Source organism: Pseudomonas sp. NFPP25, from assembly GCF_900116505.1.
Taxonomy (GTDB): domain Bacteria; phylum Pseudomonadota; class Gammaproteobacteria; order Pseudomonadales; family Pseudomonadaceae; genus Aquipseudomonas; species Aquipseudomonas protegens.
Genome location: NZ_FPBG01000002.1, coordinates 976,864 through 1,034,534, shown reverse-complemented (window position 1 = coordinate 1,034,534; position 57,671 = coordinate 976,864). Strand labels below are relative to the sequence as shown.

Sequence of the window (57,671 nt, the reverse complement as noted above, 5' to 3'; positions counted from 1 at the left end):
GGAGGGCTCCGGCAGCAGGCCCTGTTCCAGCCAGAAACCGGGGGTGAGGAAGTGCCGGGCGCTTTCACTGAGACGGCTGACGAAATAGCGGCTCCAGGCCTTGATCCGCAGCTCGGGCGCCAGGGCGGCGTGCTGCTCCACGGTGGGTGAGTCGATGGGTGCCAGCAACCGGCATTCGGCGCCGTCCGCCAGCGGGTTGCGCACCAGCCAGACGCCGCAGTGGTCACGGGCCAGGGTGGCCCAGAACAACGGCGTGTCGTGGTGCATCAGCTTGATCCGGGCATTCGCGCCGGTGCGCAGGTACAACGGCGGTCTGTTCGTGGGGCCCGGTTCGACCTCAACACCGAGGCCACTCCAGTTGCCCAGGGAATCTTCGATGTCGCGCCAGTAGAGCTGTTCTGCCATGGTTCCGGTCCTTGAATGAAAACGCCCGGCGCAGGTGCTTGGACCTGGGCCGGGCGCGATCATAGCAGAGGACCTGCGGGCCTCTTCGCCCGTAGGAGCTGGCTTGCCAGCGAAGGCGTCGACCAGGACGATGCAAGGCTTGCGGGCCTCTTCGCCGGCAAGCCGGCTCCTACGCCAAATGTCGGTCCTCCTGCTGCGCGAACAACGCCCCACCGCTCATCCGTCGATCACAGCCCCTCCAGCTCGGCCATCAGATCACTCAGCCGGTCGACCTTCTCCTCGCTGATCTCACTCCCGGCCAAACCGTCGATGTACGCGGCCAGCTCCTGCACCGTGCTGCATTCGAACATGGCTCGCAGCGGCACGTTGCGTTGCAGGGTCTTCTGTACCCGTGAAGCGATCTGGGTCGCCAGCAGGGAATGCCCGCCCAACTCGAAGAAGTTGTCGCGTACCCCCACCCGTTCGACCTTGAGCACCTCGGCCCAGATGTCCGCCAGGGTTTGCTCCAGTTCATTGCCCGGCGCTTGATAGTCCTGGCTCTGCAGCTGGCCGATTTCCAGGGCCGGAAGGGCCTTGCGATCGAGCTTGCCGTTGGCGTTGAGCGGCAGGCGCTCCAGCCACAGCCAGTGCAGCGGCACCATGTATTCCGGCAGTTCGGCACGCAGCCGCGGTTTCATCCGCTCCAGGCGTTCGCTCGGGCTCAGGCTTGAGTCACCGGCGACCAGATACCCCACCAGATGCTTGCCGTTGACCCCTTCCTGCACCCCCACGGCGGCATCGCGCAATTCCGGCTGTTCATGCAGGCGCGCTTCGATCTCGCCCAGTTCGATGCGATAGCCACGGATCTTCACCTGATGGTCGATCCGGCCGACGTATTCCAATACGCCGTCGCTGCGCCGGCGCGCCAGGTCGCCGGTGCGGTACAGGCGTTCGCCCGCAGCACCGAACGGATGGGGCACGAAGGCCAGCGCGGTACGCAACGGGTCGCTGACGTAGCCACGGCCAACACCGGTGCCGGCCACGCACAACTCGCCGACGGCGCCCAGGGGAACCAGCTCCTGGGCTTCGTCCATCAGGTACAGCCGGTTGTTGTCGGTGGGCGTACCGATGGGCAGGTAGGCGCCCCGGGTCGAAGCCATATCGACACGGAAGAAGGCCACGTCATCGGAGCACTCCGCCGGGCCGTAGGCGTTGACCAGGCCGATCTGTGGATAACGCAGCAGCCACTGGTGCGCCAGCTCGGGCGGCATGGCCTCGCCGGTGGGCAGCATCCAGCGCAGGCCATCGAGGGCGATGGCGTCCTGGGCGAGCATGCCCTGGATCAGCGACGGCACGCTCTCCAGCACCGTGATGCCCTGCTCCTGGACGTGAACCAACAGGCCCTGGGGATCGTGGGCGATGGTGTTGGGCACGATGTCCACCCGAGCGCCGAACAGCGGCGCGGCGAGGAACTGCCAGACCGAAATGTCGAAGCTCTGGGACGCGGTCTGGGCGATCACGTCGGCTTCGCTTAAGTGCAGGTACGGCACCTTGCTCAGCTGGTTGTTGAGCATGCCGCGCTGCTCCACCATCACGCCCTTGGGCAGGCCGGTGGAACCGGAGGTGTAGATCACATAGGCCAGGTTGTCCGGCGCGCTGTAGCGGCCCGGGTTGTGCTCGGCATGCCCGGCGGCTTGCAGCTCTTCCCAGACCAGCAGCCGCGGACGCCCGGCACAGCCGAACTCGTCCAGCAGGGCCTGGGCCTGTTCGCGGCAGGCCGCGGTGCAGACCAGGATCGGCGTGCGGCTGAGCTCGATGATACGGCCCAGGCGCTGGCCCGGCAGGCCCGGGTCCAGGGGCAGGTAGCCGGCCCCGGCCTTGAAGCTGCCGATGATCATGCCCAAGAGTTCCAGGCCGCGCTCGGCCAGCAAGGCCACCGGCTGATCAAAGCCCACGCCGTTGGCGATCAAGGCATGACCCAAGCGGTTGCTGTAGCGGTTCAACTCGGCATAGCTGTAACGCTGGTCCAGGCAGCTGGCGGCGATGCGTTGCGGATGGGCCGCCACCTGGGCTTCAAACAGCTCCACGTAGCTGCGCTCCAGCGGGTACTCATGCTGGCTCTGGTTGCAGCCGGCCAGCAGGAAGTCCTGCTCCTCTTCACCTAGCAGCGGCAGTTCGGCCATGTCGCCATGGAAGCCCTGCATCAGGGCCAGCAGCAGGCGCTTGAACTCGCCGAGCATGCGCTCGATGGTCGCCTGCTCGAAGTAGCGCTGGTCGTAGGACAGGTGCAGGCCCAGGTCATCCCCCGGGTAGCACACGGCAGTAATCGGGAAGTTGGTGTGGGTGCGGCCGGAATCCGAACTGGCGTTCAGGCTCTGGGCACGGTCCAGCACCGAGACTTCCACCGGCGCGTTCTCGAACACGAACAGGCTGTCGAACAGCGGCTGGCCCTTGGGCAGTTCGCTGGTTTCCTGGATCGCCACCAGCGGCAGGTACTCGTATTCGCGCAGCTGCATGTTGCTGTCGAGCAAGCCGCTGAGCCACTGGCGCACGCTGCAGCGCTCACCGTCCTGGGGCAGCTTGACCCGCAGGGCAATACTGTTGATGAACAGGCCGACGGTGCGTTGCATCTCCGGCATTTCCACCGGGCGCCCGGCCACGGTAACGCCGAACAGTACGTCGCGATCGCCGCTCATGCGCCGCAGCACCAGGGCCCAGGCCGCCTGGGCGAAGGTGTTGATGGTGAGCTGGTGCTGCTGCGCCAGTTCCCGCAGTTGCGCACCATCCCGGGCATCCAGGCGGGTGTAGCAGTCGCCGACGATCATGCCGCCGCTGTCACCGGCGTGTTCCCGCAGGAACGGCCGGTCGCTGGGGATCGGCGTGGTGCGTTCAAAGCCCTCAAGGTTCTGTCGCCACCACTGCCGCGCCTCGGACAGGCTCTGGTGCTGCAACCAGCCGATGTAGTCGCGGTACCGCGGCGGCACCGCCAGCTGTGCCTCGCGGCCTTCGCCCAGGGCGGTATAGATCTCGAAGAAGTCGTTCATCAGCAAGGAGCGGCACCAGGCATCGATGAGGATGTGGTGGTTGCTCATCATGAACCAGTAACGGGCCGCACCGACGCGGATCAGCCGCAGGTGGAACGGCGCCTGGTTGAGCAGATCGAAACCGGCCTCGCGCTCCTGTTTATGCAGGGTTTGCAGCTTGGCTTCCTGCTCGGCCTCGGGTACCGCGCTCCAGTCGAGGAATTCGATCGGGGTGCGGCCCGGCTTGTGGATAACTTGCAGCATGTCTTCGCCGACGTTCCAGCAAAAAGACGCGCGCAAGGCTTCGTGGCGCGCCACCACCGCCTGCCAGGCCTGGGCGAAACGCTCCGGGTCCAGTTCGCTGTTGATGCGGTAGCGGTCCTGCATGTAGTAGAGGCCGGTGCCCGGCTCCAGCAGGGTGTGCAACAGCATGCCCTCCTGCATCGGGGTCAGCGGGTAGACATCCTCGATCTGCACAGCCGGCACCGGCAGGCCATCGAGCTGGGCCTGGGTCAGGCGCGCCAGGGGGAAGTCCGACGGCGTCAGGCCACCGGCATCGTCCTTCAGGCAATGGGCGATCAGGCTGTGCAGCTCGCCCAGGTAGGCGTCCGCCAGCTCGCCGATCAGCTCGGCGTCGAAACGTTCGCTGCTGTAGGTCCAGCGCAGCACCAGCTCGCCGCCATACACCTGGCTGTCGATGCTCAGTTCGTTGGGCAACGGTGCTTCCGGTGCGTGGGCCGGGCCGACGGATTCATCCAGCGGGCGCAGCAAGGCGTCGGCGCCGAAGCTCTGGTCGAACTGCCCCAGGTAGTTGAAGGTCACCGGCGCCAGCGGCAGCGCTGCCAGGGCCTCGCGGCAGCTTTCATCCGCCAGGTAGCGCAGCACGCCGTAACCCAGGCCCTTGTGCGGCACGGCCCGCAGTTGTTCCTTGATGGCCTTGATCGAGGCGCCCTGCCCGGCCGCTTCTTCCACCTGCAACGGCGTCAGGCGCAGCGGATAGGCGCTGGTGAACCAACCCACGGTGCGAGTCAGGTCGATCTCGTCGAACAGCGCCTCGCGGCCGTGGCCTTCCAGTTGCACCAGGGCCGAAGGCTGCCCGCTCCAGCGACACAGCACCCGGGCCAGGGCGGTCAGCAGCAGGTCGTTGACCTGGGTGCGGTAGGCCGCTGGAGCCTGTTGCAGCAACTGACGGGTGCGCTCGGCATCCAGGGTCACGCTGTGGCTTTGAGCCTGTTGATGCTGCTGGCTGCCAGTGGCCTTGAGCCCCGGCAGTTGCGCGGCCGGGCCGGCCAATTGCTGCTGCCACCAGCCGAGCTCTTCACGCAGGGACTCGCTGCCGGCATAGGCTTGCAGGCGGCTCGACCAGTCCCGCAGGGCACTGGTCTTGGCCGGCAGCTTCAGGGCCTGCCCGGCTTGCAACTGACGATAGGCGTTTTGCAGATCTTCCAGCAGCACGCGCCAGGACACACCGTCCACCACCAGGTGGTGGATGGTCAGCAACAGGCGTTGCTCGCCTTCAGGGCCGTCCACCAGCACCGCCCGCAGCAGCGGCCCGTGTTCCAGGTCGAGGCTGCGCTGGGCATCGGCGAACAGTGCCTCGCAGGTGGCCATGGACGGCACCCGCACCTGCCAGAGCAAGGGAGCATCGGACAACGGCAGGTACTCGGCGCGCCATTGCCCGCCTGCCTGCCCACCTGCCTGAGAGAAACGCAGGCGCAAGGCGTCGTGCTGCTCCAGCACCGCCAGCAGCGCTTGCTCCAGCAACGACCCATCCAGGGTGCCCAGCGGTTCCAGCAACAAGGCCTGGTTCCAGTGCTGCGGCTGGGGAATGCGGCTGTCGAAGAACCAGTGCTGGATCGGCGTCAGCGACGCTTCGCCACTGAGCTGGCCCTGCTCGGCGCTGACGCGCTGAGTGTGGCTGGCGACCCGCGCCAGGGTCTGCACGGTCTGGTGCTGGAACAGGTCCCGCGGGGTGAAGTGAATCCCCAACTGGCGGGCACGGCTGACCACCTGGATCGACAGGATCGAGTCGCCCCCCAGTTCGAAGAAATTGTCGTTGAGGCCCACTTGCTGCACGTTCAGCACTTCGCCCCAGACCCCGGCCAGGGTCTGTTCCAGCTCATTGCTCGGCGCCACGTACTGCTGGCGATTGAGCTCCGGGTCCGGCAATGGCAGGGCTCGGCGATCGAGCTTGCCGTTGGCGGTCAACGGCATGCTGCCGAGCAGGATCAGGTGGGTCGGCACCATGTAGTCCGGCAGCTGGGTTTTCAGCTGCTGCTTGAGGGCTTCACGCAGGTTGGCCTGCTGCACCTCGTTGTGCTCGGCCACCTCGGTCACCAGATACCCGGCCAGTTGCTTGCCGGCCGGGGTGTCGAGAGCCAGCACCACCGCTTCACGCACGGCCGGATGATCCAGCAGACGGGTTTCGATCTCCCCCAGTTCAATGCGGAAACCGCGAATCTTCACCTGATGGTCGACCCGGCCGATGTACTCCAGCTGACCGTCGGCGCACTGGCGTACCAGGTCCCCGGTGCGGTACAGGCGCCCGCCATCGGTGGCGAACGGATCGGCGACAAAACGCTCGGCACTCATCCCCGGACGACGGTGATAACCCTGGGCCAGACCGGCGCCGCCGACATACAGCTCACCGGTCGCCCCTTGGGGCACCAGCGCCAGATCGGCATCGAGAATGTAAGCCACCCGGGCCCCGACGATGCGGCCGATCGGCACGCTGGCCACGCCGTCCGCCAATTGCTCCGGCGCCAGGCTGGCCAAGGGCATGACCACGGTTTCGGTGGGGCCGTAGGCGTTGAAGAACAGGCTCGGCTGGAAGGCCGCACGGATGCGCTGCAGGTGTTCGCCGGTCAGGGCCTCGCCGCCTGTGATGCACATGCGCACCGGCAGGGTCTGCTGCTGGGTCGCCAGATGCTGGGCCAACTGGCTGCCGTAGCTCGGGGTGAAACCGAGGATGCTGATGCGATGCTGACGAATCAGCTGGCAGATTTCCTCGGCGTCCCACTGGCCCTGGGCCCGCAGTACCACCTGGGCGCCGCTGAGCAGCGGCACCAGCAAGCGCTCGGTGGCGGCGTCGAAGTTGATGGAATAGAAGTGCAGCTCGCAGTCGTCCGGGCGCATGCCGAAGCGGCGGATCACCGCCTGGCAGTGCATGGCGATTTCCCCGTGGGACACCACCACGCCCTTGGGCTGGCCGGTGGAACCGGAGGTGTAGATCAGATACGCCTGATGCTGGGGCAGGCTGATGAAGGGCAATTCGCCCGCCGGGTAGTCGGCCAGCAGCGCACCGTCCTCTTCCAGGCACCAGCGGCCGACTCCGGCCGGCAGCTCGCCCAGGGCGGCGAACATCCGCGCATCGCTGAGGAGCAGGCCGATGCCGCTGTCTTCGATCATGTAGTGCAGGCGGTCCAGGGGGTATTCCGGGTCCAGGGGCACGTAGGCGCCACCGGCCTTGAGGATCGCCAGCAGGCCGACGACCATTTCCAGGGAACGCTCCAGGGCCAGACCAACCCGCACTTGCGGGCCCACGCCACGCTCGCGAAGCATCCAGGCCAGGCGGTTGGCGCGGCTGTCCAGTTCGCTGTAGCTCAGGGTCTGCCCGGCGAAGGTCAGGGCCGGTGCGTCCTTGCGGGCCAGGGCCTGTTCGCTGAACAGGTGGTGGATGCACTGGTCCAGACGTTGCTCGCCGGGCTCGACGCTCAAACTGTCCAGCAGGTGCTGCTGTTCATCGGCCTGCAGCAGGGGCAATTCGCACAGACGCCGTTGCGGGTCGTCGATCAGGGCCTGCAGCAGATTGCGCCAATGGCCGGCCATGCGCGCAATGCGCGGCTCGTCGAACAGGTCGGTGCTGTAGGTCAGGCAACAGCCCAGGCGCTGGTCCAGGTCGGTGACTTCCAGGTTGAGGTCGAACTTGGTGGCCCGGGCATCGTTGACCAGGTATTCCACGGTCATGCCCGCCAACTGCCGGCTTTGCTGGAATTCCCAGCGCTGGACGTTGCACATCACCTGGAACAGCGGGTTGTAGGCGGTGCTGCGCGGCGGTTGCAAGGCTTCCACCAGATGATCGAACGGCAGGTCCTGGTGGGACTGGCCCTCGATCACGGTGTGGCGTACCTGCTCCAGCAACTGGCCGACGCTCATCTGCCCGTCGAGCTGGCAACGCAGCACCTGGGTATTGAGGAAGGCGCCGATCAGCCCTTCGCTTTCCGGGCGGATGCGGTTGGCCACCGGCGCACCGATGCGCAGGTCGCTCTGGCCGCTGTAGCGGTACAGCAGCAGCGACAACGCGGCGGTCATGGTCATGAACAGGGTCAGGCCGTGCTCGGCATTGAAGGCCCGCACCCGGGCCGCCAGCTCGTCGCTCAAGTCGAAGCGGTACAGCTCGCCCTGGTGGCTTTGCACCGCGGGCCGTGGCCGGTCGCTGGGCAGTTCCAGCAAGGGGTGTTCGCGGCCCAGTTGCGCGGTCCAGTAGTCCAGCTGGCGCTGGCGCTCGCCGGATTCCAGCCACTGGCGCTGCCACACGCTGTAGTCCAGGTACTGCACCGGCAGCGGTTCCAGGGGCGATTCGCGGTCGTCGAGGAAGGCTTCGTACAGCGCGCCCAGCTCGCGGGCGAAGATGTCCATGGCCCAGCCTTCGGTGACGATATGGTGCAGGGTCAGGACGAAGTAATGCTCCTGCTCGCCGGCCTTGACCAGGCAGGCGCGCAGCAAGGGGCCGGTCTCCAGGTCGAAGGGCTGGTGCGCTTCGCTGTCCGCCAATTGTTGCAGGCGCTGCTGACGCGCATCCGGGGCCAGGGCCGAGAAGTCCTTCCAGGCCATGCGCAGGCCGGTGTCGGCATGCACCTGCTGGTGGGCCACGCCATTGACGCTGGGGAAGGTGGTGCGCAGGGTTTCGTGGCGCAGGATCAGCGCCTGCAACGCCGCCTCGAAGCGGCCCACGTCGAGCACCCCGGACAGCCGCGCCATGCCGCCGACGTTGTAGGCCGGGCTGTCGGGCTCCATCTGCCAGAGGAACCACATGCGCTGCTGGGAATAGGACAGCGGCACCGGCTGGCTGCGGTCTACCCGGGCAATCGGCGGTTGCTGGTTGCGCGCGCCGGACTCCTGGATCAGCAGCACCTGTTCGGCAAAGGCCCCCAGTTCACTGGCTTCGAACAGCGCTCGCAGCGGCAGTTCGACGTCGCAGGCCTGGCGGGTGCGGGAAATGATCTGGGTCGCCAGCAGGGAATGCCCGCCCAGGGCGAAGAAGTCGTCCTTGAGGCCGATGCGTGGCTGGCCCAGCACTTCGCGCCATATAGCCGCGATCTGCTGTTCCAGTTCGGTGCTCGGTTCGACGTGCTCGCGCACCTGCCATTGCGGCTCCGGCAGGGCCCGGCGGTCGAGCTTGCCACTGGGGCTCAGGGGCATGGCGTCCAGCCGCAGCAGTTGCGCCGGCACCATGTATTCCGGCAGCTCGGCGGCCAGGGCAGTTTTCAGCCGGGCGCTTTGCTGCTGTTCATCTTCATCGTGCGCATTGGGCGTGTAGTAGCCGATCAACTGCGGGCCGGCGACGGTATCGCGCACCAGCACCGCGGCCTGGGCCACGCCGTCCTGGGCCAGCAGCCGCGCTTCGATTTCCTGCGGCTCGACCCGAAAGCCCCGCAGCTTGACCTGCTGGTCGAGGCGACCGAGGTATTCCAGCACGCCGTCGGCGCACCAGCGTACGCGGTCACCGGTGCGGTACAGGCGCGCGCCCTCCTCACTCAGGGGGTCGACCACAAAGCGTTCGGCGGTCAGCGCCGGGCGTCCCAGGTAACCCCGGGCCAGGCCCTGGCCGCTGATGCACAGCTCACCCGGAACTCCTGCCGGCAACGGATTGAGGTCCGCGTCCAGCACCCGGCACACCACGTTGCCCAGGGGCCGGCCAATGGGCGAACGCTCGCCGTCATCGACTGAACACTGCCAATGGGTGACGTTGATCGCGGTTTCGGTCGGGCCATAGCGGTTGTGCAGTTGCGCATTGGGCAACTGCTGCAACAGGCGATTGCGCAGCTCGGCCGGCAGGGCTTCGCCACCGGAGAACACCCGGCGCAGGCTGTGGCATTCGGCGCTCAGCGGCTCATCGACGAACAACTGCAACAGCGGCGGTACGAAGTGCAGCGTGGTGACGCCGTACTCCTGCACCAGCTGGGCGATGCGATGGGGATCGCGGTGCTCGCCGGGGGCGGCGATCAGCAGGCGGCAGCCGGTGATCAACGGCCAGAAGCACTCCCACACCGACACGTCGAAGCTGATGGGAGCCTTCTGCATCAGCACATCGTCGGCCTGCAACTGGTAGCTGTCCTGCATCCATTGCAGGCGCTCCATCAACGCGCGATGGGTGTTGCCGACGCCCTTGGGCTGGCCGGTGGAACCGGAGGTGTAGATCACGTAGGCCAGGTGTTCGCCGTGCAGGTGCAGGCCCGGCGCGTGGCTCGGCCAGCTGTCGAGCTTGAGGCTGTCCATGGCGATGGCGCTGACACCCGGGGCTTCGGGCATCCGGCCCAGCAGATGGGTCTGGGTCAGCAGCAGGCCCACGCCGCTGTCTTCGAGCATGTAGGCCAGGCGTTCGGCAGGGTAGTCCGGGTCCAGGGGCACGTAGGCGCCACCGGCCTTGATGATTGCCAGAAGGCCGATCAGCAGTTGCGGCGAACGTTCGGCGGCGATGGCCACGCACACGTCCGGGCCGACACCCTTGTCCCGCAGGTAATGGGCCAGGCGGTTGGCCTGGGCATGCAGTTCGGCAAAGCCCAGTTGCCCGCCGTCCCAGACCAGCGCGGTGCGTTCCGGGCTCTGGCGCAGTTGTTCGTGCAGGCGCTCCGGCAGCCACTGCTCGGCCGGCGCGCAGGGGGCCACGCTCCATTGCTGCAGTTGGGCCGCTTCGGCGTTGCCGAGCAACGGCAAGTCGCCCAGGGCGCAGTCCGGTTGCAGGCAGGCATGCTCCAGCAGGCTGATGAAATGCCCGGCCAGACGCTGGATGCTGGCCGCGTCGAACAGCTCGTCGGCGTAGTCGAAGGCCAGGCTCAGGCGGCCGTTGCGGTCCTCTTCGCTGTGCAGTTGCAGGTCGAACTTGGCCTCGCGGCTGTGCCACGGCAGCTCTTCGGCCAGCAGCCCCGGCAGACGGCGCAAGGCACTGAGGTCGCGCTGCTGGTGGTTGAACATGACCTGGAACAGGCCCTGCTCACGGGCTTCGGGAAAGGCTTCGAGCAATTGTTCGAAAGGCAGGTCCTGGTGGGCCTGGGCTTCCAGGGCGGTGCGGCGGGTCTGCTGCAGCAGGTCGGCGAAGGACTGGCGCGAATCCAACTGCCCGCGCAATACCTGGGTGTTGATGAAAAAGCCCAGCAGGCCCTGGGTCTCCAGGCGCGGGCGGTTGGCGTTGGGCACACCGATGCGGATATCGCCCTGCCCGCTGTAGCGGTGCAGCAGGGTCTGGAACGCCGCCAGCAACAGCATGAACGGCGTGGCCTGCCGAGCCTGGGCGGTCTGGCGCACGGCTTCACTGAGGCTCGCGCTCAGGCGCAGGTCATGGCGCGCGGCGCTGTGGCGGACCTGGGCCGAACGCGGGTGGTCGGTGGCGAGGTTCAACACCGGGGCTTCGTCCGCCAACTGCTGTTTCCAGTAGTCCAGCTGGCGCTGGCCTTCGCCCTGGGCCAGCCACTGGCGCTGCCAGCTGCCGTAGTCGGCGTATTGCAGGGCCAGGGGCGCCAGCTCCAGGCTCTGGCCCTGGGCCGCGGCGGCATAGAGCCGCGAGAACTCGTCGATCAGCACATTCAGCGACCAGCCGTCGGCGATGATGTGGTGCAGGGTCAGCAGCAGTTGGTGTTCTTCGTCATCCAGGCGCACCAGGGTCGCCCAGTACAGCGGCCCCTTCTCCAGATCGAACTGGGTCCGGGCCTCGTCTTCGCGGATCTGCCGCGCCCGGGCTTCACGCTCGGCCGGTGGCAGGTCGCTGATATCGATCACCTGCAGGTTGAATTCGCCGGCGGCATCCACCTGTTGCAGGGCCTGGCCGTCACGCTCGAAGAAGCGCGTGCGCAGCGCTTCGTGGCGCTGGATCAGTTGCTGGAAGCTGGCGCGCAGGGCCTCTTCATCCAGCTCGCCACGCAAGCGCAGGCCGCCGGGAATGTTGTAGGCGCTGCTCTGCGGGTCCAGTTGCCAGGTGATCCACAGGCGGTTCTGCGCCAGGGATTGGGGCAGCGGCTGCTGGCGCGACAGGGCGTTGATGCTGCCCTGGGCCACGCCGCCGTCCTGTTGCAGGCGCGCCACGGCAGCGCTGAAGGCACCCAGGGTCGGAGCCTCGAACAGCAGGCGCAAGCCCAGTTCCAGCCCCAGCTCTTCACGCAGGCGGGCGATCACCTGGGTAGCGGCAATCGAGTTGCCCCCCAGGAGGAAGAAGTGATCGTCGGCGGCCACTGAAGCGCATTGCAGTTGCTCCTGCCAAATGCGCCCGATCAGGGTTTGCAGCGCGTCACCGGCGTTGTCTGCGGCGTCAGCCGTTGCGCTGCCGGCCTGCGGGAACAGCGCGTAGTAATCCAGGCTGCCATCGGCCAGCCGCGTGCGGCAGGCGGAACGCTGCAACTTGCCGCTGGAGGTTTTCGGCAGGGCCCCGGGGTTGAGCAGCACCACCACGCTCGGCGCTTCCTGGCAGGCTTCGGCCACCGCCTGGCGGATGGCCTTGATCAGCGCCTCGGGGGGCAGGATCTTCTGCACGCTGCGGCTGATTTCCGCGGCGATGCCGATGCCTTCCTGGCCCTGCTCGGTGACCGCAAACGCCGCTACCCGGCCCTTGCGCACCACTTCCACCTCGCGCTCGATGGTCTTTTCGATGTCCTGGGGGTAGAGGTTGTGCCCGCGCACGATCAGCAGGTCCTTCAGGCGCCCGGTGATGAACAGCTCGCCATCGCGGATAAAGCCCAGGTCACCGGTGCGCAACCAGGTACGACCGGCATGCTGGACGAAGGTCTTGGCGGTGGCTTCAGGATTGCGCCAGTAGCCATGGGCAATGCTCGGCCCGGCGGCCCAGACTTCGCCAATACGGTTGTCAGGCAATTCGCCCAGTTGCTGCGGATCCATCACCAGCACGGCGTGTTCCGGCTGGCTGAAGCCGCAGCTCATCATCGCGCTGCCCTGCCCCGGCTCGGCGCGGTTCTGCGCCAGGGCCTGGTCGTCCAGGTGCAGGGCCGGGATGCCCTGGCCGCGCACGCCACCGGCCACGAACAGGGTGGCTTCGGCCAGGCCGTAGGAGGCGAGGAAGTTTTCATGGCTGAAACCGCAGGCGCTGAACTTCTCGGCGAAACGCTCCAGGGTGTCCAGGCGGATCGGCTCGGACCCCGAATAGGCCACGCGCCAGCCGCTGAGGTCGAGGCGCTCCAGGGCCGACTCGCTGACCCGTTCGCTGCACAGGCGGTAGGCGAAATCCGGGCCGCCGCTGATGGTGCCGCCGTATTCGCTGATCGCTTCCAGCCAGCGTACGGGCCGCGCCAGGAAGTAGGCCGGTGACATCAGCACACAGGGCACGCCGCTGAAAATCGGTTGCAGCAGGCCGCCAATCAAGCCCATGTCGTGGTACAGCGGCAGCCAGCTGACGATCACGTCGTCCGGGTTGAGGTCGATACCGAAGCCGCGACGGATCAGCAGTTCGTTGGCCACCAGGTTGCCATGGCTGACCTGCACGCCTTTGGGCAGCGCGGTGGAGCCCGAGGTGTATTGCAGGAAGGCGATGTCGTCGCCCTGCAGCGCCACGGCCTGCCAGTCTTCGGCCAGCCCGGCTTGCAGGGTGTCCACACACAGCAGTTGCGGCGCGCCTGGGGCCTTGAGTTCGTCCATCTGCAACAGTGAATCCCGCAGCCCGGCGCTGGTCAGCAGCAACCGTGGCTCGGCGTCGGCCATGATGGAAATCAGGCGCTCCTGGTGATGACGACGGGTGGATTCCGGCGGATAGGCCGGCACCGCGATCACCCCGGCGTACAGGCAACCGAAGAACGCCGCGACGTAGTCCGGGCCGCTGGGAAACAGCAATACCGCGCGATCGCCGAATTCGGCGTTGGCTTGCAGAGCCGCAGCAATGGTGCGCGCACGAAGGTCCAGGTCCAGGTAACTGAGGACCACGCTCTGATCCTGCTCTTCGGCGAGAAAGCGCAACGCCACTTGATCAGGTGCCAGGACTGCCCGGCGTTGAAGGGCTTGGGCCAGGGTGCTGGGGAGTTCGAACGCGTCCGTCATGGGGTTTCCTGCCAGGATTGTGCTTGCAATGGAGAGCGGGCCCTGCTCTCCCATAACTTTAATAACTATCTATAAATCAAATAGTTATAAGAAAGTCGTGGGCATCCGGAGGGCGCCGTGGCCGGGTCTGCTACCCGGAATCTTTCTCCAATGAGAACGGATGACGTCTTGAAATAATTAGTCCGCATCCTGCCCTTCAAGGCCTGATCCAGCCCACTGACGAGCAGCCGTTCGCAATCTGCACTGACAGAGAGCATTAGTTCTTTTTCTCAATTGACAATCATTATCATTCAGCCTAATTTGTCGCTCGATGTGTAGGACGGGTCAGATTTTTCTGACGTCCCACTAACCTCTTTGCAACAAGGTGATTTCCATGACGGAACAAGTATCCACAAGCAGGTGCGATTCACCGTTACTCCAGGCTTTTGTCGACAACCGTCTGATCCTGGTGAAGATTGCAGCCCGCATTACCGGCTGCCGATCCCGGGCTGAAGACGTGGTTCAAGATGCGTTTTTCCGCCTGCAGTCGGCGCCGCAGATCACCTCCTCGTTCAAGGCCCAGCTCAGTTACCTGTTCCAGATCGTGCGCAACCTGGCCATCGACCACTACCGCAAGCAGGCGCTGGAACAGAAGTACTCGGGTACTGAAGAGGAAGGCTTGAATGTGGTTATTCATGGCGCTTCACCTGAAACCTCCCACATGAACTTTTCCACCCTGGAAAACATCGCCGAAGCCCTGACCGAGCTGCCCAGCCGCACGCGCTACGCCTTCGAGATGTACCGCCTGCATGGCGTCCCGCAAAAGGACATCGCCAAGGAGCTGGGGGTATCGCCGACCCTGGTCAACTTCATGATTCGCGATGCCCTGGTGCATTGCCGCAAAGTCTCGGGCAACCGCCCCGATACCTTCGCCCGTCGCTGACTGGCGCCCTGCATGACCCGGCTTGAAGGGTGCCTACACCTCAAGCAGGCCACTGCGGCCAAGCACCAGTAACGCTGCACGTTTATGCAACAGATCGAACTCCTGCTGGCAGAACCGACAACGGTCATGCGCAGCACAGGGCGGCGCGTGGGCGCCTGGCGCCGGCCGCTGCGCACCTGGCGGGTCCAGATACAGGGCATGTACCTGGGCCGACAGCCAGAAAGCCAGCCGATCCTGGCGCGCCGCCTCGGCTGCCTGGGCATCCACCGGCACGGGCGCCTGCCCCCGGCCCCGCAGAGACTCGAACAGCCTTTGGCGGGCGATGACTTCATCGATTCCCTTGAGCTGGCTAGTGGGCAGGGCTGCAACATTCAGCGGATCAACAGGGGACATGGCAGCGCTCACCGTCGGTTGGGCATTCAACCAAGTGACGTGGGCCGCCGCCGGAAATTTAGCCCGTCGCGGGTCGGGCCGGTCGCTGCGTGATGTCAGGCGTGGGGCACGCTCATCACCACAATGCGATAGGGATCGAAGATCTTGTGCATCTGGCCGTTGTCCCGCAGTTTTTGCAGGAGCCCGGAAAAGTCTTCGGCCGTGATCGGCGCCTTGGGCCGGATCAGGGCGTAATGGTGGTAGACCTGATCGATGCGTTCGGAAACCAGCAACTGCTCCGTGCTTTCGGCATTGCGCGCCAGGAAGTCGCTGAGGTAGGAGCGGGTCACCAGGGCGATGTCCGCCCTGCCCCGCAGGACCATCAGCAGGTTGCTGTCGTGGGAATAGGTCAGGGTGGCGTTGTAGGTGTCGGCCAGGAACTTGGGGTCGGCGTTGAACTGGGCGAAGGCGTAGTGATAACCGCTGAACAGAGCCAGGCGCTTGCCCTTCAGGTTGGCGAAATAGTCCTGCTGGCGCCCGCCCTGACGCTGGGCGACGAAAATTTCCGCGTCTTCCAGGCCCATGTCGACACTGGTGTGGGCAATGTTCTGCCAGCCCCAGGCCGGGTTCTCGAAGATCGCCAGGTCCACCCGGCCCTGCTCGAAATCGCGGAAACGCCGGGGAATCGAGGTGGGCACCAGGACGAACTGATAGTCGCTCTGGGACTGGTTGAGGGCTTCCACCAGTTGCGGCAGCAAACCGGTGTCGGCACCGGTTTCTGGACGGACGGTATAAGGCGGGAAATGCGCCGCCGCGACCCGCACCAGCTGCGCCGAGGAGGCCGGACAGACCCAAAGTGTTGCCAGCGCCAGCAAGAGCATTCGCAAGGCTGACCGCAGCGGCAAGGACATCAAGGCAACACACCTCAAGGAAATGAAAATGAATGAGCTAAAGCTAGGCGTTTTCAGCCACTTCGACAACGTTGCCACGCACAATTAGCCAGCCGCTCAATGATCCTTGAGCACCAGCAGCAGGGCCTCCTGGGCCAGCTGTTCCAGAGTCATGCTGCCCTCGGCACGAAACCAGGTGGTGGTCCAGGACAGGGCGCCGGTGAGAAAGCGCCGGGTAATGAACACATCGCCCTTGATGAACCCCGCCTCCTTGGCCTCCCCCAGCACCTGCAGCCAGATCTGTTCGTAGATATCGCGCAGCGCCAGGACGGCTGCCTGGCCTTCCGGGGACAGTGAGCGCCACTCGTACACCAGCACCGCCATGGCTTCACCGCTGCCGCCCATGATCGACTGCAGTTCACAGCGGATCAGCGCCAGCACCCGTTCGCGCACGCTGCCGGCCTCGGCCAGTTCAGCGCGCATCAAGGCGGTGTTGTAGTGGATGGTTTCCTGCATCACCGCCCGCAGGATGTCGTCCTTGCTCTTGAAGTGATGAAAGATGCTGCCCGACTGGATGCCCACCGCGCTGGCCAGGTCACGCACGGTGGTGCGCTCGTAACCCTTGTTGCGAAACAGGTGCGCTGCGGTTTGCAGCAGCTTGCCCCGGGCGCTCTCGGGGTCGGTCACCTGGCCACTGGCGATCAGCTCGCGTACTACCTGCAGGGCTTTTTGCTCGTCCACCGGTGTTCTCCTACCTTCACGTCATCAATAGCTCAGCGTAACCCGGCAAATCCGGGCGCGGCGCGCGCAATTTAAGCCTCTGCCGGTTACCAAGCAAGCGCTTGGCCAGAAGAATAGGCCAACGTATTTACAAACCAAGCGCTTGCTTGGTAGCCTCCTCGCAGTTCTTCATTCGAGAGCCCTGTCATGACCAAGACCGTAAGAATCGGCTGCGCCAGTGCCTTCTGGGGCGACACCAGCAGCGCCGCAGCGCAGTTGGTGCAAGGCGGCCGCCTAGACTACCTGGTGTTCGACTATCTGGCAGAGATCACCCTGTCGATCATGGCCGGGGCGCGCATGAAGGACCCGACGGCGGGCTACGCCACGGATTTCGTCGAGGTGCTCAAACCCTTGCTGGGCTCGATCCGCGAACAGGGCATCCGGGTCATCAGCAACGCCGGCGGGGTCAACCCGCAGGCCTGTGCCAGTGCCTTGCAGGCCGCCTGCGAACAGGCCGGGGTGGCGCTGAAGATCGCCGTGCTGCTGGGGGACGACCTGCAACCGCAGTTCAAGCAGTTGAGCGACGCCGCCATTGTGGAGATGTTCAGCGGCGCGCCCCTGCCGCCAATGTGCGTCTCCACCAATGCCTACCTCGGTGCCCCCGGCATCGTCGAAGCGCTGCGCCTGGGGGCGGATATCGTGATCACCGGCCGCGGCGTCGACAGCGCGGTGGTCAGCGCCGCCCTGGTCCACGAGTTCAACTGGTCCTGGCAGGATTACGACCGCCTGGCCCAGGCCGCCCTGGCCGGGCACATCATCGAATGTGGCGCGCAGTGCACCGGCGGCAATTTCACCGACTGGCGCCAGGTGCCGGACTACGAACATATCGGCTTCCCCATCGTCGAGGTCGGCGCTGACGGCCAGTTTGTGGTCGGCAAGGCACCCGGTACCGGAGGGCTGGTGAGCCCGCTGACGGTGGGCGAACAACTGCTGTACGAAATTGGCAACCCCAGGGCTTATCTGCTTCCGGATGTGGTGTGCGATTTCTCTCAGGTGGAACTGCGGCAACAGGGCCCGGAAAGGGTTCATGTACAGGGTGCCAGGGGCCTGCCCCCCAGCCACCAGTACAAGGTCAGCGCCACCTACCCGGACGGCTTCCGCTGCACCGCCAGTTGCCTGATGGCCGGGATCGACGCGGTCGCCAAGGCGCACCGGGTCAGCCAGGCGATCATCGACAAGACCAGCGAGATGTTCGCCCAGCGCGGCTGGGGGCCCTACAGCGAAGTGAACATCGAACTGCTGGGCAGCGAGGCCACCTACGGCCCCCATGGCCAGCGCCAGGACAGCCGCGAGGTGGTGATCAAGCTGGCGGTGCGCCACCCGAACAAGGCGGCGCTGGTGCTGTTCTCCCGGGAAATCGCCCAGGCCGCCACCGGCATGGCCCCGGGGCTCACCGGCATCGTCGGTGGCCGGCCGACGGTGTACCCGGTGATCCGCCTGTTCTCCTTCCTGCTGGACAAGGACGCCTGCCGGCTGGAGATCGACCTTGCCAGCCAGCGTCACCCTTGCGCCCTGCCGCACACCGACCGCCTGGACCCGGCAGCCCTGCCCGCCCCCCATTCCCTGCCCGCCCCCCGCGGCCGCGCCGATGCCAGCGTGGCGCTGGTGAAGCTGGCGGTGGCACGCTCCGGCGACAAGGGCAACCACAGCAATATCGGGGTCATGGCGCGCCACCCCGACTACCTGCCGTGGATCGCCGAAGCCCTGACCCCCGAGGTGCTGGTGGACTGGATGGGCCATGTGCTGGACCCGGTGCATGGCCGGGTCCAGCGTTGGTACCTGCCGGGTACCCATAGCCTCAACTTCCTGCTGGAGAACGCCCTGGGCGGCGGCGGCGTCGCCAGCCTGCGCATCGACCCGCAAGGCAAGGCCTTTGCCCAGCAGTTGCTGGAAATCCAGATCCCGGTGCCGCAGAGCATCGCCGACGCCGTCAATTAAAGGAGCTGCCGTGGTGTACGACTCGATTTTCAAAGCGCAATTGTTCGCCGGCCAGACCATCATCGTCACCGGCGGCGGCAGCGGTATCGGCCGCTGCACTGCCCACGAACTGGCGGCCCTGGGGGCCCAGGTGCTGCTGGTGGGGCGCAAGGCGGAAAAACTGCAGAAGGTCGCCGGCGAAATTGCCGAGGACGGCGGCAAGGCCGACTGGCAGGCCTGCGACATCCGCGACGAGGAAGCGGTCAAGGCCCTGGTGGCCCGGCTGATGGAGCGCTTTGGTCCGATCCATGGCCTGGTGAACAATGCCGGCGGCCAGTACCCGGCGCCCCTGGCCTCGATCAACCAGAAGGGTTTCGAAACCGTGCTGCGCACCAATCTGGTGGGCGGCTTCCTCATGGCCCGGGAAGTGTTCAACCAGTCCATGAGCCGCCACGGCGGCAGCATCGTCAACATGCTCGCCGACATGTGGGGCGGCATGCCCGGCATGGGCCACTCCGGTGCGGCGCGCTCCGGGATGGACAATTTCACCAAGACCGCCGCCTACGAATGGGGGCACGCCGGGGTGCGGGTCAACGCGGTGGCGCCGGGCTGGATCGCCTCCAGCGGCATGGACACCTATGAAGGCGCGTTCAAGGCAGTGATCCCCACCCTGCGTGAACACGTGCCGCTCAAGCGCATCGGCAGCGAATCGGAAGTCAGCGCCGCCATCGTTTTCTTGCTCAGCCCCGGCGCGGCCTTCATCAGCGGCAGCACCCTGCGCATCGACGGCGCCGCCAGCCTGGGCAGCCGTGCCTGGCCCCTGGGCAAGGCACGCAACAGCGAGTCCTACAACGGCTTCCATCGCGCCTACCTGCCCGACGTACTCAAGGGCGAGGAATAAGCCATGCCGGTGATCCAGTCCCAACTCGACCCCCACGGTCCGCAGTTCGCACAAAACCGCGCAGCCATGCTGACGGGCCTGCAACAGTTGCAGGAACTGCAGCAGAACCTGCTGGCCAAGGCCGCCGAAGCCAAGGCCAAGTTCGACCGGCGCGGCCAACTGCTGCCCCGCGAACGCCTCAACCTGCTGCTGGACCCGGGCGCGCCGTTTCTCGAGCTGGCCAGCCTGGCCGGCTACAAGCTGCACGACGACAAGGACGGTACCCAGGCCGGCGGCGGCCTGATTGCCGGCATCGGCTATGTGTGCGGCGTGCGCATGCTGGTGGTGGCCAACAACTGCGCGATCAAGGGCGGGACTATCTCCCCCAGCGGCCTGAAGAAATCCCTGCGCCTGCAACAGATCGCCATGGAGAACAAACTGCCAGTGGTGACCCTGGCGCAAAGCGGTGGCGCCAACCTCAACTACGCTGCGGAAATCTTCGTCGAAGGTGCACGCAGCTTCGCCAATCAGGCGCGGATGTCGGCCATGGGCCTGCCGCAGATCACCGTGGTCCACGGCTCGGCCACCGCCGGCGGCGCCTACCAGCCCGGGCTCTCGGACTACGTGGTGGTGGTGCGTGGCGAGGCCAAGCTGTTTCTCGCCGGCCCGCCGCTGCTCAAGGCCGCCACCGGTGAAGTGGCCACCGATGAAGAACTGGGGGGCGCCGAGATGCACGCCCAGGTGGCCGGCACCGCCGAATACCTGGCGGAAAACGACGCCGACGGCATCCGCATCGTCCGCGAGATCGTCAGCCTGTTGCCGTGGAACGCCCGACTGCCAGTGCAGCCCGCCAGGACCTGGAACGAGCCGCTGTATCCCATCGACGAGTTGCTCGGGCTGATTCCCGACGATCCGAAGAAGCCCTACGACGCCCGGGAAATCATCGCCCGCCTGGCAGACGGCTCGCAGTTCCTGGAGTTCAAGGGCGAGTTCGATGCCCAGACCCTCTGCGGCCACTTGCAGATCCAGGGCCGGCCCTGCGGCTTTATCGGCAACAACGGCCCGATCACGCCCCAGGGCGCGAGCAAGGCCGCGCAATTCATACAGCTCTGTGACCAGAGCCAGACCCCGCTGCTGTTCTTCCACAACACCACCGGCTTCATGGTGGGCACCGAATCCGAGCAGCAGGGGGTGATCAAGCACGGGGCGAAGATGATCCAGGCGGTGGCCAATGCCCGAGTGCCGAAGCTGACCATCGTGGTCGGTGGCTCCTACGGCGCCGGCAACTATGCGATGTGCGGCCGTGGCCTGGACCCGCGCTTCATCTTCGCCTGGCCCAACAGCCGCACCGCGGTGATGGGCGGCGCCCAGGCCGGCAAGGTGCTGCGCATCGTCACCGAGGCCAAGCATGCGAAGAACGGCCAGGAAGCCGACCCGAAGATGCTCGACATGCTGGAACAGGTCACCGCGCAGAAGCTCGACAGCCAGTCCACGGCGCTCTACGGCAGCGCCAACCTGTGGGACGACGGGCTGATCGACCCGCGCGATACCCGCACTCTGCTGGGCTACCTGCTGGACATCTGCCATGAGGCGCAGGTGCGCGAGCTGGCGCCCAACAGCTTTGGCGTGGCTCGGTTTTGATAGGACATTTCGCGGTCTGACCCCACTTGAGGAGAACAACAATGATCTTCACCCAGGAACACGAAGAACTGCGGCGCACGGTGCGCCAATTTGTAGACCGCGAGATCAACCCCCACGTCGAGGAATGGGAAAAGGCCGGGCGCTTTCCCATCCACGAGATTTTCCGCAAGGCCGGTGAACTGGGCCTGCTGGGCATCTCCAAGCCGGAAAAATTCGGCGGCATGGGCCTGGACTACAGCTACTCCATCGTCGCCGCCGAGGAGTTCGGCACCATCCATTGCGGTGGCATTCCCATGTCCATCGGCGTGCAGACCGACATGTGCACCCCGGCCCTGGCGCGCTTCGGCTCCGATGAACTGCGCGACGAGTTTCTGCGGCCGGCCATCACGGGCGAGCAGGTCGGCTGCATCGGCGTCTCCGAAGTCGGCGCCGGTTCCGATGTGGCCGGGCTCAAGACCCACGCCCGCAAGGACGGCGACGACTACGTGATCAACGGCAGCAAGATGTGGATCACCAACTCCCCCAGCGCCGACTTCATCTGCCTGCTGGCCAACACTTCGGACGACAAGCCCCACGTCAACAAGTCGCTGATCATGGTGCCGATGAACACCCCGGGCATCAGCCTCAGCTCGCATCTGGACAAGCTCGGCATGCGCAGCTCGGAAACCGCCCAGGTGTTCTTCGACAATGTGCGAGTGCCTCAACGCAACCGCATCGGCCACGAAGGCGCCGGTTTCATGATGCAGATGCTGCAGTTCCAGGAAGAACGGCTGTTCGGCGCGGCGAACATGATCAAGGGCCTGGAGTACTGCGTGGACAGCACCATCGAGTACTGCAAGGAGCGCAAGACCTTCGGCAGCCCGCTGATCGACAACCAGGTGATCCACTTCCGCCTGGCCGAGCTGTCCACCGAGATCGAATGCCTGCGGGCCCTGGTCTACCAGGCCACCGAACAGTATGTACGCGGCCAGGACGTGACCCGGCTGGCTTCCATGGCCAAGCTCAAGGCCGGGCGCCTGGGCCGCGAGGTCAGCGACAGTTGCCTGCAATACTGGGGCGGCATGGGCTTCATGTGGGACAACCCGGTGGCCCGGGCCTATCGCGATGTGCGCCTGGTGTCCATCGGCGGCGGTGCCGACGAGATCATGCTGGGGATCATCTGCAAGCTCATGGGCATCCTGCCGGGGAAAAAGAAATGAACCCGCTCCCTGCCTGCCAGACCCTGCTGCTGGAGCCGCGCAACGGCGTGCTGTTCATCAGCCTCAATCGCCCGCAAAACCGCAATGCCATGAGCCTGCAGATGGTCGCCGAACTGCGCACGGTGATGGCCGCGGTCCGTGACCGGCGCAGCATCCGTGCCCTGGTGCTGCGCGGCACCGGCGAGCACTTCTGTGCCGGTGGCGACCTCAAGGACATGGCCGGCGCCCGTGCCCATGGCAGCGCCGCCTACCGTGAACTGAACCGCGCCTTCGGCGCCCTGCTGGAAGAAGCGCAGCACCTGCCCCAGGTGCTGGTGTGTGTGCTGCAGGGCGCGGTGCTGGGGGGCGGTTTCGGCCTGGCCTGTGTCAGCGACATCGCCATCGCCGAGCACTCGGCCCAGTTCAGCATGCCGGAAACCAGCCTGGGCCTGCTGCCCGCGCAAATTGCCCCGTTCGTGGTGCAGCGCATCGGCCTGGCCCAGGCCCGGCGCCTGGCCCTGACCGCCGCCCGTTTCGATGGCGCCCAAGCCCAGCGCCTGGGCCTGGTGCACTTTGTCGAGAACGATGCCAAGGCCCTGCAGGAACGCCTGGAGCAGCAGCTTTCCCTGGTGCTGCGCTGCGCCCCGGGGGCCAACGCGGCGACCAAGGCCTTGCTCCTGGCGAGTGTCGACCAACCGCAGGGGCCATTGCTGGACCAGGCCGCCAACGACTTCGCCAATGCAGTCCTGGGTGAGGAAGGGGTCGAGGGCACCCTGGCCTTCGTGCAGAAACGCAAACCGGCCTGGGCCAACTGAGCCCTTGTAGGAGCCGGCTTGCCGGCGAACGCCCCCCACCGATTCCCGGGAGCCTGTATGCCCAATTTCAACAAGATCCTGATCGCCAACCGTGGCGAAATCGCCTGCCGCATCCAGCGTACCGCCCAGGCCCTGGGCTATCGCACCGTGGCCGTGTTCAGCGATGCCGATGCCGAGGCCTTGCATGTGCAACTGGCTGACGAAGCGGTGCATATCGGCCCGTCCGCGGTACAGCAGTCCTACCTCGACGGCGCCGCGCTGCTGGAAGCGGCACGGCGCACCGGTGCCGACGCCATTCACCCGGGCTACGGCTTTCTTTCGGAAAATGCCGAGTTCGCCGCCGCCTGTGAAAGCGCCGGCCTGGTGTTCATCGGCCCCAGCGCTGCCGCCATCGAGCTGATGGGCAGCAAGCGTCGCTCGAAGATCGCCATGCTCGAAGCCGGCGTGCCGTGCATCCAGGGCTATCAGGGGGCGGAACAGGACGACGCCACCTTGCAGCGCGAAGCCCAGCGCATCGGCTATCCGCTGATGATCAAGGCCAGCGCCGGCGGTGGCGGGCGTGGCATGCGCCTGGTACACCAAGCCGGCCAGTTGCTGGAGCAGATCCGCACGGCCCGCTCCGAAGCCCTGCACGCCTTCGGCAGCGACGAACTGATCCTGGAGCAGGCGCTGATCGAGCCCCGGCACGTGGAGGTGCAGCTGTTCGGCGACGAGCATGGCCAGTTGATCTACCTGGGTGAGCGGGATTGCTCGATCCAGCGCCGCCATCAGAAGGTCATCGAAGAGGCGCCCTGCCCGGTCATGACCCCGGAGCTGCGCCAGGCCATGGGCGAGGCAGCGCTCAAGGCCGGGCGGGCGGTGAACTATGTGGGCGCCGGTACCGTGGAATTCCTCCTGGATGCGAGCGGGCAGTTCTATTTCCTGGAGATGAATACCCGGCTGCAGGTGGAGCACCCGGTCACCGAACTGGTAACGGGCCTGGACCTGGTGGCCCTGCAACTGCAAGTGGCGGCCGGCGAGCCGCTGCCCCTGGGCCAGGAGCAGGTGCGCCTCGACGGCCACGCCATTGAAGTGCGGCTGTATGCCGAGGACCCGGCACAGAACTTCCTGCCGCAGACCGGCCAGATCCTGCGCTGGGAGCCGGCACCGGGGATCCGCACCGACCATGGCTTGCAGGAAGGCCAATGGGTCAGCCCGTTCTACGACCCGATGCTGGGCAAGCTGATCGCCCACGGTGCTACCCGCGAAGAGGCGCGGCGCAAGCTGCTGCGTGGCGTCGAGGATTGCGTGCTGCTGGGGCTGGAAAGCAACCGCCGGCTGCTGGCCAACCTGCTGCGCCACCCGGTGTTCGCCAGCGGCCACTTCAGCACCGCCTTCATTGCCGAGCATTTTGCCCAGGACCCGAGCCTGCAACCCCAGGAGCCCACTGCCGAGGAACTGGCCATCGCCGCTGCGCTCTTCCACCACCACAGCGCCAGCGCCCATGGCCCGGCGCTCAATGCCTGGAGCAACAACGCCGGGGTGCCCCTGGACTACCGGCTCGGGGTGCAGGACCGGCAATGGTCGCTGCACCTGAACGCACTGCCCTCGGGCGCTGTGCAGGTGCGCCAGGGCGATGGGCTGCTGGAGCTCAAGGTGCGCAGCGCCGATGGCCGGCGGGCCAGCCTGGAGATCAACGGCATTCGCCGCCCGTGCGCCTATCGGCTGGAGGGCGGGGAGCTGTGGCTGAGCAACGCCAAGGGCAGCCTGCACCTGGTGGATCGTACCCATGCCCCGGCCCAGGGCCAGAACACTGCCTCCAGCGGTACGCTCAAGGCGCCCATGGACGGGGCGATCGTCGATGTACTGGTCAGTGAGGGCATGCACGTAAGCAAGGGCCAATTGCTGCTGGTGCTGGAGGCGATGAAGATGGAGCACCCGCTCAAGGCCGGGATCGACGGGGTGATCACCCGGGTCCAGGTCAACCTCGGGGACCAGGTGAAAAACCGCCAGGTACTGGTGGAGGTGGAGTAGCCCGGGCACCTTCCAGCAGATCCAGGCAGACGGGGCATCGGTCGGGACGATGCCCCCTCGATGCGCTCAAGCAGCCGTCCCCCTAGGCGGATGCCTCGGCTTTGGCTACGCTCAAGCCTCTTCAGGATGTTTCAAGGCTGGAATTCGTGATGCCCCACTGGCTGGTAATAGATCTGGAAGCCACGACGGATGAAGGGGGCTGGCCGGTGAGCGAGATGGAAATCATTGAGATCGGCGCCACCCTGGTCAACCGTCAGGGCCGGGAACAGGACCACTTCCAGCGTTTCGTCCGCCCCTTGCGGCGCCCCATGCTGACGCCGTTCTGCCGCGAACTGACCCACATCACCCAGGCCAATATCGACAGCGCCGCGCCCCTGAGCGAGGTCTGGGGCCTGTTCGAGCGCTGGCTCGGCCAGCATCAGCCGCGCCTGGAAGGCTGGGCCAGCTGGGGCGACTACGACCGCAAGCAGTTGCAGCTGGAATGGCACAACCAACAGCTGCACAGCCTGCTCAATGAGGTGCCGCACATGAACCTCAAGCAGCGCTTCGCCAAGGCCCGGCGCCTGGAGCGGCCCCTGGGGCTCAATGCAGCCCTGCAACTGGCCGGCATGCAGTTTACCGGCCAGCAGCATCGGGCCCTGGAAGATGCGCGCAATACAGCACGCTTATTACCGCTGATTCTTCCTTGACGGCGGCAGGTGACGGCCCTGAAGGCCTTGTGCATACTGGCCACCCTTTTTGACCCTTTCTTGAGGAATCGCCCATGTTTAAAGTCAACGAGTACTTCGACGGCACCGTCAAGTCGATTGCCTTCGGCACGGCCGAAGGCCCAGCCACCATTGGCGTCATGGCCCCGGGCGAATACGAGTTCGGCACCGCACAACGGGAAATCATGCACGTGGTCTCCGGCGCCCTGACCGTGCGCCTGCCAGACAGCGCAGACTGGGAAACCTTCCCGGCCGGTAGCCAGTTCAACGTTCCGGCCAACAGCAAGTTCCAGCTCAAAGTCGCGGTGGACACCGCCTACCTGTGCGAATACCGCGGCTGATCGAGCATCGCGGCGTTACCCAGGAATAAAAAATGCCCGTCTCCCAGGAGACGGGCATTTTTCGAGGTGGCACCGGTTATTCGATAACCGTCACCGCCATCCCTACCTGCAAGCGACCGTTGCCATCATTGACCAGGTTCTGGCCGAACATCGCCCCATCGGCCTGGGCCCGGTACTTCTGCAAGGTGGCCAGAGGTTCGCGGTCGGCACTGCGCTCGCCGGTCTGCGGATCGATGGTGGTGAGAATGCAGCGCGAGCATGGCTTGACCACACGGAACTCGACATCGCCGATACGCACGCGCTTCCAGTCGTCCTCGGCAAAGGCCGCACTGCCCTCGACCACCAGGTTCGGTCGGAACCGCAGCATCTCCAGGGGCCGGCCCACGCGAGCGACCAGGTCATCCAGGGAGGCCTGGCCAATCAGCAGCAGGGGAAAACCATCGGCGAAGGCCACCTGGTCATCGTCCCTGCCATAACCGGCGGCGGTGCTCCGTGCCCGCTGCGCAGGAACCTGCACCAGGCGGCTGGGCTTGCCGATGAATTCGCTGACCCAGGCCGCGGCTTCGTCCCCCGCATCGGGAACCCGCAAGGTGTCCTGCCAGATGGTCACGCCGCGCAACGGTGCATCCGCACCCGGCAGCGCTACTTCAAGGGTGGAGTGGCCTGGGGCGCTCAGGGTCAGGCCACCCTGGTCATTCCACAAGGCCGACAGCTGACTCATCCGCGCTACGGCGCGCTGGGTCAGAAAACGCCCGCTGGCCTCATCCACCAACATCCAGCGGCGATCCCCTTGCAGCCCGAGCTTGTCCAGGCCGATCTGTTGCAGGGTTTCGCCCCTGGCGGATTTCAACGGGTATCGGTAAAGCGCGCTAAGACGCATGTCCAGCTCCCTGTATGGGCAAAAGCGCTCACCCTATACCAGCATTTAGCCGAAACAAAGGAGCGCCGGCGCAGGGCCCGTGTCAGGCGTCGGCTTCGTCCAGCATCAGCCGTTGGCGGACCACGTCCACCAGCTTGTCCGGCTGGAACTTGGACAGGAAGTTGTCGCAACCGACCTTCTTCACCATCGATTCGTTGAAGCTGCCGGACAAGGAGGTGTGCAGCACCACATAAAGCCCGCGCAAACGCGGATCGTTGCGGATCTCGGTGGTCAGGCGGTAGCCGTCCATTTCCGGCATTTCCGCATCGGTGAACACCATCAGCAGCTTGTCGGTCATCACCACGTCGGTGTCGGCCCAGGCCTTGAGCATGTTCAGGGCCTTGAGGCCATCACTGGCGATGTGCATCTTGACCCCGAGCTGGCCGAGGGTGTCGCGCAATTGCGAGAGGGCCACGTTGGAGTCGTCCACCAGCAGCACTTCGCGGCCACGGGCACGCTCCAGCACCGGATCTTCCAGCTTGTCCCGGGAAACCTTGGCGTTGTAGGGCACGATTTCCGCCAGGACCTTTTCCACGTCGATGATTTCCACCAACTGGTCATCGACCTTGCTGATGGCGGTCAGGTAATGCTGGCGCCCGGCGCTGGTGGGCGGCGGCATGATGGCTTCCCAGTTCATGTTGACGATGCGGTCCACGCCACCGACCAGGAACGCCTGCACCGAGCGGTTGTACTCGGTAACGATGATGGTGCTGTTGGGGCCCGGGACCAGCGGGCGCATGCCAATGGCCTGGGACAGATCGATGACCGGCAGGGTCTGCCCGCGCAGATTGACCACCCCACAGACAAAGGGATGGCGCTGAGGCATCAGCGTCAGCTTCGGCAGTTGCAGCACTTCCTGGACCTTGAACACGTTGATCGCGAACAGTTGCCGACCGGCCAGGCGGAACATGAGGATTTCCAGGCGATTCTCACCCACCAGTTGCGTGCGTTGATCTACCGTGTCGAGAATGCCGGCCATTAATGACTCCTGGGCTTGTTCTGATGAATTCACTAAAGACAGATATCGGCCGGGTCTGCCGTATCTTGACCCGCATGCAAATTGCCACACAAAGCCATTGATGTCACATTAACATCATGCTTTACTGGCGCGGTCAATTCAGCACCACCCTCTGCGCCGGCCAGACCTCTATTTCGGTGCAAGGTTCCCGTGCCTAGGGGAATCCCCTATCAACAATCAGGACCAGCCTGATATTCGCGATATCCAATAGCCATTAATGTGACGCCATTCTCATTGCATGAACGGAGTCAGGCTTTTGTTTTTGATCGCAGAAAGGTGGCTTGGCCCCCTTTCAAGCCCCACTACCCTCGCTCATCCTGCCCCAGCGCGCTTGCGCCGCCTTGCTGTGGCCGGCATGCGCGCACGGACCGGGTTCGAGGCCACTCGACTCGCTCGGCAGGCTGCGACCGCAGGCAAGCATTCAGCTATAACGTCAATCCAGCTGCACCTATCGCGTCCAACTTGCAAACCGTTCAGCCAACGCCCTATCAAGCCATCGGACACGCAGTCATGGAGATAAGCATGCTAAAGGACGGCCACGAGTGCGCCACACCGCTGCCCGAGTTCCTGCTTGAAGCCCAGGCCCTGCTGGCCAGATCGGAAGACTGCCTGAGCCACCTGCACCTGATCAGAAACGATGAAGAAGCCATCAACTGCCTGCTCGCCAGCCTGCTGAGCCTGGCCCAGGCCGCGGCCCGCCACGCAGTCAGCCCGCTGGCCGAATTCTCCCTGCATATTCATGGCGTGCTAAAGCGCACCCCCCATCCCCTGGACCTCAACGATCCGATCCTCGATGCCTTGAAGAGCTGCCTGACGCTGATGGCCTGGCAACTGGAACTGATCGACCCGCGCAACGGCCAGCTCAATCTGGACGACAGCGAACAAGTCATGCTGATCGAAGAACTGACAGAGCAAGTGGGACAAAACTGTAACTGCACATATCCATCTTGCAGCCACTGAAGTTGTATTTATCCGGCGGGGCAGCGGATAAAACTCTCGCCAATCACCGCCCTACTGCACAACATCGACAAAATATCGGGCCAACTGCCAAGCACCCGGTCGTTATTGATTAATTCATACCCAAGAGCGACATCAATCACTCCATAAAGCCAACTAGCAAGGTCACCGGGACTTGCTGTTCAACGCGCTGTGCATGCGGGCAAACCCGCTCCCCAGCACACTTTGCGCGATGTTCGGGCGCACGTGGCGCCAATGGTACCGACGTACCGCTACCCTCCAGTTCCTGACTCTGAAGTCCTATATGACTGAGCGTATAAACGCGACCGACGGTATCTTCGGTGGTATTATGCGGCGCATAAACGGACACAGTTAATGGCACATTGATTCCAATGGCGGCAGTTACTACTCAGCCTGTACAACACGAACAGACAGCGTTGATTGAAACCGGGTATTCAAAGAGCACCGTTTCCCAAACAAGCCTCGTCATCCATACTTGACCGGGCTCTTCGCAGCGAACATCCATTGGCTCCATCCGCTATGTACGCCAGCCTCAAGTCATTCTTCTCTTGGCCCCCCTCCCGTGATCACCTGCGCTGGCTCAGCCTGTTGCTGTGCTCCTGCTCGACCCTGGCCAGTGTGCTGGTCTACTGGTTGGGCCGGCCTCTGCCTCTGGGGTTGCTGGTCATCAACGTGGCGGCGCTGGCCTGCATCTGGATGCAATACGGTTATTCGCGCAAATCCATCCGCTTCCAGCCCCAGGAACTCGCCGAACGCCTGCTGGAGGTCAAGGAAAACGAACGGCACCGTCTGAGCCGAGAACTGCATGACGACATCGGCCAACTGCTGACCGCCGCCAAGCTGCAGACCGACTGGCTCAAGCGCCGCCTGCCGGACGAGCTGCAAGAACATTGCGCGGTGCTGGGCACCACCCTGGAAGAGACCCTGGCCAAGGTGCGGGACGTCTCCGCCATCCTCAACCCGCGGCAACTGGCCAGCCTCGGGCTGGAAGCCAGCCTGCGCGCCCACCTGCTCAAGACCCTGGAAAACACCTCGGTGCACTGGAGCCTGGAGTGCCACCAGCGCCTGGCGGGCATTCCCGAGGAAATGGCCGTCGCAGCGTTTCGTATCACCCAGGAAGCAGTGACCAACATCCTGCGCCACGCCCAGGCGAAAAACCTGCTGGTACGCCTGCAACGACTGCCCGAAGGCCTGTCGCTGTTCATCAGCGATGATGGCCAGGGTTTCGCCCCGGCCAGCGACCCGGGCGCCCAGGGCCAGCGCGGCATGGCCGGAATGCAGGAACGAATCAGTCAGTTGGGCGGCCTGTTGAAGGTCACCAGCGAGGCCGACCAAGGCACACAGATCGAAGCACTCTTTCCCTGGGCCCCTCGCACTCTGGAGCGGGCCAGCACGAATAAGGTTTTACATTGACCTGTAATTTACTCTTGGTGGATGACCACTCGCTCATCAGGGCTGGCGTGCGTGCCCTGGTCATGGACATTCCCGGATACGCGGTGATCGGTGAAGCGGATGACGGCTCGTTCCTGCTGGAAATGGTCGAAAGGCTGCATCCGGACATCATCCTGCTGGACCTGTCGATGAAACACACCGGCGGCCTCGACGCCCTGCGCCGGCTCAAGGCGCTCCACCCGCAGAGCAAGGTGCTGATCCTGTCGATGCACACCGACCCGGCCCTGATCATGCAGGCCCTGGAATGCGGCGCCCACGGCTACCTGCTCAAGGACACCACCGCCACAGAACTCGAGCACGCCCTCCAGGCCCTGCGCAACAATGAACGCTACCTGAGCCCGGCCATCGCCCACACGGTGATCAACCAGGCCCTGACCCGGGCTCAGAAGCAACCTCCGCCACCGGAGCAGAACCACAACCTGACGGCCCGCCAGCTGGAGATCCTGCGGTTGATCGTGCGCGGCAAATCCACCCGGGAGATCGCCCTGGGCCTGGGCCTGAGCATCAAGACCGTGGAAACCCACCGCTCGCAGATCATGAAGCGCCTGCAGATCTTCGACGTTGCCGGGCTGGTGCTGTTCGCCGTGCGCGAACGCATCATCAGCCTCGACGACTGACTCAGCGGGCGCCTCCCAGCAGCGGCGAATCCTCGGGCAGATGCACCCGCAACGCGCCAGGACGGGCGGTGAAACGCAAGGTATCGCCCTGCAGCGGCTCGCCGTCGAGGTTGATGTCCAGGCCTCGGGACGCCTTGATCTCGACCCAGGGCAGGCGTGCCCGGACAAACAGATTGTCGATCCCCAACCCGCCCGCCAGCAGGTTCTTCAGCGTGCCGACCAGTTCCTGGGGCGCCGGCAGGATGCTGATATCCAGCAAGCCGTCATCGGCCAGGGCCCCCGGGCACAACTCATGCCCGCCGCCCGCTTGACGGCCGTTGCCGATGCCCAGGGCCAGAAGTTCGCCATGCCAGTGGAAACCCGGCCCCTGCAACTCGCCATAGGCCGCGCTCAGCTCGGCAAAACGTGACAGACCGGTGAACAGGTAGGCCGCGCCCCCCAGGACCTTCTTCAAATCCTCCGAGGTGTTGGCGGTGACCTGGCTGCCAAAGCCGCCCGTGGCCATGTTGAGGAACATCTGCCCGCCGACCTCCCCCAGGTCGATCGCCCGCGCCGGCACATCCAGCAGGTCCAGGGCCGCCGCCGGGGTCAGCGGCACGCCCGCAGCCCGGGCAAAGTCGTTGGCCGTGCCCAGCGGCAACAGCACCAGGCTGGCCGGGGCGTCGGCATTGGCCAGGGCTTCGGCGATGTCCCGCAGGGTGCCGTCGCCGCCGCCGGCAATCAGCCGGGTATGGCCGGCAGCCAATGCCTCCTGCACCAGGCGCTGGGCATCCCCCGCCTCCCAGGTCAGGCGCACCTGCAAGTCCCAGCCGGCGGCGCGCCGGGCCTCGACGGCCGCGCGCACCTCCTCGTTGAGGGCCTGTTTGCCGTGCAGTATCAACAATGCCTTGCGCTCACTCATCAGCCCTGACTCCGGTTATGGATTCCATGAAGGATGTTGACCCTGCCGCCCGCCGAAAAAGTCTGTCGTCGGAATTTATTTTTTTGCCGGAAGCAGTCTGGCCATGGCCCCCCGGCAATCCGGCAGCTTAGCCGCAGGGAGGCAGGGATTCGTCCGGCACGGTTCGGCTTTCAATTAGCGGGTCGCTGTTTCATGAGCTTTACTGACCCTGTCGTTTAAATGAGGAAGTGCAGGTCATCACCTTGACCGGCGCCGGGGGCCCCACCTGAATACGCAGAGGGCCCGGTTTTCCCACTTGAATGCCGACCACGCCTGGGGATGAAGGGACGTGGCTTTTTTCGGTGCCGGGACCAGACGACGGGAAGTCGCAAACATTGCGAACTTCCTCGCGATCTCTCCAGTCAACCGGTGTGCCTTAGGTCGAGGGAATTGATCTTATGCGGTTGCAACCTGTAGACAGCCTGTTACTGACTCGCCCCAGCATGGTCGAGTACTTCCTGTTCGGCATCCGTGTGGTTCATGGGCTGACTGCAATCCTTCCCGGGCTGCTGCTGATCCTGCTGTCCAACAACAGCCAGGAAGCCTTGAAAAGCGACCTGACCCTGCTGGTGTTCTTCGCCCTCATCAGCGTGCTGATCTTCCAGGCCCTGGGGGTGTACGCCGAATCCATCTTCAGCAACCAGCTGCGCTTCCAGCTGACCCTCTTCGCCTGGGCCTCGTCCTTTTGCGTGCTGCTGTTCATGCATCACTCGATGCAGATGTTCAACACCATCGGCAACCCCGAGCTGTTCGGCTGGTTTGCCGGCAGCTTCGTGCTGTTCGGCATCGAGCGCCTGGTGCTGCTGACCCTGTTCCAGCAGTTGATGCAGCGCGGCGTGTTCCTGCAGAACGCGGTGATTCTCGGCGCCACGGAAAACGGCCAGCGCCTGGCCGAATACCTGGCACAACATCAGGACATCCGCTCCGGAGTGACCGGTTTCATCGACGACCGCATCGGCCGCCTGCCCAAGACCCTGTGCAACCTGCCGCTGCTGGGCAACTCCAGCGACCTGGAACGGCTGATCCGCGAGGAAAAGGTTACCCAGGTCCTGGTGGCGCTGCCCTGGTCGGCGGAAAACCGCATGGCCTATGTCATCCGCGAGCTGCGAAGGCTGCCGGTGAACGTGCTGCTGGTGCCCGACATGGTGGCCTTCCGGCACGCCCACAACCGCATCACCGAAGTCGCCAACCTGCCGATGTTCAACGCCTCCGAAGTGCCGTTGCGGGGCTGGTCGCCGTTCTTCAAGCGCCTGGAAGACATGGTGCTGTCGAGCATCGCCCTGGTGCTGCTGTCACCGGTGATGCTGCTGGTGGCACTGGCGATCAAGCTGGACTCCAGCGGCCCGGTGCTGTTCAAGCAGAAGCGCTACGGCTACAACAACCGGCTGATCGAGGTCTACAAGTTCCGCTCGATGCACCAGCACATGGCCGACGCCCATGCCGAAAAGCAGACCACCCGGGGCGACCCGCGCATCACCCGGGTCGGGCGCTTCATTCGCAAGACCAGCCTCGATGAACTACCCCAGCTGTTCAATGTGTTCGGCGGCAGCATGTCCATGGTCGGGCCGCGCCCCCATGCCACCGCGACCAAGGCCGCCGGCATTCTCTTCGAAGAGGCGGTCAAGGAGTACACCTCGCGCCACCGGGTCAAGCCGGGGATCACCGGCCTGGCGCAGATCAACGGCTATCGGGGCGAAACCGATACCCTGGAAAAAATCGAGAAACGTGTCGAGTTCGACCTGGAATACATTGAAAACTGGTCGGTCTGGTTCGACCTGTACATCCTCTTCCGCACTGTTCCATCCGTGATCATGACCCGCGAGGCCTTCTGAATGAGCACACTCATTCCCTGCATCATTGCTGGCGGCGCCGGCACCCGCCTGTGGCCGGTATCCCGCGAGGCGATGCCCAAGCCCTTCATGCGCCTGCCAGACGGCGAAAGCCTGCTGCAGAAAACCTTCGTGCGCGCCACCGCGCTCAAGGACGTCGGCCGCCTGTTGACGGTGACCAACCGCGAGGTGTTCTTTCGCACCCTCGACGACTATCGCCTGCTGAACAAGGCCAAAGTGGAGCTGGACTTCATCCTTGAGCCGTTCGGGCGCAACACCGCACCGGCCATCGCTGCCGCCGCCCTGCACGTGAGCCGCCTGTATGGCGATGATGCACAGCTGCTGGTGCTGCCCGCCGACCACCTGATCAAGGATGTGCAGGCATTCGCCAACGCCGTGGACAGCGCCCGGCAATTGGCCGAGCAAGGCTGGCTGGTGACCTTTGGCCTGGTGCCCACCCACGCCGAGACCGGCTTTGGCTATATCGAGAAAGGCCAGGGCCTGAACAAGGACAGCTTCCAGGTCAGCCGCTTCGTCGAGAAACCCGACGCCGCCACCGCCCAGCGTTATGTCGATGGCGGCCTGCACCTGTGGAACGGCGGGATGTTCTGCATGCGTGCCGACGTGATCCTGCAGGAACTGCGCGAGTTCGTGCCCGAGGTGGTCAGCGCCGTCGAACACTGCCTGGAGCAGAGCCACCGCAAGGAGGGCAAGCACGAACTGCAAGTGGAGCTGGATGGCGACAGCTTTGCCCAGGCCCCGGACATCTCCATCGACTACGCGGTGATGGAGCGCTCGAAGAAAGTCGCCGTGGTGCCCTGCCAGCTGGGCTGGAGCGACATCGGCTCCTGGCAGGCAGTGCGCGAGCTGACCCCGGCGGACGAACATGGCAACCAGTGCAACGGCGAGACCGTGCTGCACGATGTCAGCAACTGCTATATCGACTCGCGCAAGCGCCTGGTGGGCGGGGTCGGGCTGAACAACCTGATCATCATCGACACTCCGGACGCCCTGCTGGTAGCCGACGGCAACCGCAGCCAGGACGTCAAGCTGATCGCCCAGGAACTCAAGCGCCTGGGCCACGACGCCTACAAGCTGCACCGCACCGTGACCCGTCCCTGGGGCACCTACACCGTGCTCGAGGAAGGGCCGCGCTTCAAGATCAAACGCATCATGGTCAAGCCCAATGCCTCGCTGTCGCTGCAGATGCACCACCACCGCAGCGAACACTGGATCGTGGTCAGCGGCATGGCCCTGGTCACCAATGGCGAGGACGAGTTCCTGCTCAATACCAATGAGTCCACCTTCATCAAGCCCGGCCGCACTCACCGCCTGGTCAATCCCGGGGTGATCGACCTGGTGATGATCGAAGTGCAGAGCGGGGAGTACCTCGGCGAAGACGACATTGTGCGCTTCAACGACATTTACGGGCGGGCTCCCGCCGAAGCCGCCAAGACCTGAACTGACGCTCCAAGCAGCAATCTGGCCCGACAGGGAGTTGTGACTATGCACGCCAGGAAGACCGCTCGATGAAAAGACTCCTGCTGATTTCCAGTGTTCTCATGCTCTGCGCCTGCTCCATTCCGGCAAAGGTGGAGCTGCCGCCCAGCCAGGACCTGGAGGCCGCCCATCGGGCCGGTGATGCCCTGGCCGGCCAACCGTTGCCGCCCCAGCGGATTCGCCCGGGGGACACCCTGCGCATCGTCCGCAACACTGGTGAGGCGCCATCGATCTCGGCATTCACCGCCAACTCGATCTACGAACTGACGCTGTTCACCGTGCTCAACGATGGCACCTTCGCCTACCCCTATGCCGGGCAGGTCAAGGCCGCGGGGCTGACTCCGCAGCAACTGACCCAGGTCCTGGAAAACAAGCTGAAGAACATCTACCAGGACTCGGCACTGACCGTGAACATCAACCAGGCACCGGGCAACACCGTGTTCGTCGGCGGCTCGGTACGCAACCCGGCGTCCCTGCCGGTGACCGTGACCACCACCCTGGAGCAGGCCATAGTCGGCGCCGGGGGCCTCTTGAACGTGGGCGACAGCCGCAATATCGCCCTGCTGCGCGAGGGCGAGGACGGCCGCTACAAGACCTATTTCTTCGACTACCGCAAATTCATGATCGCCGGCAACGCCGGCGCCGCCCCGGTGCTGCTGCAACGCGGCGACGTGGTGTTCGTGCCCAAGTCCAGCGTCGGCAACGGCATTGAATGGGTGGATGTGTACCTCAACCAGTTGATTCCGTTCACCAAGTCGATCGGCATCGGGGCGAGTTACGAAATCAATCGCCAGTCGGCCAACTGATCGCCAAGGACAGCACTCATGATCAATATCCGTTCCTTTCGCGATCTGCTGCGGTTGTTCTTCATCTTCAAGCGCGAGGTCAAGATCACCGTCCTGGTGACCTTCGTCATCATCCTGCTGGGGGCCTTCCTGCTGCCCAATCGCTTCGAGTCCACCGCCCTGCTGCTGGTCAAGCCGGGGCGCGACACCAGCACCCTGCCGATCGAGATCGCCGATCGCCAGGCTGTGGTGATTCCCAGCGCCCAGCGTGATCCGATCATCGATGAGGAGCGCATCCTCGGCGGCGAGCCCATCGCCCGCAAAGTGGCGGAAAAGTACCTCGACGACCTGTCCCGCCAGCCCCAGCCAAGTGGTGCCCTGGCCACCCTCAAGAACGCCGTAAAGGGCGCGGTGGAAGGCATCGTCGACCTGCTGCGCGGGGCCCTGCAACTGGTGGGCCTGGTGGAGAAGCAGACCCCGGTGGAACGCCTGACCGAACGCATGTTGAAAAGCTTCAGCGTGACCCACGCCGCAGGCTCCTCGGTGATGGAAGTGAGCTTTACCTGGAACGACCCCAAAGTGGCCCAGACAGTGGTCAAGAGCTGGATCGAGCAGTACCAGCAGGAACGCGCGCAAACCCTCGGGCGCAAAAGCCTGTACGCCTTCTATGAAACCGAAAGTGGCGCCACCAACCAGCGCATCCTCGGCTACAAGAAGCAGATCGCCGACTACCTGAACCAACTGGGGGCGGTGAGCATCGAGGAGCGCCTGAACGATATCTCGCGCAACCTCAACAACCTCAAGGGCGAACACCTCAATACCACCCGAGCAGTGGCGTCCACTCGCAGCGGCCTGGAGACCATCCAGAAGCAGCTCAACAGCATGAAGAAAGAAATCAGCATCGGCCGCCAGATGAGCCTCAACCCGGACCGCCAGGACCTGCAGCAGCGGATCAACGCCAAGCAGATCGAGCGTCAGGAAATGCTCCGTACCTTCAAGGAAGGCGCCCCTCCGGTCCGCGCCATGGATGCGGCAATCGCCAACCTGCAAGCCTTGCTGAAATCGGAAAGCGGCACTGTGCAACGCAGCGAAAACCTGGCCCCGAACCCGGTCTATACCCGCCTGCAGAACAGCTTCGCCGACCAGCAGGCCAGCCTCAGCCGCCTGCAGACCCAGGCCGCCCAACAGGAAACCCAGTTGCTCAAGCTCGAACAGGAACGGCGCCAGGCGCTGGCCGTGGAACCTGAACTGGCACGCCTGCAACGGGAACTGAGCGCGGCGGAGAAAAGCTTCGCGCTGTACAGCGACAGCACCGAGAAAGCCCGCATCGACCGCGAGCTGGACCAGAGCCAGATCAGCAACATCGCGGTGATCGAAGAAGCCACCTTCAAACCCAGCCGGGTCTTTCCCAAGAGCCTGAGCATGCTGCTCGCCGCCATCCCCCTGAGCCTGGCGGTGGGCCTGCTGGCGCTGTACTTCTTCTATCTGCTGGACCAGCGCATCCATGACGGCGACCAGATCGAGGAGCGCTTCGGGGTCAAGGTCTGGACCAGCCTGCAGGACCTCGACAGCCACCTGCCGCAACGCAACAGCGCCTTCACCGCCAGCCTCTACCGCCTGTACGGCATCCTGCCCCTCAAGCAAGTGGCGCTGCAGGGGCTGGTGATCGGCCTGACCTCGGCACGCCGCGGCGAAGGCGTGAGCTTCGTCACCGCGCACCTGCGCGACCTGCTCCAGGAGCGCGGGCACGTGGTGCGGGTCAATGGCGCCCCCAACGCGGTGCCCGGCGAAATCGTCCTGCTGGAAGCCTCGGGCTTCTTCTCCAACCAGGAAGCCTTCGTCAGCCTGCGCGAGGCCGACCTGATCGCCCTGATCGTCGAAGCCGAAACCACCACGGTGCCCGTGCTGCAAAACGCCCTGTCGATTCTCACCACCGCCTTCAAGCGGGTCGACGGCATCATCATCAACCGCCGGCGCTTCGGCATCCCGGAGAACGTGCTGAACTTCCTGGCGCGGATCAGGAGCCCCCACTGATGCACATTGCCCTGCTGGCACCCATGCCTCCCGAGCAGAACGGCATTGCCGACTACGCCGCGCACCTGCGCGCCGCGCTGGAAGGCCTGGGGCTGAAAGTCAGCACGCCCCTGGCCGGGCTGGGCAACGACCCGCAACGCGCCATCGAGCGGGTGGCGCACAGTGACTGGCAGGGGATCGACCTGGTGCACGCCGAGCTGGGCGGTGGCCGGCTGGCGGAGTTTCATGCCCTCAAGGCGTTGCGCGAGCGTTTCCCCAGCCTGCCGCTGAGCGCCACGGTGCACGACCCCGAACGCCTGGTCTGGCGCCGGGCCAGCCTGCCCTGGCCGCTGTCCCTGGCCACGCGGCTGCCCTCACCGCTGCCACAGATCGCCACGGTACTGACCGACCCCTTGTGCCTGCACGAAGAAAAGCAGCTGGCCCGCAGCCTCACCCGGCTGATCACCCTGACCCACGCCGGCGGCGCCTGCCTGCGCCAGCGCATGGGGTTGCGTGCGGAGCAGATGGTGGTGATCCCCCACGGCAACCTGGCCATTCCCGCCCGGCCGCTGCCGCCGCTGAGCCCGTTGAGGCTGCTGTATTTCGGCTTCATCTACCGCGGCAAGGGCATCGAGGATCTGCTGGATGCACTGGCCATGGCCTTCGCCCAGCAACCGGCAATGCGCGAGCGCATGCGCCTGACCCTGGCCGGGGGCAGTGAACCGGAAATGGCCTTCGGCAGCGCCGGCAGCTACCTCGACCAGTTGCGCCAGCACATCCAGCGCCTGAACCTGCAGGACAGCATCGACTGGCAACTGGACCTGCCGGCCACGGACATTCCCAAGGTGATCCAGGCCCACCACGTGATGGTCCTGCCCTACCGCGAGTCGAGCAAGCTCAAGCTCCTGGGCACGCTACGGGGGACCAGCGGCGCCCTGTCCTGGGCGGTGGCCTGCGGCCGCGGCGCCATCACCTCCGACGCCCGCTCCTTCGCCGAAGAGGTGGCCCAGGACAACGGCGTGATCTTTCCCCAGGGCAACGTCGCCGCCCTGGCCGCCGAACTCAGCCACTTGTGCGCCAGCCCGGAACGGGTGGAGCGCTGGGCCGAGCACGCTGCGGTGATCGGCTCCCGGCGGGTCTGGAGCCATACCGCCGAGCGCTTTGCCCGGGTGTTCAGCGATGCCTGTGGAGGCCCGGCCCATGCCTATGCGACGTAGCTCGGCGATTGCCCTGCTGGTGCTCGCCTGCCTGTCCTGGAACGCCCTGGCGGATACCACCCTGCGCGCGCCGCGAGCGGTGGTGTGGAAGGATTTTCTCGGGGTCAACGCGCAGTTCCAGTACTTCACCCCCGGCGTCTACCAGAAGCAGATGGACCGGCTCGATGCCCTGGGCCTGAGCTGGGTCCGCCTGGCCATTCACTGGGCCATGATCGAACCCAGCGAGAATGACCTGCAGCTGGACACCCTGGACGCCGCGATGAACGCCATGCAGGGTCGCCAGTACCGGGTCCTGGCCTACATGGTGGGTTCGGCGCCCTTCGCCGCCAACGTGCCCAGCGGCTCGCCCCCTTCCGACCAGTACCCGCCCAAGGACTTCAACGTCTTCGCCCAGCGCATGAAAATGCTCGCCCAGCGTTATCCCCAGGTGAACACCTGGCAGGTGTGGAACGAACCCAACATCGTCTGGCTGCCCAAGGAAGACCCCGACGCCTACGACCAGTTGCTCACGACCACCACCAGCGCCATTCGCGCGGCGATTCCCGACAAGCCTGTAGCGACCGCGGGCATGGCCTACTACAGCCAGATGCGCAGCACCCCGGGGCTGATGCTCGAAGACCTGCTGCAACAGGGCCTGGGCACGGAAAACCTGATTGCCGCCTACCACCCCTATTCCGAGCTCCCGGAAGGCGACGATGCCGCGGCCCAGGATTTCCTCGTACGCGGCAACTTCCTCAACAACGCGCTGCACAGCCAGGGCGTGCAACAGGTCTGGGCCACCGAGTGGGGCTGGTCGAGCTACACCAGCGGAGCCCGGGAAATGCAGGCGATGATCGGCGTCAACGGCCAGGCCGACTACACCCTGCGCCGCCTGGCCCTGATGGCGGCCATGGACTACCAGCGGATCTTCCTGTTCAACCTCAGCGACCTGGATGCCCGCGCCAGCAACCGCGACCAGTCCTACGGGCTGGTGGACCTGGCCGGCGAACCCAAGCCGGTCTACAACGCCCTCAAGTATTTTCTCGACACCACCGGGCCGAGCCTGGCCCCGGCTGATCCCCCCGGCCTGAGCAACGCCCCGAGCGACTTGTACAGCATCGCCTGGACCCGGCCCGACGGCTCCCACGTCTGGATGTTCTGGAGCGCCAGCGGCGCCAGCCTGCAGGTTCCCGGGCTCAATGCGGCCACGCTGCATGATCCGCTGACCGGCACCCGTACCGAGCTGAGCGGGCAAGCGGGCCTGAGCGTGCCGTTGAAAACCAGCCTGCAACTGTTGGTGTGGTGAGCATGAAAATCCTCTGGACCCTGCCCTACCTGCCCTGGCCCGCCACCAGCGGCGGCAAGACCCGGCAATACCACCTGCTGCGGGCCCTGGCCGCCCGCGGGCACCGCATCACCTTGCTGGTGCAATCGAAAACCCCGTTGGACGACGCCACCCGCGCGGCCCTGGAGCCCTGGCTGGAACGCCTGATCGTGCTGCCGCGGCGGCCGTTGCGCAGCCTCAAGACCCTGTTCTCGGTGCTGTTCGCGCCCTACCCCATGCTGGCCGACGTCAACGGTTTGGCCGCGCCGCTGCAACAGCGTTTTCGCGAGCTGTTGGAGGAACCCTGGGACGTGATCCAGATCGAGCACAGCTACAGCTTCCAGCCCTTCGAACAGCCGCTCAAGCAATTGCAGCGCCCGTTCATCCTCACCGAACACAACGTCGAGTCGGCCCTCGGTGCCGCCAGCTACGACCGCCTGCCGGCCTGGTCGAAACCCTTTACCCGTTACGACCAATGGCGCTACCGGCGCTGGGAACGCCGGGTGTTCCAGCAGGCGGCCCGGGTCATCGCGGTGACCGAACAGGACGCCCTGACCCTGGCCCGGCTGAGTGGCAAACCGGCCGCGGTGGTGGTCAACGGCGTGGACTGCGGGCACTACGCCGCGGTGCAACCGGACCTTGGCAGCCAGCGCCTGCTGTTTATCGGCAACTACGAATACAGCCCCAACCTGGATGCGGTGCAATGGGCCCTGGAAGAGATACTGCCGCGCCTGTGGGCCATCAACCCCGAGGTGCACTTCGCCATCTGCGGCTACGCCCTGCCGGACAGTTTCCGCCAGCGCTGGACCGACCCGCGCATCGAGTGGCAGGGTTTTGTCCCCGACCTGCGGGACCTGCAACGGCGCTCGGCGCTGTTCTTCGCCCCGCTGCGCCAGGGCGGCGGTTCCAAGCTCAAGGTCCTGGAGGCCATGGCCGCCGGCCTGCCGGTAGTCACCACGGCCCAAGGCAGCTCCGGGCTGCAGGTAGAGAACGGCCAGCATTACCTGGGCAGCGAAGACCCCGGGGCCCTGGCGCAGATTCTCGCCCAGGCCCTGGCCGACCCCGAGCGCCTGCAACGCATCGGCGCCGCCGGGCGCGACTACGTGCTGGCCCACCATGACTGGACCGCCGCCGCGGCCCAGCTGGAAGCGGTCTATCACCAACTCCCCTCTGACAAAGAAGAAGTGTCCGTATGCGCATAGGTCTGGATTACCGCCCCGCCGCGGGCTACAGCAACAGTGGTATCGGCCGGCAGAACCTGGCACTGGAAGACGCCCTGCGCGCCAATCCGCAGGTCAGCCTGCAATTGTTTGGCGTCGCCCCGGAAGACCATCCGCTGCGCCGCCGGGTGCATTGCCCCAGGTGGGGCGCACCACTGCAGGGGGTGCATCGCCTGCCGAACCGGCTGCGCTTCGAGGGCGGTTTTCTGCCCGGGGCCCTGCGTGAGGCCGAGGTGGAGCTGTACATCTGCAACTTCAACATGGGCCTGCCCCTGGGCAGGAAACCTAAGAACCTGCGCTATGTATTGCAACTGCATGACCTGTTCCAACTGACCCTGACCAACAGCCACGGATCGCGGCTCAAGGAGCGGGTCTATGGCCTCACCGACAAGCTCTCCATCGGCCATTCGGTAAAGCAGGCGGACCGCATCTGGACACCTTCGCAGTACACCGCCGACGAACTGGTGAAGCTCTTTCCCCAGGCCCGGGACAAGGTCCGGGTGCTGCCCAACCTGGTTACCGGTTTCCAGGGCGAACCCGCCGACATCCGCGACCTGCAACTGCCCGAGCGCTACTGGCTGGCGGTGGGCACCCGCGAGCCGCGCAAGAACATTCCCTGGTTCGTCGCCGCCTGGCAGGCCGCGCGCCAGCAATCCCCGGACGTACCGGAACTGGTGCTGATCGGCGCACCGGAACACCTGCCCAGCGAGCTGCGCGCCGTGCATGGCCTGCACTTTCTCAGCGACCTCAGCGACAGCCAGTTGCATGGGGTGTACCGCCAGGCCCAGCGCCTGTGGCAGCCCTCCTACGCCGAGGGCTTCGGCCTGCCGGTGATCGAGGCCCTGAGTGTCGGCACTCCGGTGGCGGTGGCCAGCGGCTCGGCCCTGGACGAGATCACCCCGGCGGGCAGCCCGCGCTTCTCGCCCACCGACAGCGCCGCGCTGAGCCAGTTGATGGTGCAACTGGCCAGCGCCCCGCCGGAAGACCCCGCCCCCCTCAAGGCCTGGGCGGCCGGCTACGCCGAGGATGCCTATCGCCAGCGCTTCAATGAATTGCTCGAGGAGCTCAAGTAATGCCCATCGCCCTGCCGCTGGCGCTGATCTTCGGCCTGGTTTTCGGCGTGCTGATCTGGTTGCTGCCAGCGCTCAAGGTGCTGGTGCTGATGGTCGGCATCGCAGCGGCGGTGACCGTGGTCCGCCAGCCCATGCGCGGGCTGCTGCTGTTCGCGGTACTGGCGACCTTCCTGCCCTATTCGACGGTGCAGATCGGCCTGCGCACCACCGTCTCCGAAGCCCTGCTGCTGTTGGTCTGGGCCAGCATCCTGGCCCAGGGGCTGTTCTCCAACCTGCCCCGGCCGCCCAGGCTGCTGCGTACCGAGAAGCTGCTGCTGGCCCTGATGGCCTTCAGTGCCCTGCCCTTCATCATCGGCCAGGTGACGGTGAACGCCGATGGCAATGGCCCGGTGAACTGGGTCCGCTGGTTGCTCAACCTCTCGGCGCTGTTTCTGGTGCGACGCCTGTTGCAGCAAGCCAAGGCCCGGGAGCAACTGGTCTGTGGCCTGTTGCTGGGGACCCTGCTGCTCCTGCTGCTGTCGATCCCGGTGTTTCTGAAGAACGGCAGCGCCACGGCCATGACCCCGATCCTCGAAAAGCTCGGCTACGGCGGCATCGCGGTACTGGGCGACAGCCTCAGCGCCCTGGCCAATCGCATGGGCTCGCCGTGGATGCACCCCAACGTCACTGGCGGCGCCATGGCCCTGCTGCTGCCCCTGGCCTTCTGTTTCGGCCTGACCCGCAGCGGCTGGCAGCGTAAACTCGGCCTGGCGGTGGCCTTGCTGGGGGCCGCCGGGCTGCTGCTCTCCGGTTCTCGCGGAGCCTTGCTCAGCCTGCTGATCGTGCTGATCTGGATGGCCCGCCAGCGGGTGCCCTACACCGGACGCATGCTGATGGGTGGCTTCGTTCTCGGGGCCTTGCTGCTGATGTCCTATCCGCCCTTGCAGGACCGCCTGCTGACCCTGTTCACCTCCAACGATGCCAGCACCAGCGTGCGGGTCGACGAGTACTCGCACTTCCCCGCCGCCATGGCGATGTTCCCCTTCGGCATCGGCTTCAAGGTCGACCCACCCGTGCCCGGCACCGGCCTGTGGGGGATTTCCAACCTGTGGCTGAACTACATCTACAAGATCGGCGTGCCCGGCATGCTGCTGTTCGTCGCGGTGATCTGGAGCTGGTGGCGGGAAACCCGGGTTCCCGGGGTGGCCATCCAGTTGAATCGGGACAACGCCCTCTGGCTGGGCAGCGGGGCCGGCCTCAGCGCCGCACTGATCAGCGGCCTGTTCGACCATTACTTCAGCTTCACCCAGGTGTTGATCGCCCTGTTCTGGCTGCTGCTGGGCCTGAACCTGCATGAAGCCAGACGCCTGCGACTCAAGGCCGGCGCTGCGGCGCCCAGGGTTACTCCAGACTCCCCACCCTCAGGAATCCAGCCATGAAACATCGCCTCTTCCACTCGCAGAACCTGAAACAGGCCTTGCCTGACTATGCGCAGAAAATGGGGGTGAGCCTTGCAGAACTGGAGGCGGCCTATCAGTGGATGCTGGAGAACGATGTCGTGTTCGAGCAACCGCTCAAGGGCAACGTGCTGACCTACATCAGCTACCTGAACATCGAATCGAAGATCGAGCCGCCCCTGCCCCGGCGCTTCTACAAACTGCTGGGCCGCGAACTCAAGGGGGCGCTGATTCCCATGTACGGAATCAACTGGCCGACCCTGCGCGACCGCATGCTGCGGGTCTGGGAGCAGATCTACAACATCCTCATCTGCAAGATCCCCAGCCACACCCTGCGCCTGTTCTGGCTGCGCCTTGGCGGCGCGAAGATCGGCAAGGGCTCCACAGTGTGGCGCAATACCGAGGTGCTGGGTGTCGACAGCCTGCGCATCGGCCAGGACAGTACCGTGGCCTGGCACTGCCAGTTGGACGCCCGGGGCGGGCTGATCATTGGCGACCATGTGACCATCGCCTCCCATGTGCTGATCATCGCCGGTGGCCACGACCTCAAGGAGCCGGAATTCTGGGCGGTAGGCGGGCCGATCTACATCCATGACTACGCCTGGATCGCCAGCCGCGCCCTGCTGTCGTTTGGCGCCGAGATCGGCGAAGGCGCGGTGGTCGGCGGGCAGACCGTGGTGTCCAAGCCGGTACCGCCCTACGCCATCGTCAGCGGGCCGGACGCGGCGATCAAGGGCGAGCGCTGCCGCAACCTCAACTACAAAGTGGGCGGCAAAGGCCTGTTCACTTTGTTCCACTAAGCCCGGCCCATGTTCGGCGCGACGCTGTGGTTGACCCTGGCCACCCTGACCGGGCTGGCCGCCGGCTTTGCCCGGGAATGGCTGCTGGTGGCGGCCTGGGGCGCCGGTGGCCAGAGCGATGGTTTCCTGGTGGCGATGTTCCTGCCCGAGGCCCTGCGCATGGCCCTGGCTGCGGGCCTGCTGAGCGCCGCCGCGCTGCCGCTGTACCAGCAGCGCTCGGCCGGGGAGCAACAGGCCTGGCTCAGTGCCCTGGCCCCCCGCCTGTTGCTGTGTGGGCTGCTGCTGGCGCTGCTGCTGAGCCTCGGCGCGCCGCTGTGGGTACGCCTGATCGGCCCCGGCCTGGGCAGCGACGGTTATGCCCTGGCCAGCGGCGGCCTGCACTGGCTGGCCTGGTGCGCGCCGGGGTTCATTCTCCACGGCCTGTTCTGCGTCCCTCTGCAGGCTCGCGCCCGCTTTGTCCTGGCGGGCCTGGGCTCGCTGCTGTTCAACCTGCCGCCAGTGATCTACCTGGCGAGCCTGCACCATGCCGCCACCCCCACCGGGCTGGCCGCGGCCTGTGTGCTCGGCAGCCTGCTGATGCCAACGGTGCTGTTGCCGAGCCTGCTGCGCGATGGCTGGCGGCCCTGGCGCATGCAGGCCGCGCCCGGGGCCGGGCGCGAGTTGCTGCAACGCATCGGCCCGCTGCTGAGCAGCAACCTCGCCAGCCAGGGCCTGGCCCTGCTGGAGCGCATGGCGGCCTCATTGCTGGGTGAAGGGGCGGTTACCTGGATCAACCTGGCGCGCAAGCTGATCAACCTGCCGCTGATCGCCCTGATGAGCCTCAACCAGGTGCTGCTCGGGCTGATGAGCGGCAGCTCCGGCGAACAGCGCCTGGACCTGCTGCGCAAAGGCCTGAGCAGCGCCACCCTGCTGACCATTCCTGCAGTGGTCGGGCTGATTGGCGCCGCCGCCGCGCTGGTGCACCTGCTGCTGCCCAATCAAGCGGCGGACAGCCCCTTGCCGGAGCTCTTGGCCTGGTTCTCGGTACCGCTGATGTTCGGCGCCTGGAACGCCCTGCTGGCGCGCTACGCCTATGCCGCCGGCGACACCCGCATGCCGCTCAATTGCGAACTGGCCGGCAGCCTGCTCAATGCCCTGCTGCTGGCGGCGCTGCCGTATTTCCTCGGTTTGATCGGCATCGCCCTGGCGGCGATCTGCGGAGTGATCCTCACCGGCCTGCTGCTGATGCGCCGCCAGCAGTTGCTGGGGCTGGTGCCTTGGCGCAGTCATTGGCTGATCGGCCTGGGTGGCATGGCCCTGGCGGCGCTGTTCCTGCATCCGCTGACCTCGATCTGGTGGCAACTGGGCCTGAGCAGCGCCTGCGGCCTGCTGCTGTTGCTGATCCTCGCGGCCTGGCTGCGGCCCTGGCGCCAGAACCTGACCTGAACCGGAGGCTTGGACAATGTCGACACTGCGCGTGGCCTGTGTGATTCCCACCTACAACGGTTGCCAGGACCTGGCGCGGCTGCTGGATTCCCTGGAAATCCAGAGCGCGCCCTTCGATACCCTGATCGTCGACTCCAGCTCCAGCGACGGCACCTACGAGCTGGCGCTGGCACGCTGCGCCAATGTGCTGCGCATCGACAGCCGCGACTTCAACCACGGCGGCACCCGGCAACTGATGGTGGAGCGCAACGCCGATTATGACCTCTATGTGTTCATGACCCAGGATGCCTACCTGGAGGATGCCGAAGGTCTCGCCCGCATCGTCGCGCCCTTCGCCGACCCGCAAGTGGGAGCAGTATGCGGTCGCCAGTTGCCGCACCTCGATGCCAGCCCCCTGGCCAGCCATGCGCGGTTGTTCAACTACCCGCCGACTTCCCAGGTGAAAAGCCTGGCCGATGTGCCGGCACTGGGGATCAAGACCGCCTTCATGTCCAACTCGTTTTCCGCCTACCGGCGCGAGGCGCTGATGCAGGTCGGCGGCTTTCCCAACCACGTGATCCTGTCCGAAGACATGTATGTGGGCGCGAAGATGCTGCTGGCCGGCTGGAAGGTTGCCTATGAAGGCAGCGCCTGCTGCCGCCACTCCCATAACTACAGCCTCAAGGAAGAGTTCCGCCGCTACTTCGACATTGGCGTATTCCATGCCCGGGAACCCTGGATCCGCCAGGCCTTCGGTGGCGCCGGTGGCGAAGGCCTGCGCTACGTCCAGTCCGAACTGCGCTTCCTCGGCCCCGGACGCCTGGGGCAGTGGCCCGGGTCGCTGCTGCGCAACGCAGTGAAGCTCTTCGCCTACAAACTCAGCCAGCAGGAGCGCTACCTGCCCCTGGGCCTGAAAAGAAAGCTCGGCATGTACAAGCGCTATTGGGACAGCCCCTATGCCTGAACCGAGCCCCCAGGCCTAAAGTGAATTTTCTGACCGAAGAAAGAGAATCACCTGAATTGACCCTGCGGGGCCAATCAGTGACTGTGCATGTCAGGCACTGACGCCTCATACAAGGAAGTGCACCGTCATGAAAGACAAGGAGTTTTATCCGCAAGCGCGATCACCGCTCAAGCATCTGCAGGGCCAGCCCTGGGGGGCCACCCGCTCCCCCCGGGAGCTCGACCTGCCTCTTTCCTCGCAGCCGCTGCCGAGTCATTGTCGGCACCTGTCGTGGCTCAAGCGCCTGGCCAGGGCGGTACTGGCCGCTGCACTGCTGGCGGGCCTGGTGACCTGGGGTTTGCACAGCCGCTTCGGCCTGTTGCTGCTGTTGCTGCTGCGCTAAACCGCTCGGCGCGGGCCGGTGGCAGCCGGGCCCGCGCTGCCGGGGTCAATCCAGCACTTCACTCAGGGGAATGAAGTTGACCCGATCGCCCTGCACCAGGGTCCGCCCTTCAAGCACCTCCACCAGCCCTTCGGCCCAGGCCGCACTGCACAACACGCCCGAGCTCTGGTTGCGGTAGATAATCGCCTGCCCGTTCTCCAGGCGCCCCCGCAGGTATTCGCGGCGATTGCCGGGCTGGGGCCAGGCAAAACCCGCCGGCACCTGGAAGCTCAGAGGCTGCACCTGCTGCACGCCCTGGCGACGCAACAGGTAGGGGCGCGCCAGCAGGGCGAAGGTCACCAGGGTCGATGCCGGATTGCCGGGCAGGCCGATCACCGGCACGCCGCGAAAATGGCCGAAGGTCAACGGCTTGCCGGGCTTGATCGCCAGCTTCCACAGGGCCAGCTCGCCCTCTTCGCGCAGGGCGATGCCCAGGAAGTCCGCCTCTCCCACCGAGACACCACCGGTGGACAGGATCAGGTCGACCTCCCCCAGTTCCGCTAGGCGCTGGCGGGTCGCGGCCAGATCGTCAGGGAGGATTCCCGCATCCAGCACCTCACAGCCCAGGCGCTGCAACCAACTGCACAGCACCACCCGGTTACTGTTGTAGATCTGGCCCGGCCCCAGGGGCTGGCCAGGTTCCACCAATTCGTCACCGGTGGACAGCACCGCCACCCGGACCCGGCGCACCACTTCAAGCTCGGCGCACCCCAGGGAGGCAGCCAGGCCTTGCTCGATCGGCCCCAGGCGAGTGCCAGCCGCGAGCACCTGCTCGCCCACCGTAGTTTCCTGGCCCTGAGGGCGAATGTTCTGACCCAGTTGCAGAGGTTCGCTAAACAGCACGCGCTGATCGTCCTGGACCTGGGCGTTTTCCTGCATCTCGACGCAGTCCGCCCCGGCCGGCACCGGCGCACCGGTGAAAATCCGCGCGCAGGTCCCGGGCTGCAGTGGCTCAGGCGCCTGACCGGCAAAGATCCGCTGACTGACCGGCAGGGGTTCCCCCCGCCAGTCCTCCAGGCGCAGGGCGTAACCGTCCATGGCGCTGTTGGGCCAGGGCGGCAGGTCCAGGCTGGAGATCAGCGCCTCGGCCAGCACCCGGCCCTGAGCCGCCGCCAACGGCAAGCGCTCACGCTCGAGGATGGGGGCCGAACCGGCCATCGCCAACAGGCGCTCCAATGCCTCTTCCACCGGCATCAGGGCGCCCTGCTTGCCCGGCTTACCCGCGGGATTCACAGGGTGCCGCCTGTTTCAGGTGAGGAACGAAATTGCACGGCCGGTGCCGCGAATCCAGCTGTTCGGCGAGGATGCCGTCCCAGCCGGTGCGCACCGCATTGGTGGAACCCGGCAGGCAGCACACCAGGGTGCCATTGGCCAGCCCTGCCAGTGCCCGGGATTGCACAGTGGAGGTGCCGATATCGGCGACCGATATCTGCCGGAACAGTTCGCCAAAGCCGTCGACCTGCTTGTCCAGCAGGCAGGCCACGGCTTCCGGGGTGCTGTCACGGCCAGTGAAGCCGGTACCGCCGGTGATCAGCACCACCTGCACCACGTCGTCGGCAATCCAGGTCGCGACCTGGGCGCGGATCTTGTACAGATCGTCCTTGAGCAGCACCCGTGCCGCCAGACGATGGCCGGCGGCGCCCAGGCGCTCGACAAAGACCTGCCCGGAGGTGTCGGTTTCCAGGGTGCGGGTATCACTGACAGTCAGTACCGCAATGTTCAGCGGCGCAAAAGGTACATCAGCCTTGGCTTTCATAGGCTCGATCCAAAGGTAGGAGAAACAGCCCGTTGTTATATCACAGCGCTCCGGCCTGCCGCCGCTGTGGCCTCGGCAATAGCCCCCAGTGGGTAGACGCTGTTGCGAACTCGGCTAATCTGCCGCGGCGAACGCCTGCGATCTGCCCGGCAACGTGGCAGAATGTCCCTGGCCAAGGAACTTGCAGACGTTGTATACGTCTGAAGACCAGCACTCAAAAGTACTCATTTCGGAGACACACAATGACTCAACGGACCCTCGCCACTCTCATGCTCGCACTGGGCCTGGCCACTCTCGCCGGTTGCGCCTCGCCGACAGTGATCACCTTGAATGACGGTCGCGAAATCCAGGCCGTCGATACCCCTAAATACGACAAGGATTCCGGTTTCTACGAGTTTGAACAGCTGGACGGCAAGCAGACTCGCATCAACAAGGATCAGGTCCGTACCGTCAAAGAGCTGTAAGCCTGACGGTTGTCGACCTGAAAACAATAAAACCCGCCTGGTGCGGGTTTTATTGTTTCTGCGCCTGGGGTATTCACCACTGCAGGCTGATGCGGCTCGCGAACTCGCGTTCCTGCCCGCTCAACGGGTCGATGAAACGCAGCCCCTGGGCCAGCAGCTTCAGCGGCCGGGCATAGTCGTCCTCGATGTCCTTGAGCACCTCGGGATAAAAGGGATCGTTGCAGATCGCCGCTCCCAGGGCATTCATATGCACCCGCAGTTGGTGCTTCTTGCCCGTGACCGGGTACAGGGCGTAACGCCACAGCTCGCCGTGTTTCTCCCTGACCTCGATGGCTGTTTCGGTATTGCTTGGCCCCTGCGCTTCTTGCATGCGGAAGAAGGGCTCACCGTCCACCAGCCGGCTCTTGTGCAGCAGCGGGAAGTTCAACTGCGGCAAGGCAGCGGCAATCGCCTCGTAGCGTTTTTCTATCTTGCGGGTGGGAAACAGCGCCTGATAGGCCGAGCGACTGTCTGGGTTCGCGGAGAACAGCACCAGCCCAGCCGTATGCCGGTCGATACGATGCAGGGGCACCAGGTGCGGGTTGCCCAGGCGCCGGATCAAGCGCCGCAGCAACGTCTGCTCGACGTACTCTCCTGCCGGGGTCACCGGCAGAAAGTGCGGCTTGTCCGCCACCACCAGATGCTCATCGGCGTAGAGGATGGTTTCCTCGACCGGAATCACCTTTTCATCCGGCACCTCGCGAAAGTAGTGAATCCTCAAGCCTTCGCGATAGGCCAGCTCCAGACTGATGGGCTGGCCCTGCCCGTCCAGCACCCGGCCACGGGCGATACGGTCCAGCCACTGTTCGCGGCTGATGGCCTTGAAGTGATCACACAGGCAATCCAGCACCGTCGCCCAGGAGCCCGGGGGCAGGTACAGGGTACTGGCCTGATGCTGTGCAGCGGAAAAAGGTGAGGATGACATACAAAAAGCTCGAAGGATCAATGCAGGGCGGCATTATCCAACAGCCGCCACAAGGAACCTAGGAACAGTTTCCGAGGTTTCAGGCGCAGGACTGCTTGGCCTGGGCCGCGGCCTCGGTGAACTCCTTGAGCCAGCGCAGTACATCCACCGCCTCCCAGCGGCCCGGATCGTAGAGGGCGTACAACAGCCCCTGGTAACCCACCACATCCAGTTGCCGGTGGTAGCCCGCACGCTGGAACAAGGCTTCGATCTCGGCAAAGCAGGTGTTGAAGTGCAGCTTGTTGAAGGGCGTCTTGCCTTCGGTGACCAGCCCGTCCAGGCGCAGCTCAAGCACCGCTTCACGCACCACATCGGTGGGCATGCTGTTCACGCTGTTTTTCAGTTGTTCGACATTGACCATCATCTATTCCTTTAACGGTTTGAAGCGTCCACCACACTCATCAGGGCTGCTTGCGCCCCACATAACTGACCACCCACAACACCACGCCCCAGATCTCGATCGAGCCCAGGTCATCCAGAACGATGGAGGGGATTGAAGGGCGCGCCGCCTTGAGCAGCAAGCCGCCACGAGGATCGGGCGCCAGCAGGCGCAGCGAGTATTCGCTGGCGCCCTGGGCCCGAACCACCAGGTACTGGTCGACCGCCGGAGTGGCCGAGCGGTCGACGATCAACCGGTCACCGGGGTAGATGCCGAACCCCAGCAGGTTGTCATCGTCCACCAGCAGGCCATGGATCTGCGGCGCGCCCAGGCCCAGGGTCCGGTCGAGGGAAAAACCGCTGCCGCTGGGACCATCGGCCAACGCGGCAGGCTCGCTGTCACCCAGCGGCGCAAAGCGGGCTGGCATCGGTTGCGAGCGTTCGGTACCGGTCAGGAAAGTGAGAGACATGGCGAGACTCCTCGATAGCTGTATATGCATACAGTAAACCAATCGAGAGCTCTCGCCAATGAATTCGCACGATGAGCGACGGGCGGAAACCCTGCCCGCCCCCCTGGTGCATCAGCGCAGGAAGGCCACCACTTGCTCGGCGTCGAAGGGCCAGCCCAGCTCGGCGCCGGTATCCACCCGGCGCAGTACCGGGATGCGCAGGCCGTAGCTGTCGAACAGTTGCTGGCTGTCGGCGATATCCACCAGTTCGACCATCAGGCCGTGTTCCACCAGGGGCATCAGCTCGGCCTCGGCCAGTTCGCACAGGTGGCATCCAAGGGTGCCGAACAATTGGCATTCAGGGGGCATGACTGGGCAACCAAAAAAGAACAGGTGCCTATTCTAGGCCCGAGAGAAAAAGCCGTCGACCAAGCGCCCTCAGAGAATGAAACGGACCCGGCGACTGGCCATGATCAACAGCGGCGCAACGCCAAAGGCCAGCAGCAGGACCAGCCCGGCCATGCCGTTGCCATAGGCCATGCCCAGGGACAAGGCGCCGAAGATGAACCAGGGATGCACGTAATACACCGCCGAAGACAGCTTGGCCGCGAAGTTGCTGTGGGAGGCCCGGAAGTACACCTGGGGCAACAGGAACAGGGCCGGGGCAATAACCAGCAATGAGGCGAGGAAGTCGAAGTTCTGCTCTACATCGGCGCGCAGGGCGAAGTTCAGTGCCGCCTCGGCCAGGATCAGCCCCAACCCCAGCGCTAGCCAGCAGCACACCCCGCGCCGGCTGAGCCGCTCTGCCAAGCGATGCCGGGCACAAAGAAAGCCGATGGCCATGAACGGGAAGCCCATGAACAGGAAATTGCGCGCGGTGTAGTCGTTCTGATTGAAGTGCTGGAGAAAGCCGTTGGGCAGTTCGTAGTAGACCCGCGCGTACTGCAGGCCCAGACCGATGAGGAACGCCGTCAGGGCCAGGCCGATCAGCGCACTTGAACGCCAGCGACGCAGCACCAGCAGCATCGCTGCGCCGCCGAGCATGCCCACCAGGTACCAGAGGTGGAAATAGCCGATCAGCAGCTTCTTCACGACCCCCAGCACCCCGCCCAGGCTGGCGATCGTGCTCGGGTCGATGTACTGCGGGCTGTAGACCAGCATCCAGAACAGGTAGAGCAGAAGGCCGCGCTTGAACCACTGGGCGAAGGAGTGGCCGCTCTCCAGGGTCTGGAAGAGGTAGTAGCCGTTGATGATGAAGAACGTCGGCACCGCCACCCGGAACAGGCCGTTGCACAGCAAGTAGCCGACCCAGGTGTAATTGCCCCCCAGCAGCTTGCAGTGCAGCGCCACCACCATCACCGCCAGCAGAACTTTCAGCGCGTCGAGGTTTGCGTTGAGCACTTTCGGCATCGATGGCTACCCGAGTAAGCAGGAAGGACCGGACGACTACACCGGATCGTAGTGTTTGCGCCGGGGGGCGGTACTGAACCGGCGCTTGCAGTAGGCCGTGGCACGATCGAGGATCGGCTTTTCATAAAAGTGATAGCCAACCCAGCCATAGCAGACCACCGCCGTCATCATCAGCACGATGAAGGCCAGGTTATCCACATAGCTCTCGGGCCAGGCGCCGATCACCTGCCAGGCCCGGCCGACGACCCCCAGCACCAGTAAGTGGGATAGATAGATGGTGTAGGACATATCACCGGTGGCTGTAAGAAACCCTGGCATACGGATCAGTTGCCGCCGCTCCAGCAAGGCCAGGGACAGGGTCAGGGTACCGAAGGTCAGGCCCACCGCGAGCATCCTCGGCAAGCCCTCGGTGAAGAACAGCTGGTAGGCGTAGATCAGCGGAAACCCCACCAGCAGAGCCGCCGCCAGCGCGACCCAGACCAGCGCCGTCGGCACCCTGGCGCTATGGGGCCCGTAGAAGAACAGCGCCAGGGCACTGCCGGCAATGAACTCCAGGGCGTAGGGATGGAGGATGATCTTCAGCACCGGGGAATAGTCCTGCCAGTTCTGCAGCAGGTTGAACAGCACCAGCGCCACCGCCCACAGCAGCAGGATCAGCGGCAGGCGCTTTTCCTTGAAGAACAGGAACAGGGTGAACATCAGGTAGAACCACAGCTCGAACAGCAGCGACCAGGCCACCATCACCAGCAGCACCCGGTCATTGGGCAGCAGCAGGAAGGACATCCACAGGTTGGAGCCGCCGTGGGAGCTGTTCACCAGCGCCGGCTGCCACAGATACACCCCCAGGGTGATGAAGAAATACAGCCAGTAGGTGGGGTAAATCCGGGACAGGCGGTTGAACAGGAAGCGCTGGGTCTCGACGGTTTTCTGAAAGCGCCCACGACTGACGATGACCATCACGAAGCCGCTGATGACAAAGAACAGGTCGACCCCGAGCTGGAAGAAATTCAGCATGACCGGCAGCAGGATGTCACCGCCCGAATACTTGATTTCCACCGACATCATGTGGAACAGCACCACGCCCAACACCGCGGCGCCCCGCAACCCTTGCAGTGAATACAGACGCTCCATACACCTCTCCGACACCTCACTGGCAGGGTCCTGTGGATAACCCCGTCACCCGGGCACCGCCTTTATCGACAATTTCTGAGCATAGCGAAGGCTCATGAATATGAGACATTCTCGACAAACAATGACCTGAATCAGCGTCACTCTCTGCGGCCCGGGTAATCCTCGCGCCTTTTTTTGCCTCTAGGCTTTGCCTTGCCCGCCCCCTGTCCGGAGATGCCCGTTGTTTGCCAATCTGCTGATCATTCTTGCCTCCTCGCTGGTGGTGATTGCGTTGTTCCGGCGCCTGAGCCTGCCCCCGGTGCTGGGCTATCTGTCGGTGGGCCTGATGGTCGGCCCCACCGCACTGGACTGGGTCAACGACAGTGAGGACCTGCCCGACCTGGCAGAACTGGGGGTGGTATTCCTGCTGTTCTCCCTGGGCCTGGAGTTCTCCTTGTCGAAGATGCTTGCCCTGCGCCACGTGGTGTTTGGCCTGGGCAGCCTGCAAGTGCTGTGCACCGGCTTGATCCTCGGGGTCCTCCTGGCCCTGTTCGGCATGCCCCTGACCGCAGCGCTGATGCTCGGCACCGGGCTGGCCCTGTCCTCCACCGCCATCGTCAGCAAGGAACTGACCAGCCTTGGCGAGATCTTCAGCAGCCACGGGCAGAACGCCATTGGCGTGCTGCTGTTCCAGGACGTGGTGGCGGTGCTGTTGCTGACCCTGGTGCCGGTCTTCGCCGGCAGCAGCGAGCACGCCTGGTACTGGGCCCTGCCGGCGACCCTGGGCAAGACCGTGGTGCTGTTCGTCGGCCTGCTGCTGGCCAGCCGCTGGCTGTTGCCGCGGCTGTTCCATGAAGTGGCCGCTTCGCACTCCGCCGAACTCTTTGTGCTGCTGGCCCTGGTGATCGTCCTGCTCACCGCCTGGCTCACCCACCTGCTGGGCCTGTCACCGGCCCTGGGGGCCTTCCTCGCCGGCATGCTGCTGGGGGAAAGCCATTACCGGCATCAGATCGAGGCCGACATCCGCCCGTTCCGCGACATTCTGCTGGGGCTGTTCTTCGTCAGCATCGGCATGCTCATCGACCTGCAACTGTTCATCGACCATGCCCTGCTGATCACCGGCCTGACCCTGGCCCTGCTGCTGATCAAGGGTTCGGTGGTGGCGACCCTGCTCAAGCTGCGCGGCAGCGATGGCGAAACCGCCTGGCGCAGCGGCCTGGCCCTGGCCCAGGGCGGTGAATTCTGCTTCGCCCTGATGGCGCAGATGCAGCTCAGCCAGATGATCCCGCCCGACATCAGCAGCCTGCTGCTGGCCGCCACCTTCTGCTCGATGCTGGTAACCCCGCTGTTGCTGCGAGCGGCGCCGGTCATCACCGCCCGCCTGCACCGCAAGCCCAACCAGGCCGCGCAACTGGAGGAAATCAGCGCGCAGAACGCCGAGCTGCAAGGCCATGTACTGATTTGCGGGTATGGCCGGGTCGGCCAGTCCATTGGCCGCTTCCTGCGCCACGAGCAACTGCGCTACATCGCCCTGGACGATGATCCGGTGCGGGTCCAGGAAGCGTCTGCGGGAGAAAGCTGCGTGCACTACGGCGACTGCCGGCGCGGCGACCTCCTGGCCGCAGTCGGCCTGGAACGGGCGCGGCTGCTGGTGATCGCAGTGGACAAGAGCGATATCGCGCTGACGGTGCTCAAGGCGGCGCGCCGCCTGGACCGCACGGTGCCGATCCTGGTGCGCACCCGCGATGACAGCCAGTTGGCGGAACTCAAGGCCGCCGGCGCCAACGAAGTGGTGCCCGAACTGCTGGAGTCGAGCCTGATGCTCGCCTCCCATGCCCTGATCATGCTCGGCCTGCCGGAGCAGCGAGTGCAGCGCACCGTGGATGAAGTGCGCCACAGCCGCTACCAACTGTTGCACGGCTTCTATCACGGCACCCAGAACAGCGCCCAGGACAACCGCGAACCGCCGGCGGTGCAGATGCACGCCGTCAGCCTCGACGCCGATGCCCACGCCTGCAACCGACCATTGCAGGAGTTGGGCCTGGAGGCACTGGGCGTTGATATACGCGGGGTGCAACGCAATGGCAACGACCTGCCGCTGAACCCCAGCCCGCGCCTGCAAGCCGGCGACCGGGTGCTGGTGTCCGGCCCGCAGGCGGCCATCGAGGCTTGCGAAGCACGCCTGCAAGCCGGTTGAAGCCACCCAGACCAAACCCCGGGCGGCGAGCGCCCAGGGTCATCAATAGCAGGGGCGTCGTCTCAGTCCTGGCTCACCGCGCCGATCTTGTGCAGCGACAGGTCGGCGCCGTAGTACTCCTGTTCCTGGGTCAGGCGCAGCCCGCAGACCGCCTTGATCACCCCATACACGGCCAGGCCGCCCAGCAGCGCCACCGCCACCCCGAGGCCGGTGCCGATCAACTGGCTGACCAGGCTGACCCCACCCAGGCCGCCCAGGGCACTCTGGCCAAAGATCCCGCAGGCAATGCCGCCCCATACACCGCACAGGCCATGCAACGGCCAGACCCCGAGCACGTCGTCGATCTTCCATTGGCTCTGCGCGGCGATGAAGCACCAGACGAACAGCGCTCCGGCAATGGCGCCGGTGATCAAGGCGCCCACCGGGTGCATCAGGTCCGAGCCGGCGCAGATCGCCACCAGCCCGGCCAGCGGGCCGTTATGCAGGAAGCCCGGGTCGTTGCGGCCGACGATCAGCGCCGCCACCGTACCGCCCACCATGGCCATCAGCGAGTTCACCGCCACCAGCCCGCTGACGCCCTGCAAGGTCTGGGCGCTCATGACGTTGAAGCCGAACCAGCCGACAATCAGGATCCACGAGCCCAGGGCCAGGAACGGAATGCTCGACGGCGCGAACGCCACCAGCTTGCCGTCGCGATAGCGGCCATTGCGCGGCCCCAGCAACAGCACCGCGGCCAGGGCCAGCCAGCCTCCCATGGCGTGCACCACCACCGAGCCGGCAAAGTCATGGAAGCCGGCACCAAAGCGCTGCTGCAACCAGGCCTGCACCCCTAAGTTGCCGTTCCACACCAGCCCTTCGAAAAACGGGTAGACAAAGGCCACGATCAGCACCGTGGCGC

44 protein-coding genes (2 of these 44 only partly in view) are annotated in these 57,671 nt (G+C 65.1%); 27 read left to right on the top strand and 17 right to left on the bottom strand.

Going from position 1 to position 57,671, the window contains the following annotated elements; genetic code table 11:
• On the bottom strand, window positions 1-405 hold the 5' end (the start) of the coding sequence (locus BM382_RS11770) for a ParB/Srx family N-terminal domain-containing protein (protein ID WP_072442907.1). It extends 633 nt beyond the left edge of the window; only the first 405 of its 1,038 coding nucleotides appear in the window; it begins with the start codon at window positions 403-405; the stop codon falls past the left edge of the window.
• Between the two features lie 227 nt (window positions 406-632).
• Window positions 633-13,661, bottom strand: coding sequence for a non-ribosomal peptide synthetase (locus BM382_RS11765; RefSeq protein ID WP_072442905.1), 13,029 nt, complete (start codon window positions 13,659-13,661; stop codon window positions 633-635).
• 373 nt (window positions 13,662-14,034) lie between these two features.
• Between BM382_RS11765 and BM382_RS11760 the strand changes: the two genes are divergently transcribed.
• Window positions 14,035-14,583: an RNA polymerase factor sigma-70 gene (locus tag BM382_RS11760; RefSeq protein ID WP_011062465.1), complete on the top strand. Its 549-nt coding sequence runs from the start codon at window positions 14,035-14,037 to the stop codon at window positions 14,581-14,583.
• Between the two features lie 33 nt (window positions 14,584-14,616).
• On the opposite strand, the gene BM382_RS11755 is transcribed toward BM382_RS11760, so the two are convergent.
• The 3 genes from BM382_RS11755 to BM382_RS11745 form a co-directional block, all read right to left on the bottom strand.
• Window positions 14,617-14,976: a pyoverdine biosynthesis protein gene (locus BM382_RS11755; protein WP_072442903.1), complete on the bottom strand. Its 360-nt coding sequence runs from the start codon at window positions 14,974-14,976 to the stop codon at window positions 14,617-14,619.
• Window positions 14,977-15,071: 95 nt separating this feature from the next.
• Window positions 15,072-15,866 (bottom strand): substrate-binding periplasmic protein, encoded by a 795-nt coding sequence (locus BM382_RS11750; protein WP_019095084.1) that lies wholly within the window; start codon window positions 15,864-15,866, stop codon window positions 15,072-15,074.
• Between the two features lie 96 nt (window positions 15,867-15,962).
• The gene (locus tag BM382_RS11745; RefSeq protein WP_015636493.1) at window positions 15,963-16,586 is read right to left on the bottom strand and encodes a TetR/AcrR family transcriptional regulator; all 624 of its coding nucleotides are present in this window, start codon (window positions 16,584-16,586) and stop codon (window positions 15,963-15,965) included.
• Between the two features lie 186 nt (window positions 16,587-16,772).
• Between BM382_RS11745 and BM382_RS11740 the strand changes: the two genes are divergently transcribed.
• From BM382_RS11740 to BM382_RS11705, 8 genes are all read left to right on the top strand, one after another.
• Window positions 16,773-18,563, top strand: coding sequence for an acyclic terpene utilization AtuA family protein (locus BM382_RS11740; protein ID WP_072442901.1), 1,791 nt, complete (start codon window positions 16,773-16,775; stop codon window positions 18,561-18,563).
• Between the two features lie 10 nt (window positions 18,564-18,573).
• On the top strand, window positions 18,574-19,443 hold the full coding sequence (locus BM382_RS11735; RefSeq protein WP_019095082.1) for an SDR family oxidoreductase: 870 nt from the start codon (window positions 18,574-18,576) through the stop codon (window positions 19,441-19,443).
• Between the two features lie 3 nt (window positions 19,444-19,446).
• Window positions 19,447-21,063 carry a geranyl-CoA carboxylase subunit beta gene (atuC, locus tag BM382_RS11730; protein ID WP_072442898.1) on the top strand — a complete coding sequence of 539 codons (1,617 nt, stop codon included), beginning with the start codon at window positions 19,447-19,449 and terminating at the stop codon, window positions 21,061-21,063.
• Between the two features lie 41 nt (window positions 21,064-21,104).
• On the top strand, window positions 21,105-22,262 hold the full coding sequence (gene atuD, locus BM382_RS11725; RefSeq protein WP_011062472.1) for a citronellyl-CoA dehydrogenase: 1,158 nt from the start codon (window positions 21,105-21,107) through the stop codon (window positions 22,260-22,262).
• Window positions 22,259-23,056 carry an enoyl-CoA hydratase/isomerase family protein gene (locus BM382_RS11720; RefSeq protein WP_072442896.1) on the top strand — a complete coding sequence of 266 codons (798 nt, stop codon included), beginning with the start codon at window positions 22,259-22,261 and terminating at the stop codon, window positions 23,054-23,056. The genes atuD and BM382_RS11720 overlap by 4 nt, the downstream gene beginning before the upstream one ends.
• 57 nt (window positions 23,057-23,113) lie before the next feature.
• Entirely contained in the window at window positions 23,114-25,069 is a 1,956-nt protein-coding gene (locus BM382_RS11715; protein ID WP_072442894.1) for an acetyl/propionyl/methylcrotonyl-CoA carboxylase subunit alpha, read from the top strand.
• Window positions 25,070-25,218: 149 nt separating this feature from the next.
• Complete coding sequence (locus BM382_RS11710) at window positions 25,219-25,758, top strand: 3'-5' exonuclease (protein ID WP_011062475.1); 540 nt, start codon at window positions 25,219-25,221, stop codon at window positions 25,756-25,758.
• Window positions 25,759-25,832: 74 nt separating this feature from the next.
• The gene (locus BM382_RS11705; protein ID WP_011062476.1) at window positions 25,833-26,117 is read left to right on the top strand and encodes a pyrimidine/purine nucleoside phosphorylase; all 285 of its coding nucleotides are present in this window, start codon (window positions 25,833-25,835) and stop codon (window positions 26,115-26,117) included.
• 76 nt (window positions 26,118-26,193) lie between these two features.
• Here BM382_RS11705 and BM382_RS11700 read toward each other — a convergent pair whose 3' ends face one another.
• Window positions 26,194-26,997 (bottom strand): MOSC domain-containing protein, encoded by an 804-nt coding sequence (locus BM382_RS11700; RefSeq protein ID WP_011062477.1) that lies wholly within the window; start codon window positions 26,995-26,997, stop codon window positions 26,194-26,196.
• A gap of 82 nt (window positions 26,998-27,079) precedes the next feature.
• Window positions 27,080-28,015: a chemotaxis protein CheV gene (locus BM382_RS11695; RefSeq protein WP_011062478.1), complete on the bottom strand. Its 936-nt coding sequence runs from the start codon at window positions 28,013-28,015 to the stop codon at window positions 27,080-27,082.
• 561 nt (window positions 28,016-28,576) lie between these two features.
• On the opposite strand from BM382_RS11695, the gene BM382_RS11690 reads away from it, so the two are divergent.
• From BM382_RS11690 to BM382_RS11680, 3 genes are all read left to right on the top strand, one after another.
• Window positions 28,577-29,014 carry a hypothetical protein gene (locus BM382_RS11690; protein WP_015636500.1) on the top strand — a complete coding sequence of 146 codons (438 nt, stop codon included), beginning with the start codon at window positions 28,577-28,579 and terminating at the stop codon, window positions 29,012-29,014.
• Window positions 29,015-29,551: 537 nt separating this feature from the next.
• A complete protein-coding gene (locus tag BM382_RS11685) occupies window positions 29,552-30,445 on the top strand; it encodes a sensor histidine kinase (RefSeq protein WP_011062480.1) in 894 nt (297 codons plus the stop codon).
• Window positions 30,442-31,101, top strand: a complete 660-nt coding sequence (locus BM382_RS11680; protein ID WP_011062481.1) for a response regulator — start codon at window positions 30,442-30,444, stop codon at window positions 31,099-31,101. Before BM382_RS11685 ends, BM382_RS11680 begins: the two co-directional genes overlap by 4 nt.
• A 1-nt stretch (window position 31,102) precedes the next feature.
• Here the strand turns inward: BM382_RS11680 and yegS are convergent, their stop codons facing one another.
• Window positions 31,103-32,002 (bottom strand): lipid kinase YegS, encoded by a 900-nt coding sequence (gene yegS, locus BM382_RS11675; protein ID WP_011062482.1) that lies wholly within the window; start codon window positions 32,000-32,002, stop codon window positions 31,103-31,105.
• Window positions 32,003-32,439: 437 nt separating this feature from the next.
• On the opposite strand from yegS, the gene BM382_RS11670 reads away from it, so the two are divergent.
• The 13 genes from BM382_RS11670 (at window position 32,440) to BM382_RS11610 (ending at window position 47,967) form a co-directional block, all read left to right on the top strand.
• A complete protein-coding gene (locus tag BM382_RS11670; protein WP_011062483.1) occupies window positions 32,440-33,873 on the top strand; it encodes an undecaprenyl-phosphate glucose phosphotransferase in 1,434 nt (477 codons plus the stop codon).
• Window positions 33,874-35,331 carry a mannose-1-phosphate guanylyltransferase/mannose-6-phosphate isomerase gene (locus BM382_RS11665; protein WP_072442892.1) on the top strand — a complete coding sequence of 486 codons (1,458 nt, stop codon included), beginning with the start codon at window positions 33,874-33,876 and terminating at the stop codon, window positions 35,329-35,331.
• Between the two features lie 68 nt (window positions 35,332-35,399).
• Window positions 35,400-36,176: a polysaccharide biosynthesis/export family protein gene (locus BM382_RS11660; protein WP_015636504.1), complete on the top strand. Its 777-nt coding sequence runs from the start codon at window positions 35,400-35,402 to the stop codon at window positions 36,174-36,176.
• Window positions 36,177-36,194: 18 nt separating this feature from the next.
• Window positions 36,195-38,189 (top strand): lipopolysaccharide biosynthesis protein, encoded by a 1,995-nt coding sequence (locus tag BM382_RS11655; protein ID WP_072442890.1) that lies wholly within the window; start codon window positions 36,195-36,197, stop codon window positions 38,187-38,189.
• Window positions 38,189-39,385 carry a glycosyltransferase gene (locus tag BM382_RS11650; RefSeq protein WP_011062487.1) on the top strand — a complete coding sequence of 399 codons (1,197 nt, stop codon included), beginning with the start codon at window positions 38,189-38,191 and terminating at the stop codon, window positions 39,383-39,385. The genes BM382_RS11655 and BM382_RS11650 overlap by 1 nt, the downstream gene beginning before the upstream one ends.
• Complete coding sequence (locus BM382_RS11645; protein WP_065365491.1) at window positions 39,375-40,670, top strand: cellulase family glycosylhydrolase; 1,296 nt, start codon at window positions 39,375-39,377, stop codon at window positions 40,668-40,670. Before BM382_RS11650 ends, BM382_RS11645 begins: the two co-directional genes overlap by 11 nt.
• A 2-nt stretch (window positions 40,671-40,672) precedes the next feature.
• The gene (locus BM382_RS11640) at window positions 40,673-41,890 is read left to right on the top strand and encodes a glycosyltransferase family 4 protein (RefSeq protein ID WP_011062489.1); all 1,218 of its coding nucleotides are present in this window, start codon (window positions 40,673-40,675) and stop codon (window positions 41,888-41,890) included.
• The gene (locus tag BM382_RS11635; RefSeq protein WP_011062490.1) at window positions 41,881-42,981 is read left to right on the top strand and encodes a glycosyltransferase family 4 protein; all 1,101 of its coding nucleotides are present in this window, start codon (window positions 41,881-41,883) and stop codon (window positions 42,979-42,981) included. Before BM382_RS11640 ends, BM382_RS11635 begins: the two co-directional genes overlap by 10 nt.
• Window positions 42,981-44,399 (top strand): O-antigen ligase family protein, encoded by a 1,419-nt coding sequence (locus BM382_RS11630; RefSeq protein WP_011062491.1) that lies wholly within the window; start codon window positions 42,981-42,983, stop codon window positions 44,397-44,399. The genes BM382_RS11635 and BM382_RS11630 overlap by 1 nt, the downstream gene beginning before the upstream one ends.
• Entirely contained in the window at window positions 44,396-45,217 is an 822-nt protein-coding gene (locus BM382_RS11625) for an acyltransferase (RefSeq protein WP_015636510.1), read from the top strand. The genes BM382_RS11630 and BM382_RS11625 overlap by 4 nt, the downstream gene beginning before the upstream one ends.
• 9 nt (window positions 45,218-45,226) lie before the next feature.
• Entirely contained in the window at window positions 45,227-46,642 is a 1,416-nt protein-coding gene (locus tag BM382_RS11620; protein WP_019095070.1) for a lipid II flippase MurJ, read from the top strand.
• Window positions 46,643-46,658: 16 nt separating this feature from the next.
• The gene (locus BM382_RS11615; RefSeq protein WP_011062494.1) at window positions 46,659-47,585 is read left to right on the top strand and encodes a glycosyltransferase family 2 protein; all 927 of its coding nucleotides are present in this window, start codon (window positions 46,659-46,661) and stop codon (window positions 47,583-47,585) included.
• 127 nt (window positions 47,586-47,712) lie between these two features.
• Window positions 47,713-47,967: a hypothetical protein gene (locus tag BM382_RS11610; RefSeq protein WP_053159682.1), complete on the top strand. Its 255-nt coding sequence runs from the start codon at window positions 47,713-47,715 to the stop codon at window positions 47,965-47,967.
• Window positions 47,968-48,012: 45 nt separating this feature from the next.
• Here the strand turns inward: BM382_RS11610 and glp are convergent, their stop codons facing one another.
• Window positions 48,013-49,200 (bottom strand): molybdopterin molybdotransferase MoeA, encoded by a 1,188-nt coding sequence (gene glp, locus BM382_RS11605; RefSeq protein WP_170866324.1) that lies wholly within the window; start codon window positions 49,198-49,200, stop codon window positions 48,013-48,015.
• A 22-nt stretch (window positions 49,201-49,222) separates the two neighbouring features.
• Entirely contained in the window at window positions 49,223-49,762 is a 540-nt protein-coding gene (moaB, locus tag BM382_RS11600) for a molybdenum cofactor biosynthesis protein B (protein WP_015636514.1), read from the bottom strand.
• A 242-nt stretch (window positions 49,763-50,004) separates the two neighbouring features.
• On the opposite strand from moaB, the gene BM382_RS11595 reads away from it, so the two are divergent.
• On the top strand, window positions 50,005-50,226 hold the full coding sequence (locus BM382_RS11595) for a YgdI/YgdR family lipoprotein (protein WP_015636515.1): 222 nt from the start codon (window positions 50,005-50,007) through the stop codon (window positions 50,224-50,226).
• Window positions 50,227-50,299: 73 nt separating this feature from the next.
• Here the strand turns inward: BM382_RS11595 and BM382_RS11590 are convergent, their stop codons facing one another.
• From BM382_RS11590 to BM382_RS11565, 6 genes are all read right to left on the bottom strand, one after another.
• Window positions 50,300-51,190, bottom strand: coding sequence for a pseudouridine synthase (locus BM382_RS11590; RefSeq protein ID WP_011062498.1), 891 nt, complete (start codon window positions 51,188-51,190; stop codon window positions 50,300-50,302).
• Between the two features lie 79 nt (window positions 51,191-51,269).
• Entirely contained in the window at window positions 51,270-51,590 is a 321-nt protein-coding gene (locus BM382_RS11585; protein ID WP_011062499.1) for a hypothetical protein, read from the bottom strand.
• Between the two features lie 40 nt (window positions 51,591-51,630).
• The gene (locus tag BM382_RS11580; RefSeq protein WP_011062500.1) at window positions 51,631-52,077 is read right to left on the bottom strand and encodes a S24 family peptidase; all 447 of its coding nucleotides are present in this window, start codon (window positions 52,075-52,077) and stop codon (window positions 51,631-51,633) included.
• A 111-nt stretch (window positions 52,078-52,188) separates the two neighbouring features.
• Window positions 52,189-52,425, bottom strand: a complete 237-nt coding sequence (locus BM382_RS11575; RefSeq protein WP_011062501.1) for a glutaredoxin family protein — start codon at window positions 52,423-52,425, stop codon at window positions 52,189-52,191.
• Window positions 52,426-52,494: 69 nt separating this feature from the next.
• Complete coding sequence (locus BM382_RS11570) at window positions 52,495-53,466, bottom strand: acyltransferase family protein (RefSeq protein WP_072442883.1); 972 nt, start codon at window positions 53,464-53,466, stop codon at window positions 52,495-52,497.
• A 36-nt stretch (window positions 53,467-53,502) separates the two neighbouring features.
• Window positions 53,503-54,597, bottom strand: a complete 1,095-nt coding sequence (locus tag BM382_RS11565; RefSeq protein WP_072442881.1) for an acyltransferase family protein — start codon at window positions 54,595-54,597, stop codon at window positions 53,503-53,505.
• A 220-nt stretch (window positions 54,598-54,817) separates the two neighbouring features.
• On the opposite strand from BM382_RS11565, the gene BM382_RS11560 reads away from it, so the two are divergent.
• A complete protein-coding gene (locus BM382_RS11560) occupies window positions 54,818-56,773 on the top strand; it encodes a monovalent cation:proton antiporter family protein (RefSeq protein ID WP_072442878.1) in 1,956 nt (651 codons plus the stop codon).
• Between the two features lie 62 nt (window positions 56,774-56,835).
• Here BM382_RS11560 and BM382_RS11555 read toward each other — a convergent pair whose 3' ends face one another.
• Window positions 56,836-57,671 carry the 3' portion of an ammonium transporter gene (locus BM382_RS11555; RefSeq protein ID WP_072442875.1) on the bottom strand. The gene runs 373 nt beyond the window's last position, so 836 of the gene's 1,209 nt are visible here — the last part of the coding sequence; its start codon lies off the right edge, out of view — the gene reads right to left on this strand; its stop codon occupies window positions 56,836-56,838.

What these genes read in the sequence shown, in the direction of transcription:
- BM382_RS11760 (WP_011062465.1), top strand. Translation starts at nt 14,035, where the DNA reads ATGACGGAACAAGTATCCACAAGCAGGTGCGATTCACCGTTACTCCAG.
- BM382_RS11595 (WP_015636515.1), top strand. Translation starts at nt 50,005, where the DNA reads ATGACTCAACGGACCCTCGCCACTCTCATGCTCGCACTGGGCCTGGCC.
- BM382_RS11625 (WP_015636510.1), top strand. Translation starts at nt 44,396, where the DNA reads ATGAAACATCGCCTCTTCCACTCGCAGAACCTGAAACAGGCCTTGCCT.
- BM382_RS11575 (WP_011062501.1), bottom strand. Translation starts at nt 52,425, where the DNA reads ATGCCCCCTGAATGCCAATTGTTCGGCACCCTTGGATGCCACCTGTGC.
- BM382_RS11685 (WP_011062480.1), top strand. Translation starts at nt 29,552, where the DNA reads ATGTACGCCAGCCTCAAGTCATTCTTCTCTTGGCCCCCCTCCCGTGAT.
- moaB (WP_015636514.1), bottom strand. Translation starts at nt 49,762, where the DNA reads ATGAAAGCCAAGGCTGATGTACCTTTTGCGCCGCTGAACATTGCGGTA.
- BM382_RS11655 (WP_072442890.1), top strand. Translation starts at nt 36,195, where the DNA reads ATGATCAATATCCGTTCCTTTCGCGATCTGCTGCGGTTGTTCTTCATC.
- BM382_RS11710 (WP_011062475.1), top strand. Translation starts at nt 25,219, where the DNA reads ATGCCCCACTGGCTGGTAATAGATCTGGAAGCCACGACGGATGAAGGG.
- BM382_RS11635 (WP_011062490.1), top strand. Translation starts at nt 41,881, where the DNA reads ATGCGCATAGGTCTGGATTACCGCCCCGCCGCGGGCTACAGCAACAGT.
- BM382_RS11670 (WP_011062483.1), top strand. Translation starts at nt 32,440, where the DNA reads ATGCGGTTGCAACCTGTAGACAGCCTGTTACTGACTCGCCCCAGCATG.
- BM382_RS11645 (WP_065365491.1), top strand. Translation starts at nt 39,375, where the DNA reads ATGCGACGTAGCTCGGCGATTGCCCTGCTGGTGCTCGCCTGCCTGTCC.
- BM382_RS11570 (WP_072442883.1), bottom strand. Translation starts at nt 53,466, where the DNA reads ATGCCGAAAGTGCTCAACGCAAACCTCGACGCGCTGAAAGTTCTGCTG.
- BM382_RS11740 (WP_072442901.1), top strand. Translation starts at nt 16,773, where the DNA reads ATGACCAAGACCGTAAGAATCGGCTGCGCCAGTGCCTTCTGGGGCGAC.
- BM382_RS11750 (WP_019095084.1), bottom strand. Translation starts at nt 15,866, where the DNA reads ATGTCCTTGCCGCTGCGGTCAGCCTTGCGAATGCTCTTGCTGGCGCTG.
- BM382_RS11765 (WP_072442905.1), bottom strand. Translation starts at nt 13,661, where the DNA reads ATGACGGACGCGTTCGAACTCCCCAGCACCCTGGCCCAAGCCCTTCAA.
- BM382_RS11640 (WP_011062489.1), top strand. Translation starts at nt 40,673, where the DNA reads ATGAAAATCCTCTGGACCCTGCCCTACCTGCCCTGGCCCGCCACCAGC.
- BM382_RS11720 (WP_072442896.1), top strand. Translation starts at nt 22,259, where the DNA reads ATGAACCCGCTCCCTGCCTGCCAGACCCTGCTGCTGGAGCCGCGCAAC.
- BM382_RS11755 (WP_072442903.1), bottom strand. Translation starts at nt 14,976, where the DNA reads ATGTCCCCTGTTGATCCGCTGAATGTTGCAGCCCTGCCCACTAGCCAG.
- BM382_RS11665 (WP_072442892.1), top strand. Translation starts at nt 33,874, where the DNA reads ATGAGCACACTCATTCCCTGCATCATTGCTGGCGGCGCCGGCACCCGC.
- atuC (WP_072442898.1), top strand. Translation starts at nt 19,447, where the DNA reads ATGCCGGTGATCCAGTCCCAACTCGACCCCCACGGTCCGCAGTTCGCA.
- BM382_RS11690 (WP_015636500.1), top strand. Translation starts at nt 28,577, where the DNA reads ATGCTAAAGGACGGCCACGAGTGCGCCACACCGCTGCCCGAGTTCCTG.
- BM382_RS11700 (WP_011062477.1), bottom strand. Translation starts at nt 26,997, where the DNA reads ATGCGTCTTAGCGCGCTTTACCGATACCCGTTGAAATCCGCCAGGGGC.
- BM382_RS11615 (WP_011062494.1), top strand. Translation starts at nt 46,659, where the DNA reads ATGTCGACACTGCGCGTGGCCTGTGTGATTCCCACCTACAACGGTTGC.
- BM382_RS11650 (WP_011062487.1), top strand. Translation starts at nt 38,189, where the DNA reads ATGCACATTGCCCTGCTGGCACCCATGCCTCCCGAGCAGAACGGCATT.
- BM382_RS11695 (WP_011062478.1), bottom strand. Translation starts at nt 28,015, where the DNA reads ATGGCCGGCATTCTCGACACGGTAGATCAACGCACGCAACTGGTGGGT.
- BM382_RS11715 (WP_072442894.1), top strand. Translation starts at nt 23,114, where the DNA reads ATGCCCAATTTCAACAAGATCCTGATCGCCAACCGTGGCGAAATCGCC.
- BM382_RS11630 (WP_011062491.1), top strand. Translation starts at nt 42,981, where the DNA reads ATGCCCATCGCCCTGCCGCTGGCGCTGATCTTCGGCCTGGTTTTCGGC.
- BM382_RS11660 (WP_015636504.1), top strand. Translation starts at nt 35,400, where the DNA reads ATGAAAAGACTCCTGCTGATTTCCAGTGTTCTCATGCTCTGCGCCTGC.
- BM382_RS11565 (WP_072442881.1), bottom strand. Translation starts at nt 54,597, where the DNA reads ATGGAGCGTCTGTATTCACTGCAAGGGTTGCGGGGCGCCGCGGTGTTG.
- BM382_RS11705 (WP_011062476.1), top strand. Translation starts at nt 25,833, where the DNA reads ATGTTTAAAGTCAACGAGTACTTCGACGGCACCGTCAAGTCGATTGCC.
- atuD (WP_011062472.1), top strand. Translation starts at nt 21,105, where the DNA reads ATGATCTTCACCCAGGAACACGAAGAACTGCGGCGCACGGTGCGCCAA.
- BM382_RS11580 (WP_011062500.1), bottom strand. Translation starts at nt 52,077, where the DNA reads ATGTCTCTCACTTTCCTGACCGGTACCGAACGCTCGCAACCGATGCCA.
- glp (WP_170866324.1), bottom strand. Translation starts at nt 49,200, where the DNA reads ATGCCGGTGGAAGAGGCATTGGAGCGCCTGTTGGCGATGGCCGGTTCG.
- BM382_RS11610 (WP_053159682.1), top strand. Translation starts at nt 47,713, where the DNA reads ATGAAAGACAAGGAGTTTTATCCGCAAGCGCGATCACCGCTCAAGCAT.
- BM382_RS11620 (WP_019095070.1), top strand. Translation starts at nt 45,227, where the DNA reads ATGTTCGGCGCGACGCTGTGGTTGACCCTGGCCACCCTGACCGGGCTG.
- BM382_RS11585 (WP_011062499.1), bottom strand. Translation starts at nt 51,590, where the DNA reads ATGGTCAATGTCGAACAACTGAAAAACAGCGTGAACAGCATGCCCACC.
- yegS (WP_011062482.1), bottom strand. Translation starts at nt 32,002, where the DNA reads ATGAGTGAGCGCAAGGCATTGTTGATACTGCACGGCAAACAGGCCCTC.
- BM382_RS11590 (WP_011062498.1), bottom strand. Translation starts at nt 51,190, where the DNA reads ATGTCATCCTCACCTTTTTCCGCTGCACAGCATCAGGCCAGTACCCTG.